The 53,975-nt window shown below is 71.9% G+C and carries 52 protein-coding genes; 31 read left to right on the top strand and 21 right to left on the bottom strand.

Going from position 1 to position 53,975, the window contains the following annotated elements; translation table 11 throughout:
* Positions 1 to 66 precede the first annotated feature (66 nt).
* Positions 67 to 414 (bottom strand): DMT family protein, encoded by a 348-nt coding sequence (locus ACE3Q2_RS08625; protein ID WP_374473736.1) that lies wholly within the window; start codon positions 412 to 414, stop codon positions 67 to 69.
* Between the two features lie 169 nt (positions 415 to 583).
* On the opposite strand from ACE3Q2_RS08625, the gene ACE3Q2_RS08620 reads away from it, so the two are divergent.
* The 6 genes from ACE3Q2_RS08620 (at position 584) to ACE3Q2_RS08595 (ending at position 7,166) form a co-directional block, all read left to right on the top strand.
* Positions 584 to 1,297, top strand: coding sequence for a response regulator transcription factor (locus tag ACE3Q2_RS08620; protein ID WP_231697758.1), 714 nt, complete (start codon positions 584 to 586; stop codon positions 1,295 to 1,297).
* Positions 1,298 to 1,311: 14 nt separating this feature from the next.
* Positions 1,312 to 2,619 (top strand): HAMP domain-containing sensor histidine kinase, encoded by a 1,308-nt coding sequence (locus ACE3Q2_RS08615; protein WP_231697759.1) that lies wholly within the window; start codon positions 1,312 to 1,314, stop codon positions 2,617 to 2,619.
* Between the two features lie 75 nt (positions 2,620 to 2,694).
* Complete coding sequence (locus tag ACE3Q2_RS08610) at positions 2,695 to 4,170, top strand: efflux RND transporter periplasmic adaptor subunit (RefSeq protein WP_374473735.1); 1,476 nt, start codon at positions 2,695 to 2,697, stop codon at positions 4,168 to 4,170.
* Positions 4,167 to 4,880 (top strand): ABC transporter ATP-binding protein, encoded by a 714-nt coding sequence (locus tag ACE3Q2_RS08605; protein ID WP_374473734.1) that lies wholly within the window; start codon positions 4,167 to 4,169, stop codon positions 4,878 to 4,880. Before ACE3Q2_RS08610 ends, ACE3Q2_RS08605 begins: the two co-directional genes overlap by 4 nt.
* Positions 4,877 to 6,148 (top strand): ABC transporter permease, encoded by a 1,272-nt coding sequence (locus tag ACE3Q2_RS08600; RefSeq protein WP_374473733.1) that lies wholly within the window; start codon positions 4,877 to 4,879, stop codon positions 6,146 to 6,148. The genes ACE3Q2_RS08605 and ACE3Q2_RS08600 overlap by 4 nt, the downstream gene beginning before the upstream one ends.
* A gap of 37 nt (positions 6,149 to 6,185) precedes the next feature.
* On the top strand, positions 6,186 to 7,166 hold the full coding sequence (locus ACE3Q2_RS08595) for an isoaspartyl peptidase/L-asparaginase family protein (RefSeq protein ID WP_374473732.1): 981 nt from the start codon (positions 6,186 to 6,188) through the stop codon (positions 7,164 to 7,166).
* 40 nt (positions 7,167 to 7,206) lie between these two features.
* Here ACE3Q2_RS08595 and ACE3Q2_RS08590 read toward each other — a convergent pair whose 3' ends face one another.
* Both ACE3Q2_RS08590 and ACE3Q2_RS08585 read right to left on the bottom strand, forming a co-directional pair.
* Positions 7,207 to 8,226 carry a TIGR00266 family protein gene (locus ACE3Q2_RS08590; RefSeq protein WP_374473731.1) on the bottom strand — a complete coding sequence of 340 codons (1,020 nt, stop codon included), beginning with the start codon at positions 8,224 to 8,226 and terminating at the stop codon, positions 7,207 to 7,209.
* 28 nt (positions 8,227 to 8,254) lie between these two features.
* Positions 8,255 to 8,920 (bottom strand): DUF533 domain-containing protein, encoded by a 666-nt coding sequence (locus ACE3Q2_RS08585; protein WP_231697763.1) that lies wholly within the window; start codon positions 8,918 to 8,920, stop codon positions 8,255 to 8,257.
* 140 nt (positions 8,921 to 9,060) lie between these two features.
* On the opposite strand from ACE3Q2_RS08585, the gene ACE3Q2_RS08580 reads away from it, so the two are divergent.
* Genes ACE3Q2_RS08580 through ACE3Q2_RS08555 form a run of 6 tightly spaced genes read left to right on the top strand, consistent with a single transcriptional unit; the run spans position 9,061 to position 13,631 of the window.
* Positions 9,061 to 9,444 carry a diacylglycerol kinase gene (locus ACE3Q2_RS08580; protein ID WP_231697764.1) on the top strand — a complete coding sequence of 128 codons (384 nt, stop codon included), beginning with the start codon at positions 9,061 to 9,063 and terminating at the stop codon, positions 9,442 to 9,444.
* A 15-nt stretch (positions 9,445 to 9,459) separates the two neighbouring features.
* Positions 9,460 to 10,182: a TerC family protein gene (locus ACE3Q2_RS08575; RefSeq protein WP_231697765.1), complete on the top strand. Its 723-nt coding sequence runs from the start codon at positions 9,460 to 9,462 to the stop codon at positions 10,180 to 10,182.
* A gap of 17 nt (positions 10,183 to 10,199) precedes the next feature.
* Positions 10,200 to 11,402, top strand: a complete 1,203-nt coding sequence (locus ACE3Q2_RS08570; protein ID WP_374473730.1) for a class I SAM-dependent rRNA methyltransferase — start codon at positions 10,200 to 10,202, stop codon at positions 11,400 to 11,402.
* Between the two features lie 32 nt (positions 11,403 to 11,434).
* The gene (gene lgt, locus ACE3Q2_RS08565; protein WP_231697767.1) at positions 11,435 to 12,331 is read left to right on the top strand and encodes a prolipoprotein diacylglyceryl transferase; all 897 of its coding nucleotides are present in this window, start codon (positions 11,435 to 11,437) and stop codon (positions 12,329 to 12,331) included.
* On the top strand, positions 12,331 to 13,125 hold the full coding sequence (locus ACE3Q2_RS08560) for a thymidylate synthase (RefSeq protein ID WP_231697768.1): 795 nt from the start codon (positions 12,331 to 12,333) through the stop codon (positions 13,123 to 13,125). The genes lgt and ACE3Q2_RS08560 overlap by 1 nt, the downstream gene beginning before the upstream one ends.
* A 14-nt stretch (positions 13,126 to 13,139) precedes the next feature.
* On the top strand, positions 13,140 to 13,631 hold the full coding sequence (locus ACE3Q2_RS08555) for a dihydrofolate reductase (protein ID WP_374473740.1): 492 nt from the start codon (positions 13,140 to 13,142) through the stop codon (positions 13,629 to 13,631).
* Here the strand turns inward: ACE3Q2_RS08555 and ACE3Q2_RS08550 are convergent.
* The 10 genes from ACE3Q2_RS08550 to ACE3Q2_RS08505 form a co-directional block, all read right to left on the bottom strand.
* A complete protein-coding gene (locus tag ACE3Q2_RS08550; protein WP_374473729.1) occupies positions 13,621 to 14,118 on the bottom strand; it encodes a hypothetical protein in 498 nt (165 codons plus the stop codon). The two genes, ACE3Q2_RS08555 and ACE3Q2_RS08550, sit on opposite strands and share 11 nt — an antisense overlap.
* Positions 14,119 to 14,135: 17 nt before the next feature.
* Positions 14,136 to 14,981 carry a symmetrical bis(5'-nucleosyl)-tetraphosphatase gene (locus tag ACE3Q2_RS08545; RefSeq protein ID WP_374473728.1) on the bottom strand — a complete coding sequence of 282 codons (846 nt, stop codon included), beginning with the start codon at positions 14,979 to 14,981 and terminating at the stop codon, positions 14,136 to 14,138.
* A complete protein-coding gene (apaG, locus tag ACE3Q2_RS08540; RefSeq protein ID WP_231697772.1) occupies positions 14,981 to 15,361 on the bottom strand; it encodes a Co2+/Mg2+ efflux protein ApaG in 381 nt (126 codons plus the stop codon). Before apaG ends, ACE3Q2_RS08545 begins: the two co-directional genes overlap by 1 nt.
* A gap of 18 nt (positions 15,362 to 15,379) precedes the next feature.
* Positions 15,380 to 16,198, bottom strand: coding sequence for a 16S rRNA (adenine(1518)-N(6)/adenine(1519)-N(6))-dimethyltransferase RsmA (gene rsmA, locus ACE3Q2_RS08535; RefSeq protein ID WP_374473727.1), 819 nt, complete (start codon positions 16,196 to 16,198; stop codon positions 15,380 to 15,382).
* A complete protein-coding gene (pdxA, locus tag ACE3Q2_RS08530; protein ID WP_231697774.1) occupies positions 16,195 to 17,166 on the bottom strand; it encodes a 4-hydroxythreonine-4-phosphate dehydrogenase PdxA in 972 nt (323 codons plus the stop codon). The genes rsmA and pdxA overlap by 4 nt, the downstream gene beginning before the upstream one ends.
* A gap of 4 nt (positions 17,167 to 17,170) precedes the next feature.
* On the bottom strand, positions 17,171 to 18,472 hold the full coding sequence (locus tag ACE3Q2_RS08525; protein WP_231697775.1) for a peptidylprolyl isomerase: 1,302 nt from the start codon (positions 18,470 to 18,472) through the stop codon (positions 17,171 to 17,173).
* A gap of 28 nt (positions 18,473 to 18,500) precedes the next feature.
* Positions 18,501 to 20,714 (bottom strand): LPS assembly protein LptD, encoded by a 2,214-nt coding sequence (gene lptD, locus ACE3Q2_RS08520; RefSeq protein WP_374473726.1) that lies wholly within the window; start codon positions 20,712 to 20,714, stop codon positions 18,501 to 18,503.
* A gap of 86 nt (positions 20,715 to 20,800) precedes the next feature.
* Entirely contained in the window at positions 20,801 to 21,718 is a 918-nt protein-coding gene (locus tag ACE3Q2_RS08515) for a histone deacetylase family protein (protein WP_374473725.1), read from the bottom strand.
* Positions 21,719 to 21,720: 2 nt separating this feature from the next.
* Positions 21,721 to 22,275, bottom strand: a complete 555-nt coding sequence (locus ACE3Q2_RS08510; RefSeq protein WP_231697777.1) for a cob(I)yrinic acid a,c-diamide adenosyltransferase — start codon at positions 22,273 to 22,275, stop codon at positions 21,721 to 21,723.
* A gap of 4 nt (positions 22,276 to 22,279) precedes the next feature.
* Positions 22,280 to 22,870, bottom strand: coding sequence for a hypothetical protein (locus ACE3Q2_RS08505; RefSeq protein ID WP_231697778.1), 591 nt, complete (start codon positions 22,868 to 22,870; stop codon positions 22,280 to 22,282).
* Between the two features lie 88 nt (positions 22,871 to 22,958).
* On the opposite strand from ACE3Q2_RS08505, the gene ubiH reads away from it, so the two are divergent.
* A complete protein-coding gene (gene ubiH, locus ACE3Q2_RS08500; protein ID WP_231697779.1) occupies positions 22,959 to 24,170 on the top strand; it encodes a 2-octaprenyl-6-methoxyphenyl hydroxylase in 1,212 nt (403 codons plus the stop codon).
* Positions 24,167 to 25,348, top strand: coding sequence for an FAD-dependent oxidoreductase (locus ACE3Q2_RS08495; RefSeq protein ID WP_374473724.1), 1,182 nt, complete (start codon positions 24,167 to 24,169; stop codon positions 25,346 to 25,348). Before ubiH ends, ACE3Q2_RS08495 begins: the two co-directional genes overlap by 4 nt.
* Positions 25,349 to 25,352: 4 nt before the next feature.
* Here ACE3Q2_RS08495 and thpR read toward each other — a convergent pair whose 3' ends face one another.
* On the bottom strand, positions 25,353 to 25,886 hold the full coding sequence (gene thpR, locus ACE3Q2_RS08490) for an RNA 2',3'-cyclic phosphodiesterase (protein WP_374473739.1): 534 nt from the start codon (positions 25,884 to 25,886) through the stop codon (positions 25,353 to 25,355).
* A 28-nt stretch (positions 25,887 to 25,914) separates the two neighbouring features.
* On the bottom strand, positions 25,915 to 27,414 hold the full coding sequence (locus ACE3Q2_RS08485; protein ID WP_231697781.1) for an aminotransferase class III-fold pyridoxal phosphate-dependent enzyme: 1,500 nt from the start codon (positions 27,412 to 27,414) through the stop codon (positions 25,915 to 25,917).
* A gap of 231 nt (positions 27,415 to 27,645) precedes the next feature.
* On the opposite strand from ACE3Q2_RS08485, the gene ACE3Q2_RS08480 reads away from it, so the two are divergent.
* The 9 genes from ACE3Q2_RS08480 (at position 27,646) to secF (ending at position 36,708) form a co-directional block, all read left to right on the top strand.
* A complete protein-coding gene (locus tag ACE3Q2_RS08480) occupies positions 27,646 to 28,560 on the top strand; it encodes an ATP-binding cassette domain-containing protein (protein ID WP_374473723.1) in 915 nt (304 codons plus the stop codon).
* The gene (locus ACE3Q2_RS08475) at positions 28,557 to 29,333 is read left to right on the top strand and encodes an ABC transporter permease (protein WP_374473722.1); all 777 of its coding nucleotides are present in this window, start codon (positions 28,557 to 28,559) and stop codon (positions 29,331 to 29,333) included. Before ACE3Q2_RS08480 ends, ACE3Q2_RS08475 begins: the two co-directional genes overlap by 4 nt.
* A 38-nt stretch (positions 29,334 to 29,371) precedes the next feature.
* Positions 29,372 to 30,508, top strand: a complete 1,137-nt coding sequence (locus ACE3Q2_RS08470; RefSeq protein ID WP_374473721.1) for a sensor histidine kinase — start codon at positions 29,372 to 29,374, stop codon at positions 30,506 to 30,508.
* Positions 30,505 to 31,107 (top strand): response regulator transcription factor, encoded by a 603-nt coding sequence (locus ACE3Q2_RS08465; RefSeq protein ID WP_231697785.1) that lies wholly within the window; start codon positions 30,505 to 30,507, stop codon positions 31,105 to 31,107. Before ACE3Q2_RS08470 ends, ACE3Q2_RS08465 begins: the two co-directional genes overlap by 4 nt.
* Before the next feature lie 102 nt (positions 31,108 to 31,209).
* Positions 31,210 to 32,244, top strand: a complete 1,035-nt coding sequence (queA, locus tag ACE3Q2_RS08460; protein WP_374473720.1) for a tRNA preQ1(34) S-adenosylmethionine ribosyltransferase-isomerase QueA — start codon at positions 31,210 to 31,212, stop codon at positions 32,242 to 32,244.
* A 5-nt stretch (positions 32,245 to 32,249) separates the two neighbouring features.
* On the top strand, positions 32,250 to 33,356 hold the full coding sequence (tgt, locus tag ACE3Q2_RS08455) for a tRNA guanosine(34) transglycosylase Tgt (protein ID WP_374473738.1): 1,107 nt from the start codon (positions 32,250 to 32,252) through the stop codon (positions 33,354 to 33,356).
* Between the two features lie 86 nt (positions 33,357 to 33,442).
* Positions 33,443 to 33,784 carry a preprotein translocase subunit YajC gene (gene yajC / locus ACE3Q2_RS08450; protein ID WP_231697787.1) on the top strand — a complete coding sequence of 114 codons (342 nt, stop codon included), beginning with the start codon at positions 33,443 to 33,445 and terminating at the stop codon, positions 33,782 to 33,784.
* A gap of 56 nt (positions 33,785 to 33,840) precedes the next feature.
* Positions 33,841 to 35,718: a protein translocase subunit SecD gene (secD, locus tag ACE3Q2_RS08445; protein ID WP_231697788.1), complete on the top strand. Its 1,878-nt coding sequence runs from the start codon at positions 33,841 to 33,843 to the stop codon at positions 35,716 to 35,718.
* A gap of 57 nt (positions 35,719 to 35,775) precedes the next feature.
* Complete coding sequence (secF, locus tag ACE3Q2_RS08440; protein ID WP_374473737.1) at positions 35,776 to 36,708, top strand: protein translocase subunit SecF; 933 nt, start codon at positions 35,776 to 35,778, stop codon at positions 36,706 to 36,708.
* An 82-nt stretch (positions 36,709 to 36,790) separates the two neighbouring features.
* Here secF and ACE3Q2_RS08435 read toward each other — a convergent pair whose 3' ends face one another.
* Positions 36,791 to 37,597 (bottom strand): inositol monophosphatase family protein, encoded by an 807-nt coding sequence (locus ACE3Q2_RS08435; protein ID WP_231697790.1) that lies wholly within the window; start codon positions 37,595 to 37,597, stop codon positions 36,791 to 36,793.
* Positions 37,598 to 37,674: 77 nt separating this feature from the next.
* Here ACE3Q2_RS08435 and ACE3Q2_RS08430 point away from each other — a divergent pair, with 77 nt between their 5' ends.
* The 3 genes from ACE3Q2_RS08430 (at position 37,675) to ACE3Q2_RS08420 (ending at position 41,572) form a co-directional block, all read left to right on the top strand.
* On the top strand, positions 37,675 to 38,445 hold the full coding sequence (locus ACE3Q2_RS08430; RefSeq protein ID WP_231697791.1) for an RNA methyltransferase: 771 nt from the start codon (positions 37,675 to 37,677) through the stop codon (positions 38,443 to 38,445).
* A gap of 104 nt (positions 38,446 to 38,549) precedes the next feature.
* On the top strand, positions 38,550 to 39,443 hold the full coding sequence (locus ACE3Q2_RS08425) for a phosphate/phosphite/phosphonate ABC transporter substrate-binding protein (RefSeq protein WP_374473719.1): 894 nt from the start codon (positions 38,550 to 38,552) through the stop codon (positions 39,441 to 39,443).
* Positions 39,440 to 41,572: an EAL domain-containing protein gene (locus ACE3Q2_RS08420; RefSeq protein ID WP_231697793.1), complete on the top strand. Its 2,133-nt coding sequence runs from the start codon at positions 39,440 to 39,442 to the stop codon at positions 41,570 to 41,572. Before ACE3Q2_RS08425 ends, ACE3Q2_RS08420 begins: the two co-directional genes overlap by 4 nt.
* Here ACE3Q2_RS08420 and ACE3Q2_RS08415 read toward each other — a convergent pair.
* The gene (locus ACE3Q2_RS08415; protein ID WP_231697794.1) at positions 41,561 to 42,169 is read right to left on the bottom strand and encodes an exopolysaccharide biosynthesis protein; all 609 of its coding nucleotides are present in this window, start codon (positions 42,167 to 42,169) and stop codon (positions 41,561 to 41,563) included. The two genes, ACE3Q2_RS08420 and ACE3Q2_RS08415, sit on opposite strands and share 12 nt — an antisense overlap.
* 36 nt (positions 42,170 to 42,205) lie before the next feature.
* Positions 42,206 to 43,522 (bottom strand): hemolysin family protein, encoded by a 1,317-nt coding sequence (locus ACE3Q2_RS08410; RefSeq protein WP_231697795.1) that lies wholly within the window; start codon positions 43,520 to 43,522, stop codon positions 42,206 to 42,208.
* Positions 43,523 to 43,684: 162 nt separating this feature from the next.
* Here ACE3Q2_RS08410 and ACE3Q2_RS08405 point away from each other — a divergent pair, with 162 nt between their 5' ends.
* The 3 genes from ACE3Q2_RS08405 to ACE3Q2_RS08395 are packed head-to-tail and all read left to right on the top strand — an operon-like array spanning position 43,685 to position 47,531.
* Positions 43,685 to 44,314: a DUF47 family protein gene (locus tag ACE3Q2_RS08405; RefSeq protein ID WP_231697796.1), complete on the top strand. Its 630-nt coding sequence runs from the start codon at positions 43,685 to 43,687 to the stop codon at positions 44,312 to 44,314.
* 3 nt (positions 44,315 to 44,317) lie between these two features.
* A complete protein-coding gene (locus ACE3Q2_RS08400) occupies positions 44,318 to 45,442 on the top strand; it encodes an inorganic phosphate transporter (protein ID WP_231697797.1) in 1,125 nt (374 codons plus the stop codon).
* Between the two features lie 22 nt (positions 45,443 to 45,464).
* Positions 45,465 to 47,531, top strand: a complete 2,067-nt coding sequence (locus ACE3Q2_RS08395) for a hypothetical protein (protein WP_374473718.1) — start codon at positions 45,465 to 45,467, stop codon at positions 47,529 to 47,531.
* 3 nt (positions 47,532 to 47,534) lie between these two features.
* On the opposite strand, the gene ACE3Q2_RS08390 is transcribed toward ACE3Q2_RS08395, so the two are convergent.
* Positions 47,535 to 47,942, bottom strand: a complete 408-nt coding sequence (locus tag ACE3Q2_RS08390) for a hypothetical protein (protein ID WP_231697799.1) — start codon at positions 47,940 to 47,942, stop codon at positions 47,535 to 47,537.
* A gap of 42 nt (positions 47,943 to 47,984) precedes the next feature.
* On the opposite strand from ACE3Q2_RS08390, the gene ACE3Q2_RS08385 reads away from it, so the two are divergent.
* Both ACE3Q2_RS08385 and ACE3Q2_RS08380 read left to right on the top strand, forming a co-directional pair.
* Positions 47,985 to 48,344, top strand: a complete 360-nt coding sequence (locus tag ACE3Q2_RS08385; protein ID WP_231697800.1) for an MGMT family protein — start codon at positions 47,985 to 47,987, stop codon at positions 48,342 to 48,344.
* A 69-nt stretch (positions 48,345 to 48,413) separates the two neighbouring features.
* Positions 48,414 to 49,070, top strand: coding sequence for a rhomboid family intramembrane serine protease (locus ACE3Q2_RS08380; protein ID WP_231697801.1), 657 nt, complete (start codon positions 48,414 to 48,416; stop codon positions 49,068 to 49,070).
* Here the strand turns inward: ACE3Q2_RS08380 and rapA are convergent.
* Positions 49,067 to 51,913, bottom strand: coding sequence for an RNA polymerase-associated protein RapA (gene rapA, locus ACE3Q2_RS08375; protein WP_374473717.1), 2,847 nt, complete (start codon positions 51,911 to 51,913; stop codon positions 49,067 to 49,069). The genes ACE3Q2_RS08380 and rapA overlap by 4 nt on opposite strands.
* 1 nt (position 51,914) lies before the next feature.
* Complete coding sequence (locus ACE3Q2_RS08370) at positions 51,915 to 53,807, bottom strand: M13 family metallopeptidase (RefSeq protein WP_374473716.1); 1,893 nt, start codon at positions 53,805 to 53,807, stop codon at positions 51,915 to 51,917.
* Positions 53,808 to 53,975: the final 168 nt, after the last annotated feature.

The following is a 53,975-nucleotide window of genomic DNA, read 5'->3' as shown; positions in this document are numbered from 1 at the left end:
GGACGGCTCCGAGTGGAGAACCGTACCGATCTGAACAAGACAGTTGCTCCTACAATGGCATGGGCCTCACTCCAGGAAGATCAGGAAGGCCGCGACCACGATCAGCGCGAAGCCCGCCACGTGGTTCCACTTGATCTGCTCGCCCAGGTACCAGACCGAAAAGCCGGCGAAGACGAGCAGGGTGATGATCTCCTGCATGCCCTTGAGCTGCGGCGCGGTGTAGACCGCGTGGCCGAGCCGGTTCGCCGGCACCTGCAGGCAGTACTCGAAGAAGGCGATGCCCCAGCTGGCGAAGATCACGATCCAGATCGGGCTGGTCTTGAACTTCAGGTGCCCGTACCAGGCGAAGGTCATGAAGACGTTCGAGGCCAGGAGCAGCAGGACCGGGGTCAGGTAGGCGCCAAGGTTGGGCATGGGCGAGGGGCCGGATGGGGGTGGGGAAGGGGGCTGGGCGGCGGGGCCGGAGGCCGTATAGCCTAGCCTTGACGCGGCCTTGGCGGCGGCTTCACACCCGGCTCACCGGTCGGGAGGTCTACTCTTCACAAAGCTGAAGACATGTTCTTCACATCCCAAGGAGAGACCCATGCGACGCGATGACCCGGCCGGCCTGATCCTCGTGGTCGAGGACAACCGAAACCTGTCCGAGATGGTGGGCGAGTACCTCGAGTCCAAGGGCTTCGGGGTGGACTATGCCGGCGACGGCATGGACGGCTACCGCCTCGCCGCCGACAACAGCTACGACGTGATCGTGCTGGACCTGATGCTGCCGCGCCTGGACGGCCTGGAAGTGTGCCGCCGCCTGCGCAACGAGGCCAAGAAGTCCACGCCGGTGCTCATGCTCACCGCCCGCGACACCCTCAACGACAAGGTCGTGGGCCTCGAGGCCGGCGCCGACGACTACCTCGTCAAGCCCTTCGCCATCCAGGAGCTCGAGGCCCGCGTGCGCGCGCTCATCCGCCGCGACCGCCGCCAGGTCAGCGCCGAGGTGCTGAAGGTGGCCGACCTGGTGCTCGACACCGCCAGCCTGCGCGTCACCCGCGCCGGCCAGGAGATCCAGCTCTCGCCGATCGGCCTGCGCCTGCTCACCATCCTGATGCGCGAGTCGCCGCGCGTGGTCACCCGCCGCGACATCGAGCGCGAGATCTGGGGCGACGGCCTGCCCGATTCCGACACCCTGCGCAGCCACCTGTACAACCTGCGCAAGGCCATCGACCGGCCCTTCGACCGACCGCTGCTGCACACCGTGCAGACCGCCGGTTACCGCATCGCCGACCTCGACGCGCCGCCCGCCGGCTGACCCGGACCGCCAGGATGCCCACCTCCCGCAACGGACTGCGCCGGAAGATCTGGGTCGCCTTCATCCTGCAGGCGGCGGCGATCAGCTTCGCCGCCGTGCTGGGTGTGTACGGCGCCTCGGCCGTGCTCAAGCACGTGCTGATCCAGCAGGCGCTGCAGCAGGAGGCCGCGCACTACTGGCAGCGGCTGCAGGCCAACCCGGGCGCGGACGTGCCCGACACCTACAACATGACCGGCTACCTGGTGCCGGCCGGTGGCGACACGTCCAAGGTGCCCGCCAACATCCGCGAACTGCCGCTGGGCTTCCACAGCCTCTCGCGCGCGCAGGGCGGTTCGCTGGTGCTGGTGGAGCAGGACAGCCGCGGCCACCGCCTGTTCCTGCTGTTCAAGCAGGAGCAGGTGGACAGCCTGGCCTTCTGGTTCGGCATGGCGCCGCTGGCGATCGTGCTGGTGGTGATCTACGTGATCGCCTGGTCCACCTACCGCGCCTCCAAGCGCGCGGTGTCGCCGGTGATCTGGCTGGCATCGCAGGTGCAGCGCTGGGACCCGAAGCGGCCCGAGTCGGCGATCCTGCGCCCGGAAAACCTGCCCACCGACGTCGAGGGCGAGACCCTGGTGCTGGCCTCGTCGCTGCACGATTTCGCCAGCCGTATCGAAAGCTTCGTCGAGCGCGAGCGCGACTTCACCCGCGACGCCTCGCACGAACTGCGCACGCCGCTCACCGTGATCCGCGTCGCCGGCGACATGATGGCCGGCGACGACAGCCTCTCGCCGATGGCGCGCAAGGCCCTGGGCCGCATCCAGGGCGCCGGTCGCGACATGGAGGCGCTGATCGAGGCCTTCCTGATCCTGGCCCGCGAAGGCGACACCGGCCTGCCCGACGACGACTTCGACGTTTGCGACGTGGTGCGCGACGAGGTGGACAAGGCCCGCCTGCTGCTGGCCGGCAAGCCGGTCGAGATCCGCTGCGTGCAGGAGCAGGCCTTCCACCTGCACGCGCCGGCGCGGGTGCTGTCGGTGCTGCTGGGCAACCTGCTGCGCAACGCCTGCCACTACACCGACGCCGGCAGCATCACGGTCACGGTGCGGCGCGGTTCGATCTCGGTGGCCGACACCGGCGTGGGCATGACCGCGGAGGAACTGGCGCGCGTGTTCGAGCCCTTCTTCCGCGGCGGCGACCGCAAGAAGGACGGGCAGGGCATCGGCCTGTCCATCGTGCAGCGCCTGAGCCAGCGCTACGGCTGGCCCGTGCGGCTCGAGAGCGAGCCGGGCCACGGCACCACCGCCACCGTCAGCTTCCCCAACCACAGACCCGCGGCCTGAGCGGCGGCGGCGCGGTCAACCGATCGCGCCCCGCGGCGTTCGTGCCGCTTTGAGCCAAGAAAATCCGGAGTCCGAATGCCTGCCGCCCGCCCCCGTTCCTGGATCCGACTCGCCGCGATCTACGCCGGCGTGGCCGCCCTCGTGCTGGCCGGCTGGTGGTGGCTGGGCCGCGAGGCGCCGCAGGCGGGTTACCGCACCGCCACGGTCGAGCGCGGCGACGTGCGCGTGGTGATCTCGGCCACCGGCACGCTGCGCGCCACCACCACGGTGGACGTGGGTTCGCAGGTGTCGGGCCAGGTGCTGGAAGTGCTGGTGGACTTCAACGACCGCGTCACCCGCGGCCAGCCGATCGCGCGGCTCGACCCGGCGCCGTTCCAGACCCGTCTGCAGCAGGCCGAGGCCGACCTGGCCAGCGCCCGCGCCTCGGTGAACGAAGCCCGCGCCACGCTGAAGAACGCCGAGGCCGACCACGCCCGCAAGGCCGACCTGGTCTCGCGCCAGCTGATCGCCCGCAGCGAGGCCGACCTGGCCCTGGCCGCGCGCGACCAGGCCCGCGCCCGCGTGGTCTCGGCCGAAGCCGCCGTGCTGCAGCGCCAGGCCGCGGTGGACAACGCGCGCCTGGACGTGGAGTACACCGAGATCCGCTCGCCGGTGGACGGCGTGGTGCTGCTGCGCGACATCGAACCCGGCCAGACCGTGGCGGCCAGCTTCCAGACGCCGGTGCTGTTCCAGATCGCCGAAGACCTGTCGCAGATGCAGATCGACCTGAGCGTGGACGAGGCCGACGTGGGCCAGATCCACGAGGGTCTGGGCGTGTCCTTCACCGTCGACGCCTTCCCCGACCGCCAGTTCACCGGCGAGGTGAAGCAGGTGCGCCTGGCCGCGACCGCCATTTCCAACGTGATCAGCTACCCGGTGGTGGTGCAGGTGCAGAACGCCGACCTGAGCCTGCTGCCGGGCATGACCGCCAGCGCCGAGATCGTGGTGAGCCGCCGCGACGGCGTGCTGCGGGTGCCGAACGCGGCCCTGCGTTATTCGCCGCAGGACGGCGGGGGCGCGGCGCCGGCCGCCGGCGGTGGCCGCGGCGGGCTGGTGAACGACCTGCCGGCGCTGGCCGCGGAGCTGTCGCTCACGCCGGCGCAGCAGGCCGCCTTCGACCAGGCCCTGGCCCAGGTGCGCGAACGCGCCGCGGCGCGCGCCAGCGCCGCACGCGCGGGTGGCACGCAGGGCGGCCCGCCCATGGGAGGCAACGCCGGTGGCGCCACGGCCGGCGCGCCTTCGGCCGAGGCGATGCGTGCGCGCATGGCCGAGGCCCTGGCGCGCAGCTTCGCCGAATTCCGCGACGGCCTGGACGCCGGCCAGCGCGAGCGCTGGGACGCCGGCCTGCGCACGCTCGCCACCGCGCGCCGCGGCCAGCTGTGGGTGCTGCGCGACGGCCAGCCGCAGGCCGTGCCGGTGCGCCTGGGCGTTTCCGACGGCACCGTCACCGAGGTGTCGGGCGTGGAGGAAGGCCAGGTCGTGGTGACCGGGCAGGAACGCCCGGCGCAATGAGCCCGCGTCCCCCGCTCATCGAAACCCGCGGCCTGGGCAAGGTTTACGCCGCGGGCACCGCCGCCGAGGTGGTGGCGCTGCGCGGCGTCGACCTGCGCGTCGAGCACGGCGAGTTCCTGGCCATCATGGGCGCCTCCGGCTCGGGCAAGTCCACGATGATGAACCTCATCGGCTGCCTCGATACCCCGACTTCGGGCACCTACCTGTGCGACGGCGTGGACGTGGCCAGCCTCGACGCCGCCGGCCGCGCTCGCCTGCGGCTGGAGAAGATCGGCTTCGTGTTCCAGGGCTTCAACCTGCTGGCGCGCCAGACCGCGCTGGAGAACGTGATGATGCCGCTGGTGTACGCCGGCGTGCCGGTGGCCGAGCGCGAGCCGCGCGCCCGCGAGGCCCTGGCCCAGGTGGGCCTGGCCGACCGCGCCGGGCACAAGCCGAGCGAACTTTCCGGCGGCCAGCAGCAGCGCGTGGCCATCGCCCGCGCGCTGATCAACCAGCCGCCGCTGCTGCTCGCCGACGAACCCACGGGCGCGCTCGATTCGCGCACCAGCGAGGAGATCATGGCGCTGTTCGAGCGCCTGCAGGCCGGCGGCCGCACCATCATCATCATCACCCACGAGCAGCCGGTGGCCGACCACGCCGACCGCATCGTGGTGATGCACGACGGTGAACTGCACGAACAGGGCTGGCACGCCCCGGGGAAGGGAAAATGACGCTCTCCGACGTGATGCGTTCGGCGGTGTTCTCGCTGCGCGGCAACTGGCTGCGCAGCATCCTCACCGCGCTCGGCGTGATCATCGGCATCGCCGCGGTGATCGTGATGGTGTCGGTGGGGCAGGGCACCCAGGCCGAGCTGGACAACATGATCTCCAAGCTCGGTTCGAACCGGCTCGAGGTGTTCGGCGGCTCCGCGCGCGGGCCGGCGCGCGGCGGCGCCGGCAGCCAGGCCAGCCTGACCGACGGCGACGCCCGCGCCATCCGCGACGAGATCGCCGAGGTGCAGTACGTGGCCACCTCGGTGTCCGGCGGCGGCCAGGTGGTGTACGCCGAGAGCAACTGGTCCACCCGCTGGGAAGGCGTGAACGCCGACTACTTCCCGGTCAACGACTGGCAGCTGGCGCTGGGCGAGGAGTTCACGCCGCGCGACTACAGCGCCGCCAACAAGGTGGTCATCCTGGGCGAAACCGTGCGGCGCGAGCTGTTCGGCGACGCCGACCCCATCGGCGCCACCATCCGCATGGGCCGGGTGCCGCTGCGCGTGGTGGGCGTGCTCGAGGCCAAGGGCCAGGGCAGCTGGGGCCAGGACAGCGACGACATCATGCTGGTGCCGCTGGAAACCGGCCGGCGCCGGCTGGCCGCGGCCACCGCCGCGGTGGCCGCGAATGTGTCCGGGGCCGCGCTGGCGCCGCGCCAGGCCGACGTGGTGCAGCGCATCTCGGTGGGCGTGGGCCGCGCCGAGGACCTGGCCTTCGTCGAGGAAGAGCTCAACGCCCTGCTGCGCCAGCGCCACCGCATCGCGCCCGGGGCCGAGGACGACTTCGCCGTGCGCAACATCGCCGAGATCGTCAGCACCCGCACGCAGACCACGCGGCTGATGTCGCTGCTGCTGGGCGCGGTGGCGAGCATTTCGCTCATCGTCGGCGGCATCGGCATCATGAACATCATGCTGGTGTCGGTCACCGAGCGCATCCGCGAGATCGGCCTGCGCATGGCCGTGGGCGCGGGCCCGCGCGAGATCCAGCAGCAGTTCCTGGCCGAGGCCATGCTGATCTCGCTGGGCGGCGGCGCCATCGGCATCGCGCTGGGCGTGGCCGGCGCGCTGCTGGCCAGCAAGTTCGGCGCGTTGCCGGTGCAGCTCGACCTGCAGGTGGTGGGCATGGCCACCGGCTTCTCGGTGGCCACGGGCCTGTTCTTCGGCTACTACCCGGCCCGCAAGGCCGCGCGGCTCGACCCGATCGAGGCGCTGCGCCACCAGGGGTAGACTGGGGGCCTGGTTTCCCAACGAGGTCGCCCACGCCATGATCCGTCCGCTCCTGCTGGCCCTTGGAATCGCCGCCATGCCCGTCGTCGCCGCCGAACCGCCTACCGCGCTGGTCATCCACGGCGGCGCCGGCGTGATCGAACGCGCCTCGCTGTCGCCGGAAGACGAGAAGACCGTGCGCGCCGAGCTCGACCGCGCCCTCGACGCCGGCCACGCCGTGCTGCGCGAGGGTGGCAGTGCGCTCGACGCGGTCAGCGCCGCGGTGCATGTGCTGGAAGAATCGCCCTGGTTCAACGCCGGCAAGGGCGCGGTGTTCAACGCCGACGGCGGCCATGAGCTCGATGCGGCCATCATGGAAGGCCACACCCGCCGCGCCGGCGCCGTGGCTGGCGTGCGCACCGTGCGCAACCCCATCAAGCTGGCGCGCGCGGTGATGGAGCACTCGCCGCACGTGATGCTGGCGGCCGGCGGGGCCGAGAAGTTCGCCGACAGCCGCCCCGAGATCGAGCGCGTGGCGCCGGACTGGTTCGACACGCCGCATCGCCGCAAGCAGCTGGAACAGGCGCAGCAGCACGAGCGGGCCGGCCACGCCGCCGCGCCCGGCACCTATTTCGGCACGGTCGGCGCGGTGGCGCTGGACAAGCAGGGGCGCATCGCCGCCGCCACCTCCACCGGCGGCATGACCAACAAGCGCTGGGGCCGCATCGGCGACGCGCCGATCATCGGCGCCGGCACCTGGGCCGACGAGAACTGCGGCGTGTCGGGCACCGGCTGGGGCGAGTTCTACATCCGCTCCGCCGCCGCGCATGACATCTGCGCGCGCGTTTCCTACCGCGGCGACGCGCTGTCGGCGGCCGCCGAGGAAGTGATCAACGGCATCGTGCCGAAACTGGGCGGCGACGGCGGCGCCATCGCCCTCGACCGCCACGGCAACATCGCCATGCCCTTCAACACGTCGGGCATGTACCGGGGCTGGGTGAAGCCCGACGGCACCCGCGGCACCGCCATCTTCAAATAAATCGAACCAGGTTCATTTTATTGAACCTGGTTCGTTTGGTTCAGAAGCCGCGGTCGCCGGAGAGGATGCCGCCGAGGCCGCCGAGCACGGAGCCTTCGTCGCGGCTGCCGCCCTTCTGGTAGGCGGCGCTGAGCATGCGGCCGGCCAGGCGCGAGAACGGCAGCGACTGGATCCACACCTTGCCCGGGCCGGTCAGCGTGGCCAGGAACACGCCTTCGCCGCCGAACAGCATCGACTTCACGCCGCCGACCGGCTTGATGTCGAAGTTCACCGTGCTTGTCATGGCCACCACGCAGCCGGTGTCCACGTCCAGGCGCTCGCCCGGGCGCAGCTCGCGCTCGACGATGGTGCCACCGGCGTGCACGAACACCAGGCCGTCGCCGGTGAGCTTCTGCATGATGAAGCCCTCGCCGCCGAACAGCGCCGTCATCACCTTCTTCTGGAAGAACAGCCCGATCTGCACGCCGCGCGCGGCGCACAGGAAGCTGTCCTTCTGGGCGATGATGGTGCCGCCGTAGTTCGACAGCGTCATCGGCACGATGGTGCCGGGGTAGGGCGCCGCGAACGCCACCTTGGCCTTGCCGCTGCCGCCGGCGTGCGAGAACACCGTCGTGAACAGGCTCTCGCCGGTGACCAGGCGCTTGCCCGCGCCGACCAGCTTGTCCATGAAGCCGCCGCCCGACGAGGCCGCGCCGTCGCCGAACACGGTTTCCATGTTCACGACCGAATCCTTGTACATCATCGAACCAGCCTCGGCGACGGCGCTTTCGCCCGGGTCGAGCTCGATCTCGACGAACTGCATGTCCTCGCCGTAGATCTTGTAGTCGATCACGTCGCTGCGCTGCCCCCCGCCCATCGCGACCGGCGGCGGCACCGGCACGGGCATGCCGCCCGGCGCCGATTCCGCGCGCAGCTCGGCGCAGGCGCTGATGGGAATCCACTCCGCGAAGCCCTGGCGCCAGCAGTGGCCGCCCGGGTTGGCGGCCGCCTGGGCGACGGCGGCGGCATGGTCGAGCGGGCCCATCTGCTGGCCGTTGTAGCTGAGGTACCACTGGTGCATGGCGTTCTCCGTGGGGGTCGGGGAAGGGTCAGGCCGCGTCCACGCCCAGCTGGGCGTGGATGTCGCGGCGGGCGGCGTCGTCGAGCTGCAGCTGGCCGGCCAGGCGGTCGAGGAAGGCGCGCTCCTCGGCGGTGTCGGCGGTGATGGCGATCAGCGCGGCGGCGTAGGTTTCCGGGCGCAGGTGCGCGGGCGTGCGCACCACCAGCTGTTCGAGCGTGAAGGGCGCGCGGATCTCGGCGTCGAGCGCCTCGATCTCCTCGGCGTCCAGGCCAGCCTCGCGGGCGCGGCCCAGGATGGCTTCGCGCTCCTGCGCGTCCATCAGGCCGTCGGCGTGGGCGGCGGTGATCATGGCGCGCAGCAGGTGCATGGCCTGCTCGGTGCGCACCGCCACCTGGGCCGCCGCCATCGGCGGGGGCGGCGGCATCGCGGCGCCGGCAGGCGGCGGCGGGGGCATGGCCGCCCCGGGGCCGGCCATCGGCTGCGGCGCGGCGCCGGGCTTGTTCTGGTAGTGCTCGAAGGCCGCCATGGCCACGCCCAGCAGGCCCAGGCCCAGCTGGGCCTTGGTGCCGGTGGACATGCTGCCCATCATCCCGCCCAGGCCCGACGACTTGCCGCGCTTGCGCTTGTGGCCTCCCAGCTGGCCGCCGAGGGCCTGGCCCATCAGCTGTCCCAGCAGGCGTTCGGCGTTGAACATGCGTGTCTCCCTGGTGTGTGCCCCGATTGTGGGAATGGTGGGGTGGACGGCCCCAGTGCACAAGGTCAGGGGCCCGCCATACCGGGCGGGAGTATGGGATGTGGCAGAATGGCGGCCTTCCAAGGTTTCACGCGCCCTCCATGGCCGACAGCTCCGGCACCCACGCACCGCGCAGTCCGTTCCGTGTCTGGCAGGCCTTCCTGTGGTCCATGCAGGGGCTGCGCGCGACCTGGGAAGTCGAGTCGGCCTTCCGCCTCGAGGTCTACCTGTTCCTGGTGCTGGCGCCGCTGGGCCTGTGGCTGGGCGCCGACGGCGTCGAGCGGGTGCTGCTGGTGGCGCCGCTGCTGGGCGTGCTGGTGGTCGAGGTGCTCAACTCGGCGGTCGAGGCGGTCGTGGACCGCTGGGGCCCCGAGCACCACGAGCTGGCCGGCCGCGCCAAGGACATGGGCTCGGCCGCGGTGTTCCTGGCCGACATGAACGTGTTGCTCTGCTGGGGCCTGGTCCTCGGCCCCCGCTATCTCTGACCTGGAACTTCTTCGATGGAATGGTTGTTCAGCACTGAAATCTGGGTCGCGCTGCTGACCCTGGCCACGCTCGAGATCGTGCTGGGCATCGACAACCTGGTCTTCATCTCGATCGCCGTCAGCCGGCTGCCGCCCGAGCAGCGCCCGCGCGCCCGCAAGTTCGGCCTGGCCCTGGCCTGCGTCACCCGCATCCTGCTGCTGCTGTCGCTGGCGTTCCTGGCCAGCATGCAGAACAACCTGTTCTCGCTGTTCGGCATGGACTTCTCCGTGCGCGACCTGGTGCTGATCGCCGGCGGCCTGTTCCTGCTGGTGAAGGGCACCATGGAAATCCACGACTCGGTCGAGGGCCGCGGCGAGGAAGAGGACATCGGCACCAAGCCCTCGGCCGTGTTCGGCTACGTCATCGCCCAGATCGCCATCATCGACATCGTGTTCTCGCTCGACTCGGTGATCACCGCGGTGGGCATGGTGGACAACCGCTGGGTGATGGTGGGCGCCATCCTGATGGCGGTGGCGGTGATGCTGTTCGCGGCCAACCCCATCGGCGACTTCATCGACCGCCACCCGACCGTGAAGATGCTGGCCCTGAGCTTCATCATCCTGGTGGGCGTGGCGCTGATCGCCGACGGCTTCGATTTCCACATCGACCGCAAGTTCCTGTACTTCGCGATGGCCTTCTCGGCCGGCGTGGAGACGCTGAACATCCTGTCGAAACGGAAACAGAAGCGGCCGGGCTGAGCCCGGCCGAACGCGCCATGGCGGACACGCCCGACTACCCGGCCCTGGTGCTGCGCCGCGGCGAAGAGCGCCGCCTGCGCGCCGGCCACCTGTGGGTCTTCAGCAACGAAGTGGACGTGGCGCGCACGCCGCTCACCGCTTTCGCGCCGGGCCAGCCCGTCTGGATCGTCGACGCCGCCGGCAAGCCGCTGGGCACCGGCTACGTGAACCCGTCCACGCTGATCGCCGCCCGCCTGGTGGACCGCGCCGGCCACGCGCTCGACCGCTCGCTGGTGGTGCACCGGCTCAAGGTGGCGCTGGCGCTGCGCGAGCGCCTGTACCCCGAACCCTGGTACCGCCTGGTGTTCGGCGAGAGCGACGGCCTGCCCGGCCTCACCGTCGAGCGCTTCGGCGACGTGGTCGTGGCCCAGGCCACCACCGCCGGCATGGACCGCCTGCGCGACGAGGTCACCGCCGCGATCCTGAAGGTGCTGTCGCCTGCCGCCCTGATGTGGAAGAACGACAGCGGCGCCCGCGCCATCGAGGGCCTGGGTGAATCGGTGGAGCTGGTGCACGGCCGGCTCGACGGCCCCACCGTGGCGCGCGAGGGCGGCCTGGACTTCCTGTGCGACCTGCGCGAAGGCCAGAAGACCGGCTGGTTCTACGACCAGCGCGCCAACCGCGACCGCCTGGCGCCCTACGTGAAGGGCGCGCGCGTGCTCGACGTGTTCAGCTACCTGGGCGGCTGGGGCCTGCGCGCCGCCGGTTTCGGCGCCGCCGAGGTGGACTGCGTGGACGTCTCGGCCCGCGCCGTGGACGGCATCCGCGCCAACATCGCCCGCAACGGCTTCGGCGACCGCGCCCGCGCGCACGCCGCCGACGCCTTCGAGTTCCTGCGCAGCGCCCGCGCCGAGCGCCGCAAGTGGGACGTGGTCATCCTCGACCCGCCGGCCTTCGTGAAGCGCAAGAAGGACTTCAAGGAAGGCAGCCTGGCCTACCGCCGGCTCAACGAGCTGGGCATGCAGGTGCTCGAGCGCGACGGCATCCTGGTCACCTGCTCGTGCAGCCACCACATGCCGCGCGAGGCCCTGGTGGACGGCCTGCAGGCCGGCGCCCGGCACCTGGACCGCCAGGTGCAGCTGCTCGAGCCGCTGTCGCAGTCGCCCGACCACCCGGTGCACCCGGCCATCCCCGAAACCGACTACCTCAAGGGCGTCATCGCCCGCGTGCTGCCGGCCTAGCCGGGGCGGGGCGGGGGCGGCAAACTAGCGGCATGACCTTCCTGCACGACATCGATCCGCTGGCCGTGTCCCTCCCGGTCTGGCCGCATGGCATCCACTGGTACGGGCTGATGTACGCCCTGGCCTTCTTCGTCGCCTGGCGGCTGGGCCGCGGCCGCGCGCGCGCCGGGCGCCTGCCGGGCGTGAACGACGAGGGCTTCGACGACCTGCTGTTCTACGGCATGCTCGGCGTGGTGCTGGGCGGGCGCATCGGCTACGTGCTGTTCTACGCCTTCGACGCCTTCCTGGCCGACCCGCTGATGCTGCTGCGGGTCAACGAAGGCGGCATGAGCTTCCACGGCGGCCTGCTTGGCGTGATGGCCGCGGCGGCCTGGTGGACGCGCAAGCACCGCCTGCACTACTTCGACACCATGGACTTCGTCGCGCCGCTGGTGCCGGCGGGCCTGGGCTTCGGGCGGCTGGGCAATTTCATCGGCGGCGAGTTGTGGGGCAAGCCCACCGACGGCAGCTGGGGCGTGGTGTTCCCGTCCAGCCTGCCGGCGGAATACGCCGCGCTGCCGGCCGAGCAGCTGCGCGCGCTGCACGCCAGCGGCGCGCTCGACGGCTTCGCGCGGCATCCTTCGCAGCTCTACCAGGCCTTCCTGGAGGGGCTGGTGATGCTCGTCGCGCTGCTGTGGTTCTCGCGCAAGCCGCGGCCGCGCTACGCGGTGTCGGGGCTGTTCGCGCTGCTCTACGGCCTGTTCCGGTTCGCGGTGGAGTTCGTGCGCGAACCCGACGCGCACCTGGGCTACCTGGCCTTCGGCTGGCTCACCATGGGCCAGCTGCTGTCGCTGCCGCTGGTGGCGCTGGGCCTGTTCCTGCTGTGGCTGTCGCGGCGCTCGCCCACGCTGGCGCCCGCGCCGCCCGCCGCCACCCCGGAGAAGGCCTGATGCGCCAGTACCTCGACCTGCTGGGCCACGTGCTCGAACACGGCACGCTGAAGGCCGACCGCACCGGCACCGGCACCCGCTCGGTGTTCGGCTGGCAGATGCGCTTCGACCTGGCGGAAGGCTTCCCGCTGGTCACCACCAAGAAGCTGCACCTGCGCTCGATCATCCACGAGCTGCTGTGGTTCATCCGCGGCGAAACCAACATCGGCTACCTGCGCGAGAACAAGGTCAGCATCTGGGACGAGTGGGCCGACGAGAACGGCGAGCTCGGCCCGGTGTACGGCAAGCAATGGCGGCGCTGGACCGGCTCCGACGGCCGCGAGGTGGACCAGCTGCGCTGGGTGGTGGACGAAATCCAGCGCAACCCGGATTCGCGCCGGCTCATCGTCAGCGCCTGGAACGTGGCCGAGCTGCCGCAGATGGCGCTGATGCCCTGCCACACGCTGTTCCAGTTCTACGTGGCCGACGGCAAGCTCAGCTGCCAGCTCTACCAGCGCTCGGCCGACATCTTCCTGGGCGTGCCCTTCAACATCGCCAGCTACGCGCTGCTCACCCACATGGTGGCGCGCCACTGCGGCCTGGGCGTGGGCGACTTCGTGCACACGCTGGGCGACGCGCACCTGTACAGCAACCACGTCGAGCAGGCGCGCGAACAGCTCTCGCGTTCGCCGCGGCCGCTGCCGAAGCTGGTGCTGGCGCCGGAAGCGCGCGACCTGTTCGCGATGCGCTACGAAGACATCGCCATCGAAGGCTACGACCCGCACCCGGCCATCAAGGCGCCGGTGGCGGTGTGAGCGCGGCGCCGGCCCTGCGCCTGGTGGCGGCGCTCGACCGCGCGCGTGGCATCGGCCGCGGCAACGAGCTGCCCTGGCGCCTGCCCGACGACCTGCAGCGCTTCAAGGCGCTCACGCTGGGCAAGCCGCTGCTGATGGGGCGGCGCACCGCCGAGTCGCTGGGCCGCGCCCTGCCGGGCCGGCGCAACCTGGTGCTGACGCGCTCGAACCAGGTGCCGTTCGCCGGCATGGAAGCCGTGGCCTCGCTGGACGAGGCGCTGGACCTGGCCGGCGGGAGCGAGCTGATGGTGATCGGCGGCGGCGAGGTGTACGCGCTGGCGCTGCCGCGCGCCAGCCACCTGCACCTGACCCACGTGGACACCGTGGTGGCCGACGCGGATGCGTTCTTCCCGGCCTTCGATGCGACGGAATTCGAGGTGACGGCGCGCGAGCCGCGGCCCGCCGGCGCGCGCCACGCCTTCGCCTTCGAGTTCGTGGACTACCGCCGCCGCGGGTTTACTGGCTGACGTAGTCCGTCGCGCCCTCGAGGCCGAGGTGGCGCAGGGCGCGCAGGTCATTCTCGAGCTGGGCGTAGCGCGCGGCCTTTTCCACCGGCATGCCGGCGCGATTGAGCCGGCCGAAGGTGGCCTCGATCAGCTCGGCCTCGTCGGTGTCGAGCGCCAGCAGGTCTTCGGCCAGGTCGGCGCGGTCGCCGTCGTCGAAGTCGTTCGCCGCCATCTTCTCGGCGCGTTCGCGCAGCAGCTCGGCGCGACGCTCGAGCAGGTCGGCCAGCGCGGACTGGTGCGCGTCGTAGAGCGGCCAGAAGGTGGCCGCTTCCTCCGGCGTGAGCGCCAGCTGGCGGGAGATGAAGATCTGCTTGCCCGGGGCCACGGCTTGCTGCAGCGCCTGCGCGCGAGCCACCGCGCGCTGGTCGGCGGCGGCGTCCTGGGCCTGGGCGGTGCCGGCGAGGGCCAGCGCGGCGGCCAGGGCCAGCGAGGTGAGGGATCGGGTCATGGTGGTCCTCCTGGTCATCAGTCGTCGCCCCGGGGCGCGTTGTCGGGCGGGTCGCGGCCGGGCACCTGGTGCAGGCGCAGTTCCGGCCCGAGTTCCATCGCGGTGAGCTTGCCGCCCCAGACCGCGCCGGTGTCGATGGCGTACACGCCCAGGCCCATGAACAGGCCCAGCGTGGACCAGTGGCCGAACACCACCGGCATCTCCCGCGGCGCGTGCCCGGGCACTTCGTACCAAGGGTACATGCCGGGCTTCTGGGTGCCGGGGCGGCCCTTGTCGTCGAAGCCGATGCGGCCGCCGGGCGTGCAGTAACGCAGGCGCGTGAAGACGTTGATGATGGCGCGGTGGCGGTCGACGCCGGTGAGCTTGGGCGACCAGGCCGGCTTGTCGCCGTACATGTTCTTCACCAGCTTGAAGAAGCCGTCGCCGCGCAGCTTTTCCTCGACCTCGCGGGCGCGGGCCTCGGCCAGCGTGATGGTCCACTTCGGCGCCAGGCCGGCGTGCACCATGGCGAAGCCGAGCGTGCGGTCGACGTGGAAGAGCTTCTGCTGGCGCAGCCAGCCGATGAGCTGGGCCGAGTCCTCGGCGAACAGCACGCGCTGCAGGTCGGGGTTGACCTTGCGCTGGTCGGCCTCGCGGCGGGTGGAGATGGCCAGCAGCGACAGGTCGTGGTTGCCCAGCACGATGGTGCTGTGGATGGCCAGCGAGTGGATCAGGCGCAGGGTTTCCAGCGACTGGCCGCCGCGGTTCACCAGGTCGCCGCAGAACCACAGGCGGTCCACCGCCGGGTCGAAGCGGATCTTGTCGAGCAGCCGTTGCAGCGCGTCGTAGCAGCCCTGGACGTCGCCGATGGCGTAGGTGGCCATCAGTGCAGGGTCCGCGGGATGGAAAGGGTGAAGGGGTCGATCATGGCGTCGAAGCGGGTGCCGTCGTCGGCCAGCATCTGGTAGCTGCCGTGCATGGTGCCCAGCGGCGTCTCCAGCACGGCGCCGGAGGTGTATTCGAAGCTTTCGCCCGGGCGCAGCCACGGCTGTTCGCCCACCACGCCCTCGCCGCGCACTTCCTGCACCTTGCCGTTGGCGTCGGTGATGATCCAGTGGCGGCTGATCAGGCGCGCGGGCACCTCGCCCGTGTTCCGGATCTGGATGGTGTAGGCGAAGACGTAGCGGTCGTCCTCGGGGATCGACTGGTCATCGAGGAACCGGGTGGCGACCACGACCTGGATGGCGTGCAGGGGCGTGTCCATGCCCCCATTCTACGCAGGTCAGGCGGCCGGGGGCAGCGCCGCGAGGTGGTTCGCCAGGTGCTTGAATTCAGCCACTTCCAGCTGTTCGGCGCGGGCGTCGGGGCGCAGGCCGGCGGCCTCGATGTCGGCGCCCGAGCACACCAGCTGCAGCGCGTTGCGCAGGGTCTTGCGGCGCTGGCCGAAGGCGTCGCGCACCACGCGCTCGAACAGCGCCGGGTCGGTGATGCCCACCTGGTCCGCCGGCAGCGGCACCAGCCGCACCACCGCCGAGTCCACCTTCGGCGGCGGCCGGAACGCGCCGGGCGGCACGTCGAACAGCGAGGTGACGGTGCAGTAGGCCTGCAGCATCACGCTCAGGCGGCCGAACACCTTGCTGCCCGGGCCGGCGGCCATGCGGTCCACCACTTCCTTCTGCAGCATGAAGTGCATGTCCTGCACGGCGGCGGCGTGCTCGAGCGCGTGGAAGAGGATGGGCGAGGAGATGTTGTAGGGCAGGTTGCCCACCAGGCGAATCTGCCGGCCGGCGTGCTGGCCGTCGTCGGCCGCCAGCTTGCTGAAGTCCACCTGCAGCACGTCCTTGTGGATCACCGTCAGGCGGCCCAGGCCCTCGCTGGCTTCCATCAGCGGCGTGATCAGGTCGCGGTCGAACTCGATCACCGTGAGCTCGCCGTGCCTGCGCAGCAGCGGGAAGGTGATGGCGCCCTGGCCCGGGCCGATCTCGACCAGGCGGTCGCCGGGCTTCGGGTCCACCGCCAGCACGATCATGTCGATGTAGCGGCGGTCGGCCAGGAAATGCTGGCCGAGGTTCTTCTTTGGCGGCGCCTTGAAATGGCTCACGTGGGGATCCTCCGGGCGGCCAGCGTGGTGCACAGCGCCACCGCGGCGTAAAGGCTGGACGGGTCGGCGGTGCCGCGGCCGGCCAGTTCCAGCGCCGTGCCGTGGTCCACCGCGACCCGCGGGTAGGGCAGGCCGAGCGTGATGTTCACTGCCTGCTCGAAGCCCGCGTGCTTGAGCACCGGCAGGCCCTGGTCGTGGTACATGGCCAGTACCGCGTCGAAGCCGGCCAGCTTCGCGGGCAGGAAGGCGGTGTCGGCGGGCAGCGGGCCCACGAGGTCGAGGCCCTCGGCGCGCAGCGCCTGCAGGCAGGGAATGATGACGTCGAGTTCCTCGCGGCCCAGGTGGCCGTCCTCGCCCGCGTGCGGGTTCAGGCCCAGCACGGCGATGCGCGGGGTGGCGATGCCGAAGTCGCGCCGCAGCGCCGCGTGGGTGATGCGCAGCACGCGCGCCAGGCCTTCGCCGGTGATGGCGTCGGGCACGGCGCGCAGGGGCAGGTGGGTGGTGGCCAGGGCGACCCGCAGCGTGGGGTTGGCCAGCATCATCACTACGTCGGCGCCGGCCTGGCGGGCCAGCAGCTCGGTGGTGCCGGTGTAGGCGATGCCGGCTTCGTTGACCACGGCCTTGTGCACCGGGCCGGTGACCAGGCCCTGGCAGTCGCCGGACAGGCAGGCGGCCGCGGCCTGTTCCAGCGCGGCGATGACGGACGGGGCATTCGCGGGGTCGGGCTGGCCGAAGCGCACGGGCCGCGCCTGCGGCACCGGGTGGAGCGCGAGCTCGCCGGGGCCGGTGGGCTGGCCGGGTTCGCGCAGGGCCAGCGGCAGGCCGAGCGCGTGCGCGGCGGCCTGCAGGGTGCCGGGGTCGGCGTAGGCGATCAGCTCGGCCTGGCGCTCGCGCTGCGCCAGGCGCACGCACAGCTCGGGCCCGATGCCGGCCGGCTCACCCGGGACGAGGGCCAGCCGCGGTCGCATCGGCTCAGGGGGCCGGGAGGCGGCTCTCGACGTAGGCTTCCGAGCGCAGCTGGCGCAGGAAGCGCTCGAACTCTTCCTCGGCCTTGCGCTGGGCGATGATCTCGCGGGCCTGGTTGCGGCGGTTCTGCTCGGTCACGTCCTGCTCGCGAACGCCCAGGCGCTTGATGATGTGCCAGCCGGCGTCGCTCTGGAACGGACGCGAGACCTGGCCGTCCTGCAGCGCGCTGAGCTGCGAGCCCACCGCGGTGCCCCAGGCGTTGACCTGGAACCAGCCCATGTCGCCGCCGTCGTTGCGGCTAAGGGTGTCGTCGGAATTCTCGCGGGCGAGCTTGCCAAAGTCTTCGCCGGCCTGGATGCGGGCGTACAGATCTTCGGCCTTCTGGCGGGCCGCTTCGGCCGGCAGGGTCGGGGTGACGCGGATCATGATGCCCTGGGCGTTGTACTCGGTCAGGGTCTGGCGGCCCTGCTCGCGGGTTTCCACCAGCTGGATCAGCTGGTAGCCGCTGGGGCCGCGCACGGGTTCGCTGATCTGGCCCGGCTGCATCTGCTGGATCAGGCCGACGAAGGCCGGCGGGATGGCGTCGAGCGCGCGCCAGCCGATCTCGCCGCCCTCGAGCGCGTTCTGCGCGTCGGAGTAGCGGATGGCGGCGGCGCGGAAGTCGAGCTCGCCGCGTTCGATGACCGACTTGATGTCGCGCGCCTTCTTCTGGGCCAGCGCCACTTCGTCGGGCGAGGCGCCCTCGGGCAGGGCGACCACGATGTTGGCCAGGCGCACTTCCGGGCCGCCGATCTCGCGCACGGCCAGCAGCTGGTCGATCTCGGCCTCGCTCACCTGCACGCGGCTCTGCACGTAACGCTGGCGCAGGCGCTCGATCAGCAGCTCGTCGCGCAGGCTGGCGCGGAACTCCTCGTAGCTCAGGCCGTCGGCGGCCAGGCGCTGGCGCAGCTGGTCCTGGGTCATGCGGTTGCGCGAGGCGACGGTTTCGATGGCCTGGGCCAGTTCGCCGTCGCTGACGCGGATGCCGGAATCGCGGGCGCGGGTGAGCTGGATGCGGGCCAGCACCAGGCGGTCGAGCACCTGGCGCTCGAGCACGTCGCGCGGCGGCAGCTGCTCGGGGGTGTTGGCGTACTGCGCGGTGATGTTGTTCACGGCGCGGTCGAGCTCGCTGCGCAGGATCACGTCCTCGTCCACGACGGCGACGATGCCGTCCACCGCGGTGGTGGCCTGGGCCAGCGCATGGCCGGGGGCCAGGGCGGAAGACAGGGCCAGCAGGGCGGCCAGGACGGGGGTGAAGGCGTTCTTCATGCGGTTTGCGGCTCCGGCGCCACGTTTTTCAGCGGGAATAATCAAGAATAGCATCATCGAGCAGGCGGGCCGTGCTGCGGCCGAAGCTGCCGACGCCGTTCAATTCCAGCTCAAGATAGATGCCCGTGTTCTGCTCGCCGCTGAACTCGCGGACGTAGCGGCGGCCCAGCACGCGGACCGCCACGCAGCAGCTCTTCCACTCCACGCCGGCCAGGGCCTCGAGGCTCTGGTTGTCGCGCAGCGAGTAGTTCCAGCGGCCCAGCAGGCGCCAGCTGCGGTGGATGGGCAGGGCGAAGGACACGTCGGTCTGCTCGAGCAGGCCGGCGCGGTAGCGGTAGGCGGCGTTCACCACGCCGCCTTCGCCGAAGCGCCACTGGCTGCGGATGGCCGATAGCGTGGTGCGCTCGCTGTCCGGGTCCCACTGCTGGGCCAGGCCCAGGCTCCAGCGCGGGCTCAGCGACAGGCTGGCCTCGGCCACCCAGGCCGAGCCGTCGTCCGACAGCGGCGGCGCGCCCGGCACGGTGACGCGCGGGGCCTCGAAATAATGGATGCGGCCCAGGCCCACGGTGAGCAGTTCGCGGCCGTCGCCGGCGTCGAGCACGCGGCTGGTCAGGGCCAGCGTCACCTGGTCGGCGTCGCCCTGGCGGTCGGCGCCGCCGAAACGGTTGTCGCGGAACAGGCCGGGCCAGGAGAAGGTGAGCGGCTGGGTGTCGAACAGCGGCAGGTCGTCCTGGTCGCGGTAGGGCACGTTCAGGTAGTACAGGCGCGGTTCCAGCGTCTGCAGGTAGCGGCCGCCGCCGAGCTCGAAGCCGCGCTCGAAGAAGGCGCCCATGTCCAGGCTCATCACCGGCAGACTGCGGCTGGGGGCGTCGTCGCCGCCCGGCGGCACCAGGCTGTCGTCGAGCGAATAGGCGGTGTAGCGCCAGGCCAGCTGCGGCGTGGCGAACCAGGCGGCGCCGCCGAAGGGCAGGCGCACGTACGGGCGCAAGTCGACGCGGTTGCCGCCGTCGCGCTCGGCGCTCTGGAAGCGCACGGCCTCGGCGTCGATGCCCAGCTCCAGCCAGTCCGCGAACGGCCGCGTCCACTGCGCGCGCGCCGTCGGCAGGCGGCGGTAGGGCTCGCTGCCCGGGAGCAGCAGCGGGCTGGCGATCTGCCAGTCCTGCGCCGTGAGGCTGGCGCTCCACCCCAGGCCACGGCCGTAAAGGCCCATGGCGCTTTCCACCAGTGAAATGGAGGCCGTGGCCAGCGAGTCGCCGAAGTCGGCGAAGTACTGGTCGTCGCTGACGTGGTTGAGGTCGGCGGAGAAGTACCAGTGCGGCGAGAAGGTTTCGAAGTGGCGCCAGCGCGCCAGGCCGCGGTCGCGGTTGGCCAGGTCGTCGCTGGGCAGCCAGGTGGCTTCCAGCGTGCCGGCGCGCCTGCGGCCCAGGTAGCGGAACTCGCCGCCCAGCATCAGGCCGCGTTCGGCCAGCCAGCGCGGCTGCAGGGTGGCGTCGTAGTTCGGCGCCAGGTTCAGGTAGATGGGCTGTTCGTACTCGAAGCCGTTGCGGTCGTCGTAGCCCAGGGTCGGGGCCAGCAGGCCGGTGCGGCGGCGGTCGTCGGTGGGGAAGGCGATCCACGGCAGCCACAGCAGCGGCACGCCGCCAACCCGCAGGGTGGCGTTGCGCGCCGTGCCCATGCCGGTTTCCTGGTCCACCACGATGCGCGAGGCGGCGAACTCCCACTGGCGCTGGTCCGGCGGGCAGGTGGAATAGGTGCCGCCCGAGAGCGTGCCTTCCTGGCCGCGCAGCAGCACGTCGTCCGCGCGGCCGTTGCCGGCTTCGCCGTTGAACTGGTACTGCACGCCGCGCAGGCGCAGTTCGTCGGCCTTCTGGTCGCCCTCGGCCTTTTCCGCCAGCAGGCGCAGGCTGCGGTCCTGGTAGGTGACCGGGCCTTCGGTGGCGAAGCGCTCGGTGTCGTGCTCGAAGGTGAGCTTGTCGGTGCCCAGCCACTGGTCGGCGCGCTGCAGCTCGACCTTGCCGGTGAGCACCGTCACGTCCTGCTTGGAGACGTCCAGGTGTTCGGCGCTGATGTCGGTGCTGGCGCCCTCGCGCTTCGGCGCGGCCGCGTCGAGCGGTCGGTACAGCGGCAGGGTGCTGGCCGCGGGGCAGCGTTCCCAGCCGGGAAGTGCGGCGGTGTCCTCGGCGCGGGCGGCGCAGGCCATGGCCAGGCAGAGCGGAAGCAGGCGAAGGGCTGGGCGGCGCACGGCGACATCCGGGAAAAAGACGGGATAGCTTGGCCCATGCAGGCGGGGCGGGGCAACACGGCCCGCCCGGGGCGGGGCTGGCGGACTCAGGCGGCGTCGCGCAGGCCGTGCAGGTGGGCCACGCTGCAGGCGCGCAGCGCCGACAGGCTGTAGCCGCCCTCGAGCATGGACACCACCCGGCCCTGGCCGTGGCGGCCGGCCAGCGCGGCCAGCTCGTGGCTGATCCAGCGGAAGTCCTCGGGCTCGAGCGCCAGGTCGGCGAGCGGGTCGAGGCGGTGGCCGTCGAAGCCGGCCGAGACCAGCAGCAACTGCGGCTTGAAGGCCTCGAGCTCGGGCAGCAGGGTGTCGCGCCAGGCGGCGCGGAAGGCCTCGCCGCCCGAACCCGGCGCCAGCGTGGCGTTGGCCAGGTTGCCGACGCCGCGTTCGCTGGGCAGGCCGGTGTGCGGGTACAGCGGCGCCTGGTGCGAGCTGACGTACATCACGCGCGGGTCGCCGGCGAAGATGTCCTGGCTGCCGTTGCCGTGGTGCACGTCGAAGTCGGCGATGGCCACGCGGTGCAGCCCGTGCGCGTGCACGGCGTGCGCCGCGGCCACCGCGACGGAATTGAACAGGCAGAAGCCCATGGCCGTGCCGGCGGTGGCGTGGTGGCCGGGCGGGCGCACCGCGCAGAAGGCCTGGCGGGCTTCGCCGGCCATCAGCGCGTCCACGGCGGCGATGCCGGCGCCGGCGGCGCGCAGGGCGGCCTCGGCCGAGCCGGGCGACATGGCGGTGTCGTCGTCGAGCCGGCGCAGTCCGTCGGTTTCGATGTCGAGCACGGACGACACCAGCGCCTTGCCGTGCACGCGCAGCAGCGCCTCGCGGCTGGCGGCCGGCGCCTCGCGCCAGGCCAGCTGCGGGAAGGCCGCGCGCACGGCGTGCAGCACGGCCTCGAGCCGCGCCGGGCTTTCCGGGTGGCCGGGGCCGGGGTCGTGGGCGAGGCAGGCCGGGTGCGTGTAGAGCAGCACGCTCAGCCTTTGCGGCGCTCGTGGTTCCAGAGCACCTCGCCGTGGCCGCTGGCGCGCGCCAGCACGCGGGCAACCACGAACAGCAGGTCGGAGAGGCGGTTGAGGAAGCGGATGGCTTCCGGGCGCACCGCGTCGTGGTGCGAGAGCGTCACCACCTCGCGCTCGGCGCGCCGGCAGATGGTGCGCGCCAGGTGGCAGTGCGCCGCGGCCACGCCGCCGCCGGGCAGGATGAAGTCCTTGAGCGGCGGCAGGTCGGCGTTGAAGTGGTCGAGCTGGTCCTCGAGCCGCTGGATGTCGGCGTCGCCGATGGCGGCGTGGCCGGGGATGCACAGCTCGCCGCCGAGGTCGAACATCTGGTGCTGCACCGACACCAGCACGCGGCGGACTTCGTCGGGGATGTCGCAGGCCAGCACCAGGCCGATGGCCGAGTTGGCCTCGTCCACCGTGCCGTAGGCGGTGACGCGGGCGGAGTCCTTGGCGACGCGCGAACCGTCGCCGAGACCCGTGCTGCCGTCGTCGCCGGTGCGCGTGTAGATCTTCGACAGGCGGTTGCCCATGGAATCAGCGCCCGGCGTCGCGGGCGGCGGCCGGGGCGGCGCGCTGCATCAGCAGCACCAGCGCATGCACCACGGCGGCGAGGCCGACGTAGAGCGCGGTGGTGCCGAGGTAGGGCAGGAACCAGTCGGCGTAGTTCTTCGCCCAGCCGGCCACGGTGGGCGCGGCCACGCTGCTGCTGAGCCAGTAGAAGCCGCCCTGCGCGAACAGGTGGCACGCCGCCACGCCGCCGAGCACCGCCGGCGCGAGGCCGGCGAGCTGGCGCAGCGGCTGGCCCTGGCCGAAGCGGGCGAGGCCGGCGCCGGCAGCCCACAGCGCGAAGTGCGCCGGCAGCAGGAACCAGTAGCCCGGCGACACGCAGTAGTGGCTCCAGAAGCTCAGGCCCGAACCGGTGATGACGACGTAATCGACCGCCACCGCCAGCACCATCAGCGCCGGGAAGGCCCAGCGCACGCTGCCGGCCAGGTAGAAGCCGGCGATCAGGAACACCGCCCAGGACGCATCGGGCACGGCGCCGAAATGATTCAGGCGGGTCGCGGCCATCAGGACGGCGAGGGCGGCGAACAGGGCCAGGCGCGGGCGGCGGGTCAGGGTCATGGGCAGGCTTCCGGAAGGCAGGCGGACATTTTAGCGGAACTGTACCCCGGCTGCGCCGGCCGGTGGGCACGGCGCGTATCATGGGCACATGGCCAGTGAAGACGGCTTCGATTACGACATCCTGATCCTCGGCGGCGGCCTGGTCGGCAATTCGCTGGCCTGTGCGCTCGATGGCCGCGGGCTGCGGCTGGGCCTGGTCGAGGCCAGCGCGCCGCAGGCCGGCGCGCCCGGTTTCGACGAGCGCAAGCTCGCGCTCGCCGCCGCCAGCCTCAATGCCCTGGGCGCGCTCGGCGTGCTGCCGCGCCTGGCCACGCCGCCGGCGCCCATCCGCCGCATCCACGTCAGCCGCGCCGGCGATTTCGGCGCCGTGCGCCTGGAAGCCAGCGAGCACGGCCGCGAGGCCTTCGGCGGCGTGGTGCTGGCGCGCGAACTCGGCCAGGCGCTGGAATCGCGCGTGGACGACGTGGCCGGCTTGGTGCGCCACCGCCCCGCGAAGGTGGTGGCGGTGCAGCCGGACGTCGACGGGCCGCGCGTGCGCATCGAGGAGGCTTCGGGTGTGCGCGAATTGCGCGCGCGCCTGCTGGTGGCCGCCGACGGCACCCGTTCGCTGGCGCGCGCCGCCTTCGGCATCGGCGCCGACGAACATGACTACGGCCAGACGCTGGTCGTGTGCAGCCTCGGCACCGACCGCGCGCCCGACGGCACCGCCTACGAGCGCTTCACCGCGACCGGCCCGGTGGCGCTGCTGCCGATGGCCGGCGGCCACTACGGCGCGATCTGCGGCGTGGCGCGCGCCGAGGCCGACGCCGTGCTGGGGCTGTCCGACGCGGCCTATGCCGATTATTTCCAGCAGCGCTTCGGCTGGCGCGCCGGGCGCGTGCGCCGGGTGGGCAAGCGCAGCGCGTATCCACTGGTGCGCGTGGTGGCCGGGCGACTGGTGGCGCCGCGCTTCGTGCTGATGGGCAACGCCGCGCAGTCGATCCATCCGATCGGTGCGCAGGGTTTCAACCTGGGCCTGCGCGACGCGCTGACGCTGGCCGAACAGCTGCACGGCGGCGACCCGGGCGCGCCCGCGCTGCTGGCCGCCTATGCCGAAGCAAGGCGCGAAGACCGCGAGCGCACCCTGGCCTTCAGCGACGGCCTGGCGCGCGCCACCGCCAACGAGGGCTTCCCCATGCACGTGCTTCGTTCCTTCGGCCTGCTCGCGCTGGGCCAGCTGCCCGGCCTGGCCGCGCCGCTGGCCGCCGGCGCCATGGGCTTCCGTGGCCAGGTGCCGGCGCTGTCGCGGGGGCGCGCATGAGCCGCCGCCACGCTTATGACCTGGTGGTGGTGGGCGCCGGCGTGGTCGGCGCGGCCGCCGCGCTGGCCGCCGCGCGCGACGGCCTGCAGGTGGCGCTGGTGGAAGCACATGCGCCGAAACCTTGGCGGGCCGACGAACCCGACCTGCGCGTCTACGCCTTCGCGCCCGACAACGCCGCGCTGCTCGCCGACCTGGGCGCGTGGAACGCCGTGCGCGAGGCGCGCGCCTGGCCATACCGGCGCATGTGCGTGTGGGACGCGGCCGGCGGCGGCGAACTGTGCTTCGACGCCGACGCGCTGGGGCGCACCGAACTCGGCCACATCGTCGAAAACGGCCTGCTGGTGGACCGGCTCTGGGCCGCCTGCGGCCGCGAGGCCGGCCTGTCGGTGTTCTGCCCCGACAAGGTGGAAGCCATTCGCCAGGACGCACAGCACGCGACGCTCGTGCTGGCCGGCGACCAGGAGCTGCGCGCGAAGCTGGTGCTCGGCGCCGACGGCGCGGCCTCGAAGGTGCGCCAGCTCGCCGGCCTCAACGCCGAGGCCCACGACTACGGCCAGCGCGGCCTGGTGGCCTTCGTCGAAACCGAAGTGCCGCACCAGGACACCGCCTGGCAGCGTTTCCTGCCCACCGGCCCGCTGGCCTTCCTGCCGTTCGCCGACGGCCGCTGTTCCATCGTCTGGAGCCTTCCCGAAGCCGAGGCCCAGCGCCTGCTCGCCGCCGACGAAGCGACGTTCCTGCGCGAACTCACCCGCGCCTTCGACGCGCGGCTGGGCGAAGTGCGCTCGGTGTCGGCGCGCGCCGCGTTCCCGCTGCGCCGCCAGCTGGCCAAGGATTACGTGGCCGGCCGCATCGTGCTGGCCGGCGACGCCGCGCACGTGGTGCACCCGCTGGCGGGGCAGGGCGTGAACCTCGGTTTGCGCGACGTGTCCGCGCTGCGCGCCGAATGGCGCCGCGCCACCGCCCACGGCGCCGACATCGCCAGCCCGCACCGGCTGGCGCGCTGGGCGCGCGGCCGCCGCAGCGACAACACCGTGGCGGCGTATTCCTTCGAAGCCATCAACCGCGCCTTCAGCAACGACGCGCTGCTGCCCACGCTGCTGCGCGGGCACGTGCTGGGCCTGGCCGGCAGGCTGCCGCCGGTGGCGCGCCTGCTGTGGAAGCGCGCGGCCGGGGCCTAGGTTTTCAGCGGGCCGCGGCCAGCGGCCAGCTCGCCAGGAGGTCATAGGCGAAACCGCCGCGCAGGTCGCTGCGCAGCAGGTGGAAGTCACGCACGTCCCAGCGCACGGGCGCCGGCAGCGGCGTGTCCGGCCAGGGCGGTTTCGCGCCGCGCTGCAAGGTGACATGCGGCACGCGTTCGCGCGCGGCGCGCACCGGCACCGCTTCCACGGCCAGTTCGCGCTCCAGCGCATCCCAAAGCGCGTGCAGCCCCGGCGGCACGGTGGTGCAGCCCAGGAAACAGGGCGCGGTGGCGATGGGGAAACCGGCGGCGCGGTCGAGCACCAGCGTGAAGGCGGACGCGTGCACGCGCGCGGCGGCACGACACGACGCGGCGACCACGGCACCGCAGTCGGCCGGGTGTTCGCCCAGGAAGGGCAGGGTCAGGTGGTAGCGGTGCGGCGGGATGCGCCGGCCGCCCCCCAGCCCGGCTTCCAGGCTGGCGGTGGCGGCGGCGATGGCCTCGCGCGTGGCCGCGTCGGGCCACAGCGCGAAGAACAGGCGGAAGCGCGGGGTGTCCGTGCCTGCCTCAGGCGGCTTCGGCCTGGCTCTTGCGCGGGCCGTGCAGCAGGGCGTGGCGGATGTGCTCGATCACCAGGTCCACTTCCTCGCTGGTGACGGCGAAGTGCGGGGTGAAGCGCAGCGAGTTGGCGCCGCCGTGGATCACGCCCAGGCCGCGCTCGCGCATGAACTCTTCGGTCGAACCGGTGCCGTAGCACTTGAAGTCGTCGGAGAGTTCGCAGGAGAACAGCAGGCCGGTGCCCTGGACCTTGGTGATCAGGCCGCCGAGCTCGCCCTTGAGCTGCTCGAGCTTGGCGATGAACTCGCGGCCGCGCTCGCGGATGTTGGCGCGCAGGGCCGGGGTGAGCTGGCCGAGCACGGTGGCGGCGATGTCGAGCGCGCGCGGGTTGGCGGTCATGGTGTTGCCGTAGGTGCCCTTGCGGTACAGGCCCTCGGCGCGGGCGTTCACCGCCAGCACGCTGAGCGGGTACTGGCCGCCGTTGAGCGCCTTGGAATAGGTTTCCATGTCCGGCGCCTCCAGGCCTTCGAAGCCCGGATAGTCGACCACCGACAGCGTGCCGTGGGCGCGCAGGCCGGCCTGGATGGAGTCGACCAGCAGCAGGGTGCCGTGGGCCTTGGTGAGCTCGCGCGCGGCGGCGTAGAACTCCGGCGGCACGGCGCGGCCCGGGTCGCCTTCGCCCATCACCGGCTCGAGGAACATGGCCTCGATGTACCAGCCGTTGGCATCGGCGTCGGCGAAGGCCTGCTTCAGGCCCTCGATCGAATACGGTTCGATGGTGATCAGCTGGTCGTTGTGGTGGCGGTAGCTGGCCAGGTGCTGCAGGTAGGTCTTGCGCGAGGAGTCGGAATACAGCGCCGGCAGCTCGGTGCGGCCGTGGAAGGCGCCCTTCACCGCGATGCGCTTAACGCGCTTGCCGGCATGGCGGCCGCCGGCGTCGGTGTGCAGCTTGGTGTTCACGTCGGCGATGCGGCCGGCCAGCGACACCGATTCCGAGCCCGAGTTCAGGCACAGGAATTTGGTGTAGGGGCAGCCGCCGCGGCTGTGGCCGATCTCGGCGCGCAGCGCGCGCGTGACGCGCAGCTGCGACAGGCTCGGGGTCATGATGTTGGCCATCACCTGCGGCCTGGCCATGGCGGCCAGCACGGCGTCGGGCGTGTGGCCGAAGCCGAGCATGCCGTAGCCGCCCGAATCGTGCAGCACGGCGCCCTTGAGCGTGACCACCCAGGGGCCGCGCGCGGCGAGCGCCACGTACGGGTTCACGTTGTCGCCAGCGTAGAAGTTCACGAAGCCGGCCTGCACGGCGTCCATCTGGGCCTGTTCGTCCAGGTCGAGCAGGTCGGCGAATTCGGTGCGGATGGCGGCGTACTGCTCGGCGGCGGCCTGCGCGGCGGCGACCAGCTCGGGGAAGCGGGCGGCGAGGCGCGTGAGCGTGGCGTCGTCGAGGCCACGGGTGCGGACGGTGCCGGCATGGCTGCGCAGCGGCTTGAGGATCTCGATCACGTTCATGCGGTTCTCCGGGCCCAAAACAAAACGCGAGGAGAGCCCTCGCGCGTCGGGTCTTGCGTTGAAAATCAAAGACTTGTGGCCGATGGTACCACCCCGCCCGGGGCGGCGTAACCCCCGGGCGTTTGAATCGGGTGTGCCGCGGGTGACAGCCGTCATGGCCGCCGGGTGACGAGGCCCACTGCCCGGCCGGGGCGGCCGCGCCGGACAGTGGCGGCACCCGAGGAGGTGCCCATGAAACCCGTTCCATCCCGTCCTTCCCCCCTGGCCGCGCTGCGCGGCGCCAGCAAGCGCTACGGCGCGCTCACCGCGCTCGACGCCGTGGACCTGGAGGTCCGCGCCGGCGAGGTGCTGGCGGTGCTGGGCGCCAACGGCGCCGGCAAGACCACCGCGCTGGGACTGCTGACCGGGCGGCTGGGCCCCGACGCGGGCGAGGCCCGCCTGTTCGGCGCCGACCCGCGCGAGCCGGCCGTGCGCCGCGGCATCGGCGTGATGCTGCAGTCCGCGGGCCTGCACGACACCGTGCGCGTGGCCGAGCACGTGCGGCTGTTCTCGAGCTACTACCCCGCGCCGCGGCCGCTGGACGAAACCCTGGCCCTGGCCGGCCTGACCGACCTGGCGCTCCGTCCCTACGGCGCGCTGTCGGGTGGCCAGCAGCGCCGCGTGCAGTTCGCGCTGGCCCTCTGCGGCCGGCCGCCGCTGCTGTTCGTCGACGAGCCCACCGTGGGCCTGGACGTGGAGGCGCGCCGCGCCTTCTGGCAGGTGCTGCGCCGGCTGCGCGACGAGGGCACGGCCATCGTGCTCACCACGCATTACCTGGAGGAAGCCGATGCGCTGGCCGACCGCGTGGTGCTGATGGCCGCAGGACGCGTGCTGGCCGAAGACACGCCCGCCGGCCTGAAGGCGCGCGCCGCCGGCCGCCGCGTGCTGGCGCGCACCGGCTTGCCGGCCGCCGCCATCGCGGCCTGGCCGGAAGTGCGCCGCGTGCAGGACCGCGACGGCCGGGTCGATGTCGCCAGCCACGACGTCGAGGCCCTGCTGCGCCGCTGGCTGGCCGCCGACGCCGGCCTGTGCGAACTGGAAGTGCGGCCGATGAGCCTCGAGGACGCCTTCCTGATGCTGACCAATCCGGAGGAGACCTGCGCATGAACACCCTGCCGATGTTCCCGGCCCGCGGCGCGCCCTCCTGGCTGCGCCTGCATGCGCTGGAAGCCTGGTACGAATTCCTGCGCGTGCTGCGCACGCCCGCCTTCGCCCTGCCCACGCTGTGTTTCCCGGTGGTGTTCTACCTGGTGTTCGCCGTGCTGGTGCCGGGCGACTGGGGCAGCGTGCACAAGGCGTCCTACCTGCTGGCCACCTACGGCGCGTTCGGCGTGATGGGGCCGGCGCTGTTCGGCTTCGGCGTGGGACTGGCGCTGGAGCGCAAGCAGGGCCTGCTCGAACTCAGGCGCGTGTCGCCGATGCCGGCGTCGGCCTACTTCCTGGCCAAGATCGCCATGAGCCTCGCGTTCGCGCTGGCGGTGGTGGGGCTGCTGGCCGCCGCCGGCACGGGCCTGGGCGGCGTGTCGCTGCCGGCGGTGGCGTGGCTGAAGCTGCTGGCGGTGCTGCTGCTGGGCACGCTGCCCTTCTGCGCGATCGGGCTGTTCATCGGCACGCTCGCGAAGGGCGAGGCGGCGGTGGCCATCGTCAACCTGGTCTACCTGCCGCTGTCGCTGCTGGGCGGGCTGTGGCTGCCGCTGAAGGTGTTCCCGGCGGCCATGCAGTCGCTGGCGGTGCTGCTGCCATCCTGGCACCTGGGCCAGATGGCGCTGGGCGCGGTGGGGCAGGCGGAGGGCGTGCGCTTCGGCCTGCATGCCGCGGCGCTGGGCGTGGCCACGGTGATCTTCCTCGTGCCCGCCGCGCTGCGGCTGCAGCGGGAATAGGCCATGGACGGCCGGGAAATCCGCTAAGGTTCGCGCCGATGGACGACCTGACCGCGCGTGCCCGCCACACCCCGCCCGGAAGCTCCGGGCGCGGCGACGTGCACGAGAATCCCTGGGTCACGCTGGCCTACCTGGTGTTCGTGTTCGTGCCGCTGTTCTTCGCGGCGGAGGCTGGGCCGCGCGCGGTACTGGCGAGCCTGGCGGCGGTGGCCGTGTTCCTGCCGCTGCACTTCCGCTTCTACCGCCCCGAAAGCCGTGGGCGCGCCTGGCTGCCGCTGGCGGTGGCGGGGGTGGGGTATGCGCTGCTGCCGTTCAACCCCGGTGGCAACACCTTCCTCATCTACGCCTGCGCGATGTGCGCCTGGGTGTTCGCGCCGCGGCGCGCGGTGGCGGTGGCGGCGCTGCTGCTGGCCGGGCTGGCGCTGGGGTATTTCCTGGTGATGCCGGCGCGCTTTGCGTTGGGCTGGTCGCTGATGGCCGCGCTGGTCGCCTCGCTGGTGCTGGCCGGCAACCTGGTGGCGCGCAGCCGGGCGCGACGTGATGCCGAGCTGCGACTCACGCAGGACGAAGTCGGGCGCCTTGCCGCCCTGGCCGAGCGCGAGCGCATCGGTCGCGACCTGCACGACCTGCTGGGCCACACGCTGTCGGTGATCGCGCTCAAGAGCGAACTGGCCGGCCGGCTGGTCGACCGCGACGCGGCCGCCGCGCGCAAGGAGATCGCCGACGTCGAAGCCGTGGCCCGCCAGGCCCTGGCCCAGGTGCGCGAGGCCGTGGTCGGCATCCGCGCCGCCGGGCTGCAGGCCGAACTGGCGGCGGCGCGCCTGGCGCTGCTGTCGGCCGAGGTCCGCCTGGACCAGCGCCTGGCGCCGGTGGCGCTGGCACCGGCGGCCGAATCGGCGCTGGCGATGGCCATCCGCGAGGCCGTCACCAACGTGCTCCGCCACGCCCAGGCGAGCCGCGTGGAGGTCGAACTTTCGGTCGCGGACGGCGAGGTGCGCCTGGCCATCAGCGACGACGGCCGCGGTGGCGCGTCCCGCCCGGGCAACGGCCTGGCCGGCATGCGCGAGCGCCTGGCCGAAGTCGGCGGCCGGCTCGAACTCGACAGCCCGGCCGGCGGCGGCACGCGCCTGCTGGCCTGGCTGCCGGCGTCCGCGCTCGAAGGGCCCGCCCCGTGATCCGCCTGGTGCTGGCCGAGGACCAGGCCCTGGTGCGCGGCGCGCTCGCGGCGCTGCTGGGGCTGGAAACCGACCTGGCCGTGGTGGCCGAGGCGGGCGACGGCGAGGCTGCCTGGCAGGCCGTGCAGCAACACCAGCCCGACCTGCTGGTGACCGACATCGAGATGCCGCACCTGACCGGCCTGGACCTGGCGTTGAGGGTGCGCGACGCCGGCCTGGCCACGCGCGTGGTCATCATCACCACCTTCGCCCGCGCCGGTTACCTGCGCCGCGCGCTCGACGCCGGCGTACGCGGCTACCTGCTCAAGGACGCGCCCTCGGCCCAGCTGGCCGCCGCGCTGCGCCAGGTGCACGCCGGCGGCCGTGTCATCGACCCGCAGCTGGCGGTGGCGGCCTGGGGCGAACAGGACCCGCTGACCGAGCGCGAGCGCCAGGTGCTGCGGCTGGCGGGCGAGGGCGTGAAGACCGCCGACATCGCCGAGCGCCTGCACCTTTCGCACGGCACCGTGCGCAACTACCTGTCCGAAGCCATCGGCAAGCTCGGCGCCGAAAACCGCATCGAAGCCTGGCGCACCGCCCGCGCCAAGGGCTGGCTGTAAGAACGGGGTCAGGTTCACTTCCAGCCGGCGTGCCGGCGGCCAGAAAGTGAACCTGACCCCGTTCTTGCCGATAATGGCCGGCCGCCGCCTGCCGTGCCCGCCTTGAAGAAGTCCGACTTCCATTTCGACCTGCCGCCCGAGCTGATCGCCCAGGAGCCCCTGGCCGAGCGCTCGGCCCGCCGCCTGCTGGTGGTGCCGCCCGGCGCGCCGCCCTACGCCGACCGCCAGGTGCGCGACCTGCCCGAGTACCTGCGCCCCGGCGACCTGCTGGTGTTCAACGACACGCGGGTGATCCCGGCGCGCCTGCACGGCACCAAGGACACCGGCGGCCGGGTGGAGATCCTGCTCGAGCGCCTGGTGGGCGGGCACGAGGTGCTGGCCCAGGTGGGCGCCAGCAAGTCGCCCAAGGCCGGCGGCCGCATCACGCTCGACGAGGGCACGGCCATCGAGGTGCTGGGGCGCGAGGGCGAGTTCTACCGCTTGCGCTTCCTCACCGAAGAACCGCTGGAAAAGCTGCTGCTGCGCGCCGGCCGCATGCCGCTGCCGCCCTACATCCAGCGCGAGGCCGGCCAGGCCGACCTCGAGCGCTACCAGACCCTGTTCGCCCGCCACACCGGCGCCGTGGCCGCGCCCACCGCCGGGCTGCACTTCGACCAGCCGCTGCTGGCGGCGCTCGAGGCCAAGGGGGTCCAGTTCGGCCACGTGACATTGCACGTGGGCGCGGGCACCTTCCAGCCGATGCGCGTGGAGTCGGTGCACGAGCACGTGATGCACAGCGAATGGCTCAACGTCGGCGCCGAGCTGTGCCAGCAGGTGGCGCGCACCCGCGCCGCCAGCGGCCGCGTGGTGGCCGTGGGCACCACGGTGGTGCGCGCGCTGGAAACCGCCGCCCGCGGCGGCGAGCTCAAGCCCTACGCCGGCGACACCAACATCTTCATCTACCCCGGCCGCCCCGTCCGCACCGTGGACGCGCTGGTCACCAACTTCCACCTGCCGGAAAGCACGCTGATGATGCTGGTCTCCGCCTTCGCCGGGCGCGAGCGCGTGCTGGCCGCCTACGCCCACGCGGTGCGCGAGAAATACCGCTTCTTCAGCTACGGCGACGCCATGCTGCTGTTCCCGGAGGCCGCCGCGTGAGCCGCATGCGCTTCGAGAAGCTGGGTCAGGACGGCGTGGCCCGCCGCGGCCGCCTGCATTTCCCGCGCGGCACGGTGGAAACCCCGGCCTTCATGCCGGTGGGCACCTACGGCACCGTGAAGGCCATGCTGCCGGAATCGCTGCGCGCCATCGGCGCCGAGATCATCCTGGGCAACACCTTCCACCTGTGGCTGCGGCCGGGCATGGAAGTCATCGAGGCGCACGGCGGCCTGCATGGCTTCTGCAGGTGGAGCGGCCCCATCCTCACGGACAGCGGCGGCTTCCAGGTGTGGTCGCTGGCCAAGCGCCGCAAGATCACCGAGGAGGGCGTCACCTTCGCCTCTCCCACCGACGGCGCCAAGGTGTTCCTGTCGCCCGAGGTGAGCATGCAGGTGCAGCGCTCGCTCGATTCCGACATCGTCATGATCTTCGACGAGTGCACGCCTTACCCGGCCACCGAGCCGGTGGCGCGCAAGTCCATGGAACTGAGCCTGCGCTGGGCCGAGCGCAGCAAGCGCGCGCACGAGGGCAACGACGCGGCGCTGTTCGGCATCGTCCAGGGCGGCACCCGGAACGAGCTGCGGGCGCGCTCGGCGGAAGGCCTGAAGGCCATCGGCTTCGACGGCTACGCCGTGGGCGGCCTGGCCGTGGGCGAGCCGCCCGAGGAGCGCGACGCCACCCTCGAGGCGCTGTGCCCGCTGCTGCCCGAAGACCAGCCGCGCTACCTGATGGGCGTGGGCAAACCCGAGGACATCGTGGAGGCGGTGGCGCGCGGCATCGACATGTTCGACTGCGTCATGCCCACCCGCAACGCCCGCAACGGCCACTACTTCGTGCGCGGCGGCCAGGTGCGCATCCGCAACGCGAAATACGAGAAGGACCTGCGCCCGATCGAGCCCGGCTGCACCTGCTACACCTGCGCCAGCGGCTACAGCCGCAGCTACCTGCGCCACCTCGACCGCTGCAACGAGATCCTGGCCTCGATGCTGGGCACCATCCACAACCTGCACCACTACCAGCAGCTGATGCGCGACATCCGCGCCGCCATCGACGCCGGCCGCTTCCAGGAATTCAGGGCCGCCTTCCACGCCGCCCGGGCCGCCGGGGAGTAGGGCCGCCCCGGCCCCGGCCACCGGCCGGGCCGGGCGGATGCTGTGGCATACTTGAACGCTTGATTCCACCGAGAGACGCTAAGTCCATGTCCCTGCTCGATATTCTTGTTTCCCCCGCCGCCGCCCAGGCCGCCGGTGGCCCGGCCCCGGCCAGCCCGCTGATGAGCCTGCTGCCGCTGATCATCCTGTTCGTGGTGTTCTGGTTCCTGCTGCTGCGCCCGCAGATGAAGAAGGCCAAGGAGCACCGCGAGCTGGTCGCCAAGCTGCAGAAGGGCGACGAGGTCCTCACCAACGGCGGCATCGCCGGCCGCATCGAGGACCTGGGCGAGAGCTTCGTGACCGTCGAGGTCGCCGACAAGGTGGCCATCAAGGTCCAGCGCGGCGCCATCACCGCGGTCCTGCCCAAGGGCACGTTGAAGTCGGCCTGAGCCGTCCCCATCCGAATCACCCACGGCCCTGACCGGGCCGCCAACGGTTGTCGCCCATGCTTCAGTATTCGACCTGGAAGTACCTCGTCGCCGCGATCGTGATCGCGGTTTCCGCCTTCTACTCGCTGCCCAACCTGTACCCGCAGGACCCGGCGGTGCAGGTGGCGGCCAACCGCGGCGCCGTCATCGACGACGCCCTCGTGCTCCGGGTCAAGGGCGAGCTGGACGAAGCCAAGGTGGCGGCCAAGTCGGTCGCCATCGAGGGCGAGCGCCTGGTGGTCCGCACCGGCAGCCCCGACGAGCAGACCCGCGCCGCCGACCTGCTGCGCGCCGAGCTCGGCAGCCAGTACACGGTGGCGCTGAACCTGGCCTCCACCGTGCCGGGCTGGCTCACCTCCGCCGGCGCCCGGCCCATGTCCATGGGCCTGGACCTGCAGGGCGGCGTGCACTTCCTGCTCGAGGTGGACCAGCAGGCGGCCATCGAGAAGCGCAGCAATGCCTTCGCCGACGAGATCTCGGGCGTGCTGCGCGAGGGCAAGTTCGCCTACACCAGCGTCTCGCGCACCAACGAAGGCATCCAGGTGCTGCTCAAGAACGCCGACGACATGGCGGCGGTGCGCGCGGCGATCGGCCGCGAGGCGCCCGAGCTGCTGCTCGAGTGGGACCCGGCCCAGCCCGAGCGCCTGCTGGCCCGCGTCACCCCGACCCTGGTCAAGGCGATCATGGACGGCGCCATCGAGCAGAACCGCACCACGCTCGACAACCGCATCAACAGCCTGGGCGTGGGCGAGCAGGTGATCCAGCGCCAGGGCGAGAGCCGCATCGTGGTGCAGCTGCCTGGCGTGCAGGACACCGCCGAGGCCCGCAAGCTGATCGGCGCCACCGCCACCCTCGAATACCGCCACGTCATCGACTACGGCGCCAACGCCCAGCAGGCCGCGGCCACCGGCGTCGTGCCGGCCAACGCCCGCCTGTACTACAGCCGCGAGCGCGGCCCGGACGGCAAGCCGCGCCCGATCCTGCTCTCGCGCCGCGTGATCGTCTCCGGCGACCAGTTGGTCAACGCCACCTCCAACCCGGACCCGCAGTCGGGCACGCCGGCGGTGCAGATCGAGCTCAACAGCGCCGGCGGCAACCGCATGCTGGCGCATACCCGCGAGAACGTCGGCCAGCTGATGGCGGCGGTCTACATCGAGACCATCCCCGAAGTGCGCATGGTGGACGGCAAGGAAGTTCGCACCTCGCGCGTCAGCGAGGAGGTGATCAACGCCGCCACGCTGCAGGGCGTGTTCGGCAAGAACTTCCAGACCACCGGCCTCGACAGCCAGCAGGAAGCGGCCGACCTGGCCCGCCTGCTGCGCGCCGGTTCGCTGGCGGCGCCGATGGTGATCATCGAGGAACGCATCATCGGCCCGAGCCTGGGCGCCGAGAACATCGAGCGCGGCCTGTCCGCCGTGTTCTGGTCCTTCGGCTTCGTGCTGATCTTCTTCCTCGTGTACTACAAGATGTTCGGCATCGTCACCAACCTGGCGCTGCTGCTGAACCTGCTGCTGGTGATCGCGGTGATGTCCATGATCGGCGCCACCCTGACGCTGCCCGGCCTGGCCGGCATCGCGCTCACGGTGGGCATGTCGGTGGACGCCAACGTGCTGATCAACGAACGCATCCGCGAGGAGCTGCGCAACGGCAACACGCCGCTGGCCAGCATCGCCAACGGCTACGACAAGGCCTCGGGCACCATCGCCGACGCCAACGTCACCGCGCTGCTGGCGGGCGTGGCCATGGCGGTGTTCGGCTCCGGCCCGATCCGCGGCTTCGGCATCACGCTCATCATCGGCATCCTGACCTCGATGTACACCGCGGTCTCGGTGTCCCGCGGCATCGCCACCCTGATCTACGGCAAGCGCAAGAAGCTCGCCAAGGTCTCGATCTAAACGTTTCCCAGGAGAGACGGCGTGGAACTCTTCCCGTCCAACAGCAACATCAATTTCATGCGGGCGCGGCACGTCTCGCTGGCCATTCTGGTCGCGCTGATGCTGGCCTCGGTCGTCGCGCTGGCGACCAAGGGCTTCAACTACGCGCTCGACTTCACCGGCGGCACCGTGGTGGAAGTCAAGTTCGAGAAGCCGATGGACGTCGAGGGCGTGCGCCAGCGCCTGGACGCCGCCGGCTACGACAGCCCCATCGTGCAGACCTTCGGCTCCGGCAATGACATCGTCATCCGCCTGCAGCCGCCCGAGATGGAAGAGGGCGAGGGCCCGCAGGCGGCCACGCCGAGCGAGCAGACCGGCACCGCCATCCTGCGCGTGGCCGAAACCCCGGACAACCCGGGCCGGGTGATCCGCAGCGACTTCGTCGGCCCGCAGATCGGCAACGAGCTGGCGCTCAACGGCATGTACGCGGCCATCTTCGTGGCGCTGGGCTTCCTGGCCTACATCGCCATCCGCTTCGAGTTCAAGTTCGCCGTGGCGGCCGTGGTGGCCACGCTGGGCGACGTGCTGCTGGTCTGCGGCTGGTTCGCCTTCAACCAGCACGAGTTCGACCTGACCGTGCTGGCGGGCATCCTGTCGGTGATGGGCTTCTCGATCAACGACACCATCGTGGTGTTCGACCGCGTGCGCGAGAACTTCCGCCTGCTGGCCAAGCTCGAGCCGAAGGAAGTGCTCAACCGCTCGGTCAACCAGACCCTCTCGCGCACCATCATCACCTCGTTCGTGGCCTTCCTGACCGTGCTGGCGCTGTACCTCTACGGCGGCCAGTCGCTCAAGGGCATGGCCGAGTCGCAGATGGTCGGCATCGTCATCGGCACCATCTCCTCGATCCTGGTGGCCTGCCCGCTGCTGCTGCTGCTGGGCGTGACCAAGCAGGACCTGATGCCCAAGGCCCGCGCCGACGTCGAAGCCGAACTTGCCCGGAGGCCGTAACTCCTGCTTCGTCAGGGGTTGCCCCGACAAAAAAGAAGGCCCGCACTTGTGCGGGCCTTTCTTTTTGCCGCGGGCCCGCGACTCAGACCGAGAAGGCCGCCGCGTAGTTCGAGGAGACGACGGCGCGCTGCAGGACGTCGCTGATCTTGAGGTTGCCGGCGATGATCTGGCCGGACATCAGCAGCTTGTCGGCGCCGCCGCGGAAGTCGCAGACGCGGCCACCGGCCTCGCGCACCAGCAGCAGGCCGGCGGCGATGTCCCAGGGCTTCACGCCCGCCTCGAAGTAGGCGTCGGCGCGGCCGCAGGCCACGTAGGCCAGGTCCAGCGCGGCCGAACCGGTGCGGCGGATGTCCTCGGCCTCGGCCAGGGTGGCGCGCAGGGCGTCGAGGTGCGGGGCCAGGCGGGCGCGCTCGCGCGGCGGGAAGCCGGTGATGAGCAGGGCGCCGCCCAGGTCCTTGCGCTCGCCGATGCGGATCTTCTTGTCGTTGAGCAGGGCGCCGGCGCCCTTGGACGCCGTGAACAGCTCGTTGCGCAGCGGGTCGAAGATGACGCCGTGCACGGGTTCGCCGTTCTCGACCAGGGCGATGGACACGCAGAAGTGCGGCCAGCCCCGGAGGTAGTTCGAGGTGCCGTCCAGCGGGTCGATCACGAAGGTGTAGCGGCCCTTGCCCATGGCGCCCGACTCTTCGCCCAGGATGGCGTAGTCGGGGAAGGCCCGGCGCAGCTCGCGTATGATCTCCGCCTCGGCCTGGGAATCGACCTCGCTGGCGTAGTCCTGCTTCGATTTCTCGAAGACGTTGAGGGCGTCGAGCTTGCCCATGTGGCGCAAGATCAGGTTGCCGGCCGAACGGGCCGCCTTGACCATGACGTTGACGACAGGTTTCTGCATATTCCCGTCCGATTGACCGCTGGATTGTGTGAAGAACAAGGGGCCGGTCGTTGCCGGCGCCGCGCAAGGATAACAGGTTGGAAAACGAAAATATCCGCATCGTGCTGGTGGGCACCCAGCATCCGGGCAATATCGGCTCCGCCGCGCGGGCCATGAAGACCATGGGGCTGTCGGCCCTGCACCTGGTCGCGCCCGAGCGTTTCCCCGACCCGGAGGCCGTGGCCCTGGCCGCCGGCGCCGACGACCTGCTGGCCGCCGCCCCGGTGCAGCCCGACCTCGACGCCGCCCTGGCCGGCTGCCGCCTGGTCGTGGGCACCAGCGCCCGCCGCCGCACGGTGCCGCTGCCGGAACTGAGCCCGCGCGAGGCGGCCCGCCAGCTGGTCGCCGCCGCCGCCGAGGGCCCCGTGGCCCTGCTGTTCGGCCGCGAGCGCACGGGCCTCGAGAACGAGGAACTGCAGCGCTGCCACGCCTCGGTATGCATCCCGACCCACCCCGGCTTCAGTTCGCTCAACATCGCCGCGGCCGTGCAGGTGCTGGCCTACGAGCTGCGCCTGGCCGTGCTCGAGGCCGCCGGCGGCGAGTTGCCCAGCGGCCGCCCGGTGCCCGGCCCGGGGGCGGACGCCGAGCCCCCGGCCACCGCCGACGAACTCGAGCGCTTCTTCGGCCACCTGGGCCAGACCCTGGACGAGATCGACTTCCACAAGGGCAGGGCGCCCGAAATGGTGATGGCCCGGCTGCGCCGCCTGTTCCTGCGGGCGGCCATGGACACCCGCGAGGTGAAGATACTGCGCGGCATCCTGTCCGAGGCCCAGCGCATGGCCCGGCTGGCGCGCGGCCCGGGAGCCTAGCGCCACCCCCCTCCGGCCGAATACAGTAGGCCGGCATTCTTCACACGCCCTGGACCGCCCCCTCCGTGACGCCCCCGTCCCCCAGTGCCCTCTCCGGCGGCCTCGTGCGTCTGGCGTTCCTGCTCCTGCTGGGGCTGGCCGGCCTGGCCCGGGCCGCGGACGGCGTGCTCGTGCTCGGCCGCATCAGCGACGACCCGCGCCGCCACTACGAGCAGCTCAAGCCGCTGATCGACTACGTGGTGCCGCGCATGAAGGACGTGGGCATCACCGAGGGCCGCGTGCTGATGGCGCGCGACCCGCAGCAGATGATGAGCTACCTGCGCCGCGGCAAGGTCGACTGGGTCACCGAGACCCCCGGCACCGGCCTGCTGCTGGCCGACAAGGCCGGCGCCCGCCCGCTGCTGCTGACCGAGCGCAGTGGCTCGCGCGAGTACCGCAGCGTCATCTTCACCCACCGCGACAGCGGCATCACCGAACTGCCCCAGCTGCGCGGCCGCACCATCGCCTTCCAGTCGCCGTCCTCCACCAGCGCCTACCTGGTGCCGGCCATGGTGCTGCGCGAGCAGGGCCTGCCCATGAGCCTGATGGTGTCGCCGCTCGACGAGGCCGACCCGGACAGCGTGGGCTACGTCTTCGCCAACACCGACGCCAACCTCGGCGCCTGGGTGCACAAGCGCCTGGTGGACGCCGGCGGCTTCAGCGACCAGGACTGGGAGTCGCTGCAGCGCGTTTCCGAGGCGGCGCGGCGCGACCTGGTGGTCATCCACACCACCGGCCCGGTGCCGCGCGCGATGGAGCTGGTCAGCGCCGGCATGCCGCCGGAAATAGCCGCGCGCCTGAAGGAGGTGCTGCTGGGCGCCAGCCAGGACCCGCAGGCCCGCGAGGCCCTGCGCCAGTTCTTCCGCACCACCGGCTTCTACGAGGCCGACCCGCAGACCCAGGCCTCGCTTGAACAGCTGCGCCGCGGCGCCCGCGACGTGCGCGAGGCCCTGGAATGAGGCTGCCCTTCCGCCTGGGCCTGCGCGGCGAACTGCTCTGGCTGGTGGCCGGCGTGATGCTGGTCGTGGTGGGCCTGTTCTCGGCCCTGTGGCTGCACACCCGCCGCAGCAACGAGGACGCCCGCCAGCTCAGCGCCGGCGCCGTGCGCGAACTGGCCCGCGAAGGCCTGCTCAGCCGTGGCCACACCCTGTCGAGCCAGCTGGCCGACGCCGCCACCAACCCGCTTTATTACCTCGACCTGGCCAAGCTGGGCGAACTGGCCCGCGCCACCCTGCGCCAGCCCGACGTGGTGTACGTGATCATCCACGACGCCCAGGGCCAGGTGCTGCACGACGGCTCCGGCGACATCCCGGCCTTCGGCCAGCCCATGTCCGACCCGATGGCCTACGAGGCGCTGCAGGCCGAGGGCCCGCATGGCCAGTGGAGCGAGAAGCTGCTCGACGTGGCCAGCCCCATCCGCATCGGCGGCGAGCGCATCGGCGGCGTGCGCGTGGGCCTGTCGCGCGAGAACGCCACCCGCCGCGAGGTGGAAGTGCTGGGCCCGCTGCAGGCGCGCCTGCAGGCCGCCAGCAGCGAACACCTGGCCTGGATCCTCACCCTGCTGGCGGCCATGTTCGGCATCGCCGGCATCGCCCTGTGGCTGCTGCAGCGGCGCATCGTGCAGCCGATCACGGAGCTGGCCGAGGCCGCCGGCCGCATCGAGCAGGGCCGCTACACCGAAGTGACCCTGCACTCCGAGCGCCAGGACGAGATCGGCGAGCTGGTGCGCGGCTTCACCCGCATGAGCGAGGCGGTGGCGCGGCACGACCGCGACATCCGACGCATGGCCTACACCGACTCGCTCACCGGCCTGTCCAACCGGCTGGCCTTCCGCGAGGCGCTCGACGACCGCCTGCTTACCCTGCAGGCCAGCAGCGGCGAGCTGGCGCTGCTGTTCGTCGACCTCGACGACTTCAAGCGCGTCAACGACACCCTCGGCCACGAGGCCGGCGACGAGGTGCTGGGCCAGCTCTCGGTGCGCATCCGCCTGGCGGTGGAGCGCCTGGGCGGGCAGGGCGCCGAGATCGCCCGCTTCGGCGGCGACGAGTTCATCGTGCTGTTCCTGGCTGACGACATCCGCGCCAGTTCCGGCCGCCTGGCCGAGGCGCTGATCGAGGAAATCCAGCGGCCGCTGATCCTGCACGGGCGCCAGGTGTTCCTGGGCGCCTCGGTGGGCATCACCCTGTTCCCCTTCGACGCGGCCAGCGCCGGCCAGCTGCTCAAGAACGCCGACATCGCCATGTACCAGGCGAAGGTGGCGGGCAAGGGCTGCTACCGCTTTTATTCCAAGGCCATGGACCAGGCCGTCGAGCGCCGCGTGCAGCTCGAGGAAGAACTGCGCGGCGCCTGGGAGCGCGGCGAGCTGAGCCTGCACTACCAGCCCATCTACCGCCTCGCCGACGGCCGCCCGATGGGCGCCGAGGCGCTGTGCCGCTGGGAGCACCCGCGCCTGGGCGTGGTGCCGCCGTCGGTGTTCATCGAAGTGGCCGAGCAGAGCGGCCTGATCGAGGCGCTCGGCCGGCACGTGCTGGTGCAGGCCTGCCGCGACGCCGCCACCTGGCAGCTGCCCGGCCAGGAGCCACCGTTCGTGTCGGTGAACATCTCGCCGCGCCAGCTGCGCACCGGCGACCTGCCCGACGTGGTGGCCAGCGCGCTGCAGGCCACCGGCGTGGCGCCGCAGCAGCTGCACCTCGAGCTCACCGAAACCGCCGTGCTGGGCGACGAGGCCCAGGCCAGCGCGCTGCTCTCGCGCCTGCGCGCCACCGGCGTGAAGGTGTGGCTGGACGACTTCGGCACCGGCTTCTCGGGCCTGAGCCACCTGCGCCGCGTGCCGGTGGACGGCGTGAAGATCGACCGCAGCTTCGTCGCCGACGTGCTGCGTGACCCGGACGACCTGGCGCTCACCTCGGCCATCATCGCCATGGCGCATTCGCTGGGCATCACCGTGGTGGCCGAGGGCATCGAGACCGAAGGCCAGTACGCGGTGCTGCGCGAACGCGGCTGCGACCAGGGGCAGGGCTTCTGGCTGGGCCGGCCCATGCCGGCCAACGACATGCGCCGGGCCTTCCGCGACGCCTCAGGCCAGTAGGCCGGCGATCCACCCGGCCACCTGGCCGGAGAACACCCCCATCACCACGATCTCGGCGATGCCCAGCGCCCAGGCGACCAGCATCAGCCGGCCGTCGCGCTCGATCAGGGCGATGGCGAAGGCCAGCAGGATCAGGCCGAAGGGGTAGTTGGTGGCCGGGATGGGCAGGGCCAGCAGCCCGCCCAGCAGCACCAGCAGCAGGCCCGTGAACAGGCGCGACGCCGGGTGGTCGATGACACCCTCGGCGCGCGGCCGGCTGAGCTTCTCGAGCCGGCGCAGCAGGCCCGAGGTGCGGTCGCGGAACTTCGCCATGCTCTCGCGCGAGAGCGGCCGGCGCGACAGGAAACCCGGCACCCAGGGATGCGCCATCAGCACCAGCATCTGCAGCCCGGCCAGCATCACCAGCGGGCCGCTGACCGCGCCGGCGCCCACCGGCAGCGGCACGAAGGCCGGCAGCACGCCCAGCAGCAGGAAGATGCCGAAGGCGCGGGCGCGGAACTGGTCGAGCACGCCGCCGAGCGTGAGCGGGCCCGCGTCGCCGTTGCCCTCGGCGAGCGCGTCGAGCAGGGCGCGGGTGCTGATTTCAGCGGGGGTCATGGCCCGGGACTATGGGGCGCGGCGGCTTTATCCGGTCTAAATCCCATCTTCGCGCTCGGGCTCGGGCAGGCGCGCCACCAGCAGCTTGTCGATGCGCGCGCCGTCGAGGTCGACCACCTCGATGCGCCAGCCGCCCCAGTCGAAGTGCTCGCCCGCGTGCGGGATGCGGCCGAAGCGGGCGATCACCATGCCGGCGGCGGTGTGGTAGTCGCTGTCTTCCTCGTCGGGCAGGCTGGTGAGCGAGAGCAGCTCGCGCAGTTCCTCGGTGGAAAGGCGGCCGTCCACCAGGTAGGAGCCGTCGGTGCGGGTGACCACCAGGGCCTCGGCCTCCGGCGTCTCGGTGGTCTGCACCCGGCCCAGCACGGCGTGCAGCAGGTCGTTGGCCGAGACCATGCCCTGCACGTCGCCGTATTCGTCCACCACCAGGGCCAGGGTCTGCTGCTCCTCGCGGAAAATCTCCAGCAGCTTCATGGCCTGGGTGGACTCGGACACGAACAGGGCCGGGCGCAGGTCGCGGAACAGGTCGGCGCGGGCGCCGTCGCGGCCGATCAGGCCGGTGAGCGACTTCACTTCCAGGATGCCCAGCACCTCGGCGTCGGAACCGCGGTAGACCGGGTAGCGGGCGTAGGGCGTCTCGCGCATCACGGCCAGGTTTTCCTCGACCGAGGCGGCGGCGTCGAGCCAGACGATGCGCGTGCGCGGCGTCATCAGCCCGGCGCTGCTGCGGTCGCCCAGGCGCAGGACGCGGTTGATCATGTTGCGCTCGTCGGCGTCGATCACGCCCTGCTCGTGGCTCTCGGCCACCAGCATGCGGATTTCCTCTTCCGTCACCTGGTCGGCCTGGCCGCGGTCCAGCCGCATCACGCGCATCAGCGTGCGGGTGCTCAGCGACAGCAGCCAGACGAAGGGCGTGGCCACCAGCGAGATCCACTTCATCGGCAGGGCCACGGCCGCGGCGATCTTTTCCGGCGCCAGCAGGGCGATGCGCTTGGGCACCAGCTCGCCGATGATGATGGAGAAGTAGGTGATCAGGGTGACCGCGACGCCGGTGCCGATGCCCTGGGTGAGCTCCGGGTCCAGGCCCAGCGGCGCGATGGCCTCGGCCACCTGGTTGCCGATGCTCTCGCCGCCGAACACGCCGGTGAGGATGCCGATCGAGGTGATGCCCACCTGCACCGTGGACAGGAAGCGCTCCGGGTGCTCGGCCAGCTCCAGGGCGGCCTTGGCGCGGCGGCTCCCGGCGGCCTGCTGCTTCAGGCGGGCCTTGCGGGAGGTCACCACGGACATCTCCGACAGCGCGAAGAAGCCATTGCAGAGGATGAGGAACAGGACGAGGGCGAGTTCGAGGGTCATGGGCTACCGGACGGGGCCGGCGTGGAGCTCCGGAAACGGGGGTGGGGGACGCCCGCAACTATGCCATACCGCCCCCTTCCCCCCGGGGTGCCGGCTGTCACGCCGGTGTAACATAGGCGCCCATTGAAGGCCGGGCAGCCCGGCCAGCCAGAGGATCTCCCGATGTTTTCCCTCCAGACCATCTTCGGCAAGGGCGACAAGTTCTACGGCCTGCTCGAGTCCAGCGCCTCCGCCGCCCGTGAGAGCGCCCGCGCCCTGGGCGAGCTGCTGGCCACCCCGCCGGCCCAGCGCAGCCTGGAGAAGTTCAAGCTGGCCCGCCAGCGCGAGAAGGACCTGGCCGCCGAGATCAGCCAGGAGCTGGTGAACACCTTCGTCACCGCGCTCGAGCGCGAGGACATCGAGGCGCTGTCGAACGCCCTGTACAAGATCCCCAAGGTGGTCGAGAAGTTCGCCGAGCGCTACGGCATGGCCTCCGAGCGCGTGGCCGACGTCGACTTCATCCCGCGCGCCGCCATGCTCGAGCGCGCCTGCACGGTGCTCGAGGAAATGGTGGGCCTGCTGCGCAAGGGCATGGCCCTGGAAACCACCAAGCAGCTCAACGACAAGCTGCAGGCCATCGAGGCCGAGGCCGACCGCCTGATCCTCGAGCTCTACCGCGACACCTACCTCAACGAAACCGACCCGATGCGCTACCTGATCCTCAAGGACCTCTACGAGATCCTGGAAAAGGCGATCGACCGCTGCCGCGACGCCGGCAACGTGATCTACGGCATCGTCCTCAAGAACGCCTGATCCATGTCCACCGCCCTCCTGCTGGTGCTGGTGGTCGTGCTGGTGGCACTCGTCTTCGAGTACATCAACGGGTTCCACGACACCGCCAATTCCATCGCCACCGTGGTGGCCACCAAGGTGCTCAACCCGACCCAGGCCGTGGCCCTGGCGGCGTCGATGAACCTGATCGGCGCCCTGGCCGGCACCGCGGTCGCCAAGACCATCTCCTCGGGCCTGATCGACGCCGAGGTGGTGGACGTGACCTCGCAGCTGATCATCTGCGCGCTGTCCGGCGGCATCGTCTGGAACCTGATCACCTGGTGGTTCGGCCTGCCGTCGTCGTCCAGCCACGCCCTGATCGGCGGCCTGATCGGCGCCGCGCTGGCCGCGGCCGGCAACAACCTCGACGTGCTGATCTGGTCGCGCGTGGCCGAGGACTGGACCAAGAGCCAGGGCATCTTCTGGAAGGTCATCGTGCCCATGATCAGCTCGCCGGTGGCGGGCTTCGTGCTGGGCCTGGTGATGATGGGCACGCTGATGGCCGTGATCAGCGCCATGAACGGCGCCGGCGGCTGGATCGCCCGCATCTCGCGCCCGCGGTGGGTGAACGCGCTGTTCGGCAAGGCGCAGATCTTCTCGGCCGGCTACATGGGCTTCGCCCACGGCACCAACGACGCGCAGAAGACCATGGGCATCATCGCCCTGGCGCTGATCGGCGCCGAGTCGGCCGGCACGCTCGACAACCTGCCGTCCTGGCTGGCCTTCATGCACCCCGGCGACAGCGAGGGCATCGAGACCTGGATCGTGGTCACCTGCGCCCTGGTCATGGCCGCGGGCACGGCCGCCGGCGGCTGGCGCATCATCAAGACCCTGGGCCACAAGATGGTGAAGCTGCACCCCATCCACGGCTTCGCGGCGGAAACCAGCTCGGCCACCATCCTCACCCTGGCCGCGCACTTCGGCATGCCGGTGTCCACCACCCACAGCATCTCCACCGCCATCATGGGCGTGGGCGTGGCCAAGAACCCGCGCGCGCTGAAGTGGACGGTGATCCAGCGCATCGTCTGGGCCTGGATCCTCACCATCCCGGCCTCGGGCGGCCTGGCCTGGCTGATGTTCAAGGGACTCGAGGTCCTCGGCTGGGCCTGAAGCCTGTCCTGAGTCCGGGGGCATGCACGTTTTCGCGTGGATGCCTTTCAACCTGCAACGCTTCCTGCTGCCGGTCGGCCCGGTGCTTTTCGCGCTGGGCCTGCTGCTGACGCCCGCGCTCGACGATCTCCGGGGTCGGCCGCTGCGCCAGACGCTGGTGCTCCTGCTGCTGCCGGTCCTGCTGTCCGCGCTCGCCGCCAAGCCGCTGCGCTGGCGCCTGGCCAACGTCCTCGCCTTGCTGTGGGCAGTCCTGCTGCCTGCATTCACCGGCATCGCCCCGGCGATGGCGACGCTGGTGCTGTGCCTCGCGGCGATTGCGCTGGGCGGCAGGATCGCCCCGGCGCGCCCGGCGCCGCTGCAACTGGCGCTCGGCCTGGCCCTTCTCGCCGGCGTGGCGGGCTGGTTGTTGCCACTGCCGATCCACCATGCGGCGACCTACTGGCCCGCGCTGCTGGCCTTGCTGGCCTGGCGCTGGCGGCCGGTCCTGGCGTCGTTGCAGCAGATGCACGCCGGCTGGCGCGAGGCCGTCGACGCCGCCCCCCGGGCGGCGGCGTGGGCGGTGGCCGGCATTGGCCTGCTGAGCACCGCCGCATGGCTGCCCACGCTGGCCTACGACGACCTGGCCTACCATCTCGCCCTGCCGGCGCAGCTTGAACAGCTGGGCTACTACCGCCTCGACCTTCGCTCCCAGTCGTGGGCGCTCGCGCCCTGGTCCCCGGACGTGCTGCACGCGATCGTGCAGGTGATGGCCGGCGCCGAAGGCCGTGGCGCGCTCAACATGGCCTGGGTCCTGCTGCTGGCCGCCGGTGGCTTCCAGGCCACGCGGGCGATTGGCGGCGACCGCGTGGCCGCCTTCGCCACCGTGGCGCTGGCCGCTTCGGTCCCGATGATGGCCTGGCTGGTGGGCGGCATGCAGGTGGAGCTGCCGGCAGCGGCGCTCGGCCTGGTGGCGGTCGCGCTGCTCGCCACCCGTGCCGCCGAGGCCGCCGGCGGCAAGCCGGTCGCGTCGCGCGACCTGCCGGCCCTGGCCGTGCTCGCGGGCGGCCTGGTGGCCACCAAGGCCAGCCTCGTGCTGATGCTCTTTCCGCTGGGGCTCTGGTGGCTATGGCAGTCGCGGTCGCGCCTGCCCTGGCGTGCGCTTCCGGGCGGCGCGCTGCTGGCCCTGCTGGCGGGCGGCTCGAGTTACGCCTATGCCGTGGCGATTGCCGGCAATCCGCTCCTGCCCCTGTTCAACGACTGGTTCCCGAACGACTACGCCGCCGGCCGGATGATCGACCCGCGCTGGCTCGCGGGCCTGTCCTGGGACATCCCCTGGCGCATGGCCTTCGAGTCGTCCCGCTACGACGAGGGCCATGCCGGCAGCGCGGGTTTCCTGCTGGTCGTGCTGGCGGGGCCGTGGCTGCTTGCCCTGCTGCGCCCCGGGCCGGCGCGGCCGTTGGCGTGGGTGTCGCTGGTCGCCGGCCTGCTGCCGCTGTTCTTCGTCCAGTACGCGCGTTACGTGCTGCCGGCGATGCTGCTCGGCCTGCCCGCGCTGGTGGCCACCAGCCGGAGCCTGGGGGGCGTCCGCGCAGGCACGGCGCTGCTGGCCGTGGCCTGGGGCGCGAACCTGGTGTTCTTCGCGAATGGGTCATGGATCTGGCGCACGGGCGCGCCGCTGAGGATGTTCCAGCCACGCGAGGCGGCATGGCAGGCCCTGTGGCTCGAATATGCGCCGGAGCGCGCCTGGGGGCCGGTGCTGCGCGGGCAGGCCGACGTGCGGCTGCTGGTGGTGTCGCCGCTGCCGGCGGTGGCGGAATTCGGCGGCCGGGCTTTTTCCCCGTCGCGTTACGACCCCGCGCTGGAGCAAGCGGCAGCGACCGCTGCAGGTTCGCCGGAGGCCTGGAGGCACCTGCTCCTGGAGCAGGGGTTCACCCATGCCAGCCTGCGCGAAGGCGCGGATCCGGCCTTGCTGGCGGCGCTGGCACGGCTCGGTGCACGCCAGGTGGCCGCGTTTGGCGAGGCAAGGCTGTGGAGCCTGCCAAGGCATTCCGGCGCGCGCGACCTCATGCAGGAGCGTGACGTCGCCGCACGCTGGCGGGCTAGGAAATAGGGGTCAGAGCAGGTCGCCGCCGGCGGAGAGCATGCGCTCCATCTGGTCGCCCAGGCCGCCGATCTCGAGCACCAGGCGGTCGATCTCGGCCGCGTTGAGGGTGTCGTAGGGGCGGTTCTCGCACAGCTGCAGGTAGGGTACCGAGTCCAGTTCGCCCAGGGCCAGGTAGCCCACGCGGCTCTGCCAGTTGAAGGCGAGCATGCGGCGGGCGTCGATGCCGGTCATGGGTGCGATCACGGTGCTCACGCGCAGGTAGGGCCGCTCGTCCTCGCCCACCATTTCCGACAGGAAGATGCTCTGGTGGCGCTTGCCCTTGTCCAGCGACAGTTGCACGCAGGCCAGGTAGGGCTCGCTGGCGGTGAGCTTGTACTTGCCCTGGAGGTGGCCGCGGATCTGTTCGAAATTCTGCATGGCTGGACGGTTCTTGCGGGGGGAGCGTTATCCTAAACCCCCATGCCCGGAAAACCCACCAAAACCCCGGCCGAAACGCAGCGCCGCCTGATCCTGGCGGCAGTGCGCGCGGTGCCGCGCGGGCAGGTGGCGGGCTACGGGGAAATCGCCCGCCGCGCCGGCCTGCCCGGGCGGGCGCGGCTGGTGGCGCGCATCCTGTCGGCCGGCGACGAACCCGGGCTGCCCTGGCACCGCGTGCTGCGCTCGGACGGGCGGGTGGCCTTCCCGCCCGGCTCGGAAGGCTTCGACGAACAGGTGCAGCGCCTGCGCGCCGAGGGCGTGGTGGTGGAGGGCGGGCGGGTGCGCGGCCAGCGCGCCGCGGCCACGCTCGACGAGATGCTCTGGGCGCCGCCGCCGCGCTGAAGCGCCTGCACGAAGCCTTCCGGCGCGGCCGGGTATGATGCCCGGCAACCCCACGGAGCCTCGCCCCGCATGCGCCTTCCCCCGACCACCACCGCCCTGCTCTGGGCCCTCGGCATCGGTTTCCTGCTGCAGCAGTTCGGCGGCGACGCGATGGTGCGCTTCTTCGCGCTGTGGCCGCTGGGCCAGTACACCGCCGGCGTGTCGGCCGAGGGCGACATCATCACCGTCGGCTTCCTGCCCTGGCAGGTGCTCAGCTACGCCTTCCTGCACGGCGGCTTCGGCCACCTGTTCTTCAACGGCCTGGCGCTGTACATGTTCGGCGCGCCGCTGGAGATGACCTGGGGCCGCCAGCGCTTCCTCACCTATTTCCTGGTGTGCGTGGCCGGCGCCGGCCTGATCCAGCTGCTGGTGGCCACCAGCGGCGTCACCGGCCAGGGCATCTACCCGACCATCGGCGCCTCGGGCGGCGTGTTCGGCCTGCTGCTGGCCTACGGCATGCTGTTCCCGAACCAGCGCGTGATGCTGCTGATCCCGCCCATCCCGATGAAGGCGCGCACCTTCGTCATCGTGTTCGGCGCCATCGAACTGCTGATGGGCGTGTTCGGCAGCAACTCGGGCATCGCCCACTTCGCGCACCTGGGCGGCATGCTGTTCGGCTGGCTGATGATCCGCTACTGGCGCGGCCAGCCGCCGTTCAAGCCGCGCGGGCCGCGCCTGGTGCGCTAGCGGCGCAGCTGCAGGAAGTCGGTGCTGGCCACGAGCCGCAGGCTGTCCAGGCGCGGGCGCGCGGTGGGCAGGGCGGCGAGCACGGCTTCGCGTTCGGCTTCCAGCGCGGCGATTTCCGCCGGGCGCACCGCCGGGTTCACCCGCGCCAGCGCGCGCTGGCGGGTGATTTCCGCGCCCAGCCAGGCGTCCGCTTTCGCGATGGCCTCGTCGATGCGCGCCCGCGCGGCGTCGTTGGCCGCGTCGCGCGCGCGCTCGAGCATGGGCGGCACCAGCGCCGCCAGCACCTTGCGCTGCGGGCCCAGGTCGAACACGCGGTCGCCGGCGCGCAGGCGCGCGCGTTCGCCCGGGGCGAAGTCCGGCCGCAGCTGCAGGCGCGTGTCCACCGCCACCGACAGCGGCGCCGGCGGCAGCCAGCGTTCGATGTCCAGGCCGCGTTCGGCCACGCACTCGAGCACGTTCACGGCCTCCATCACCACGGTGCGCGGCGGCAGGCTGTCGTCCACCAGGAAGGCGGCGTTGCCGCTTTCGCCCGACACCAGCAGGTCGAGCGCCGACAGCACCAGCGGGTGGTCGGGGCGCAGGTAGAGCAGGTCGTCGCGCGACAGCGCCGTGGCGCGGTCGGTGGTGCAGGCGCGCGGACCCTGGCGCAGTTCCTCGAAGCCGTCCACGGTGAGGTGTTCCGGGTCGAGCAGCCAGGTGTTGGCCGACAGCGGCTCGTTGTGCACGCCGAAGCTTTCCAGCAGGCGCAGCGGAAAGTCGTCCATGGCCGCGTGGGCGTCGTCCTCGGCCAGCGCGCGGCGCAGGCCGTCGTGGTCGCCGTGGCCGCGGCTGCCGAGCTCGAGCAGGCGGTCGCGGCCCTCGGCGATGATGCGGGCCAGTTCGGCGTGCTTGTCGCGACTGCGGGCGATCAGTTCGCCCAGCGCCGGCTCGCGCGCGTCGGCGTCCTGCGTGGCCAGCTGCAGCAGCTCGGCGCCGAAGGCGCGCAGCAGCTCGCGGCCGTCGGCCAGCACGCCGCGGAAGGCGTCGAGGCCCTCGTGCAGCCAGCGCTGGAGCACTTCCTGGGCGCTGCCGGCCACGGCGGCGGCGTGCAGGTGCACGTCGCCGCGCTGGCCGATGCGGTCCAGGCGGCCGATGCGCTGTTCGAGCATGTCCGGGTGTAGCGGCAGGTCCCACAGCACCAGGTGCTGGGCGAACTGGAAGTTGCGGCCCTCGGCGCCGATCTCGCTGGCCACCAGCAGGCGCGCGCCTTCCGGGTCGGCGAAGTAGGCGGCGTTGCGGTCGCGCTGCAGCAGGTTCATGTCTTCGTGGAAACGCGCCACGGCGATGCCGCTGCGCAGGCGCAGGGCTTCCTCGAGCGCCTGCACCTTGGCGCGCGAGCGGCACAGCAGCAGCACCTTGCCGGGCGCCACCTCGTCGAGCACGCGCAGCAGCCAGTCCAGGCGCGGGTCCCTGGCGTAGTCGTGTTCGGGCTCGTCGTCGGTGTCGCCCACGTCGTGCGCGAACTCGGCGCGCAGGCGGCCGAGCAGGGTGGGGTCTTCCGGCGCCTCGAGCGTTTCCACGTGCGGGATGCGGGTGGGGAAGCCGCCCACGGCGGCGCGGCGGTTGCGCACCATCACGCGGCCGGTGCCGTGGCGGTCCACAAGGTCCGCCAGCAGGGCGTCGCGTTCGCCGTCGTCGCCTTCGGCGATGCGGCCTAGGCGGCGGGCGAGGTGGTCGTCCTCGCCGGGGAAGAGTTTCGCCAGCGACTGCACGTCATCGGCGGTGAGCGCCTCGCGTTCCAGCAGGCGCTCGGCCAGCGCCGACAGCGCCACGTAGCCGCGCGATTCGGCGCGGAAGGCCTCGAGGTCGGTGTAGCGCGCCGGGTCGAGCAGGCGCAGGCGGGCGAAGTGGCCGCCCAGGCCCAGCTGCTCCGGCGTGGCGGTGAGCAGCAGCAGGCCCGGCGTGCGCGCCGACAGCGCTTCCACCAGCGCATACCCCGGGCTGGCGAACTCCGGCGTCCACACCAGGTGGTGCGCCTCGTCCACCAGCAGCAGGTCCCAGCCGGCGGCCAGCACCTGGCGCGCGCGCTTTTCATGGCTGGCCAGCCAGTCCACCGAAGCGATCACGCACTGCTCGTCCTCGAAGGGGTTGGCCTTGGGCTCGGTCATCTCCAGCGATTCGCAGCGCTCCTCGTCGTAGATCGAGAAGGCCAGGTTGAAGCGGCGCAGCAGCTCGACGAACCACTGGTTCACCAGGCTTTCCGGCACCAGCACCAGCACGCGGCGGGCGCGGCCGCTGGCCAGCTGCTGGGCGGCGATGAGGCAGGCCTCGATGGTCTTGCCCAGGCCCACTTCGTCGGCCAGCAGCAGGCGCGGCGGGCGGCGCGCGGCGGCGGCCTCGGCCACGCGCAGCTGGTGCGGCACCAGGTCGATGCGCGCGCCCAGCACGCCCCAGCCCGGGTGCGCGCGCGCCTCGGCGCGGCGCTGCAGGCATTCGCGGCGGAATTCGAACTGGTCGTTGCGGTCCACCCGGCCCGAAAGCAGGCGCGAATCGGCCTGCGACACCGGCTGCTCGGCGTCGAGCTCGCCCTCGGCGTGGCAGTCGTTGCCGCAGATGTAGTGGATCAGCTGCTCGCGCAGCTCGGCGCGCTCGACCAGCTTGTCCTGGCCGCCCACGCGGATGCGCTCGCCCGGGCGGAACACCGCCCGCAGCAGCGGCGCCGAGCCCAGCGCGTACATGCGCACCACGCCCGAGCCGGTGAAGACGATCTGCACCTGGCGTCCGGCCAGGCGCAGCACGGTGCCGAGCCCGAGCTCGGGTTCGGCGCTGGAAAACCAGCGCTGTCCGGGGAAAAAAGGATTCACGTCAGCGCCACAGGGAAACCTGCTCCTTGGCCGGTTTTTGCATCGCCACGCGGCCCTTGCAGGCGAAGGCCTGGCCGAAGGCGGGGAAATTCGCCAGCGGGCCGTTGACGCGCCACTTCGCCGGCGCGTGGTTGGCCGTGGCCTGGGCCGCGGCGAGCGCGGTGGCCTTGTCCTGGCGCGCCCACATCCCGGCCCAGCCGGTGAAGAAGGCCTGCGCGGCCTTGGCGTCCGGCGCGCCCTGCGCGTTCAGCGCGTCCCAGGCGAACTCGAGGCCGGCGAGGTCGGCCTGGTTCTGGGCGAAGCTGCGGGTGCCGTTCACGCGGGTGGCGCCGCCGGTGGCGGAGTAGGCGTTGTACTGGGCGATGAGCGGCGTGGCGCGCTGGCGCCAGGCGGTGGCGTCGGCACCGTCCCAGGCCTGCAGCGACAGCGCCAGTTGCTGGCCGAGCAGGGCGCCGAAGCCGCCGTAGTCGGCCGCGTCGTTGCCGTCGCCGATCACCGGCGGCTGCAGGGTGGCGGAAGTGACGACCAGGCGGTTTTCCTTCGGCATCCAGGCCACCAGCGGCTGCCACTGCTCGGCCGGCCAGGCGAAGCGGGCGCGCACCAGCGCGTACTTCATCAGCCAGCGGCGCAGCGCCATGGCGTTGCCCGGGAGGTCGCCGCGCTTGAACACCAGGTCGTCGAACACGTTCGAGGGCACGTCCAGGCCCACCTGCACGTGCATGGCCTCGAGCTGCGCACGCGCCCTGGCCTTGCCGTCGGCGCTGAGCCAGGTGGCGCGGTCGAGCGAACGCAGCGCGCTGGCGCGGACCTCTTCGGCGATGGCCTGGGCGCGGCGCTGGCGCGGCACCGGCAGGAAACGCTCGGTGTAGGCGGCGTCCAGGAACTCGGGCAGGCGCTCGAGCAGCATCCGGCGGGCGCGCTCGGCGCGCGGCGTCGGCGCGGCCTGGCCGGCCAGCGTGACTTCGTAGAGCTGGGCCCAGGGGCCGTGGAAGGCCTGGCCCAGGGTGGGCGCGGCCTCGCGCAGCACCTGCGCGCGCAGGTAGGTCTTCCACTGCTCGGGCTTGGACTTCGCCAGCAGCTGGTCGACGGCGCGGAAGAAGGCCGGGCCGGTCAGGGCCACCTGGCTCGCCTTGAGGCCGTGCGCGGCGAGCAGCGCGGTCAGGTCGAGGCTGCCGGCGACCTTTTCGGCGTCCTTCATCGCCATCACCTGGAACGGCGTGCCGGCGACGGTGGCGCGGGCCAGCGCCGACTCCATCTGCCAGACCTGGGCGGCCTCGGCGGCGGCCTTGTCGGCCTTGCTGCCGCTGCCGTGGAGCCAGGCCGCCACGGCGGCCTGGTAGCGGGGCGCCAGGGCCTGCACTTCCGGCTCGGCCGAGGTATAGAAGCCGGCGTCGGGCAGGCCGAAGCCGCCCGGGCCCAGCTGGGCGTAGGGATTGCCCTGGGCGTCGCGCAGCACCTTCACGTCCACCACCACCGGCATGCCGGCGGCGTGCAGGGCGACGATGGCGGGCATCACGTCGCGGGAGCGGCGGATGCCGTTGATGGTGCGAAGCAGGGGCTCGATGGTCTTCAGGCCGGCGGCCTCGATGGCGGCTTCGTCTTCGGCGCTGGCCAGCAGTTCAGCCAGGTGCAGCGAGACGGTGGCACCGGCCGGGGCCGTGGTGGAGGCCAGCACCTGGTCGCGCTGCGACTGGCCGAGCGCGGCCAGCTGGTCCCACCGGCTCAGGCGTTCGGCGTTGGCCGGCAGCGGGTTCTGCGCCAGCCAGGCGGCATTGGCGTGGCCATAGAAGTCGGCGCAGGCGGCGGGGGCGGCCGGCGCGCGCTGGGCCGCGGCGGGCGCGGCGGCGAGGGTCAGCAGCAGGGCGGCGACCAGGGGCGGGAGGCGGGAAGGCATCGCGTGCTCCTCATGGGGGAGCGGGATTCTACCGCCGTGGCGCCGCGCGCCCCAAAAAATGGGTCTTCACCCAAGTCCGCGATGGTTTGGTCGGCTCTTCGCTGACCACCGATCTGGCGCCGGCCCCACCGCGAAGGCGAGGGTCGCTTCCTGCTCGGTGAAGCCTTT

The sequence above is a fragment of the Arenimonas sp. genome (assembly GCF_041913985.1).
In the GTDB taxonomy this organism is placed as follows: domain Bacteria; phylum Pseudomonadota; class Gammaproteobacteria; order Xanthomonadales; family Xanthomonadaceae; genus Arenimonas.
Note: the sequence above shows the minus strand (reverse complement) of the source record. Positions and strands in the feature narration are given on the sequence as shown.

Excerpts from the sequence above, each read along its gene's own strand:
- ACE3Q2_RS08545 (WP_374473728.1), bottom strand. The coding sequence starts at position 14,981 with ATGGCCACCTACGCCATCGGCGACGTCCAGGGCTGCTACGACGCGCTG.
- ACE3Q2_RS08560 (WP_231697768.1), top strand. The coding sequence starts at position 12,331 with ATGCGCCAGTACCTCGACCTGCTGGGCCACGTGCTCGAACACGGCACG.
- pdxA (WP_231697774.1), bottom strand. The coding sequence starts at position 17,166 with ATGCGACCGCGGCTGGCCCTCGTCCCGGGTGAGCCGGCCGGCATCGGG.
- ACE3Q2_RS08620 (WP_231697758.1), top strand. The coding sequence starts at position 584 with ATGCGACGCGATGACCCGGCCGGCCTGATCCTCGTGGTCGAGGACAAC.
- ACE3Q2_RS08380 (WP_231697801.1), top strand. The coding sequence starts at position 48,414 with ATGCGCCTTCCCCCGACCACCACCGCCCTGCTCTGGGCCCTCGGCATC.
- ACE3Q2_RS08400 (WP_231697797.1), top strand. The coding sequence starts at position 44,318 with ATGTCCACCGCCCTCCTGCTGGTGCTGGTGGTCGTGCTGGTGGCACTC.
- ACE3Q2_RS08435 (WP_231697790.1), bottom strand. The coding sequence starts at position 37,597 with ATGCAGAAACCTGTCGTCAACGTCATGGTCAAGGCGGCCCGTTCGGCC.
- ACE3Q2_RS08550 (WP_374473729.1), bottom strand. The coding sequence starts at position 14,118 with ATGACCCGATCCCTCACCTCGCTGGCCCTGGCCGCCGCGCTGGCCCTC.
- ACE3Q2_RS08505 (WP_231697778.1), bottom strand. The coding sequence starts at position 22,870 with ATGACCCTGACCCGCCGCCCGCGCCTGGCCCTGTTCGCCGCCCTCGCC.
- ACE3Q2_RS08585 (WP_231697763.1), bottom strand. The coding sequence starts at position 8,920 with ATGTTCAACGCCGAACGCCTGCTGGGACAGCTGATGGGCCAGGCCCTC.
- ACE3Q2_RS08395 (WP_374473718.1), top strand. The coding sequence starts at position 45,465 with ATGCACGTTTTCGCGTGGATGCCTTTCAACCTGCAACGCTTCCTGCTG.
- ACE3Q2_RS08385 (WP_231697800.1), top strand. The coding sequence starts at position 47,985 with ATGCCCGGAAAACCCACCAAAACCCCGGCCGAAACGCAGCGCCGCCTG.
- lgt (WP_231697767.1), top strand. The coding sequence starts at position 11,435 with ATGACCTTCCTGCACGACATCGATCCGCTGGCCGTGTCCCTCCCGGTC.
- ACE3Q2_RS08485 (WP_231697781.1), bottom strand. The coding sequence starts at position 27,414 with ATGAACGTGATCGAGATCCTCAAGCCGCTGCGCAGCCATGCCGGCACC.
- ACE3Q2_RS08575 (WP_231697765.1), top strand. The coding sequence starts at position 9,460 with ATGGAATGGTTGTTCAGCACTGAAATCTGGGTCGCGCTGCTGACCCTG.
- ACE3Q2_RS08615 (WP_231697759.1), top strand. The coding sequence starts at position 1,312 with ATGCCCACCTCCCGCAACGGACTGCGCCGGAAGATCTGGGTCGCCTTC.
- ACE3Q2_RS08525 (WP_231697775.1), bottom strand. The coding sequence starts at position 18,472 with ATGAAGAACGCCTTCACCCCCGTCCTGGCCGCCCTGCTGGCCCTGTCT.
- ACE3Q2_RS08600 (WP_374473733.1), top strand. The coding sequence starts at position 4,877 with ATGACGCTCTCCGACGTGATGCGTTCGGCGGTGTTCTCGCTGCGCGGC.
- ACE3Q2_RS08470 (WP_374473721.1), top strand. The coding sequence starts at position 29,372 with ATGGACGACCTGACCGCGCGTGCCCGCCACACCCCGCCCGGAAGCTCC.
- ACE3Q2_RS08415 (WP_231697794.1), bottom strand. The coding sequence starts at position 42,169 with ATGACCCCCGCTGAAATCAGCACCCGCGCCCTGCTCGACGCGCTCGCC.
- ACE3Q2_RS08580 (WP_231697764.1), top strand. The coding sequence starts at position 9,061 with ATGGCCGACAGCTCCGGCACCCACGCACCGCGCAGTCCGTTCCGTGTC.
- yajC (WP_231697787.1), top strand. The coding sequence starts at position 33,443 with ATGTCCCTGCTCGATATTCTTGTTTCCCCCGCCGCCGCCCAGGCCGCC.
- ACE3Q2_RS08390 (WP_231697799.1), bottom strand. The coding sequence starts at position 47,942 with ATGCAGAATTTCGAACAGATCCGCGGCCACCTCCAGGGCAAGTACAAG.
- ACE3Q2_RS08410 (WP_231697795.1), bottom strand. The coding sequence starts at position 43,522 with ATGACCCTCGAACTCGCCCTCGTCCTGTTCCTCATCCTCTGCAATGGC.
- ACE3Q2_RS08475 (WP_374473722.1), top strand. The coding sequence starts at position 28,557 with ATGAACACCCTGCCGATGTTCCCGGCCCGCGGCGCGCCCTCCTGGCTG.
- ACE3Q2_RS08510 (WP_231697777.1), bottom strand. The coding sequence starts at position 22,275 with ATGGGCAACCGCCTGTCGAAGATCTACACGCGCACCGGCGACGACGGC.
- ACE3Q2_RS08405 (WP_231697796.1), top strand. The coding sequence starts at position 43,685 with ATGTTTTCCCTCCAGACCATCTTCGGCAAGGGCGACAAGTTCTACGGC.
- ACE3Q2_RS08570 (WP_374473730.1), top strand. The coding sequence starts at position 10,200 with ATGGCGGACACGCCCGACTACCCGGCCCTGGTGCTGCGCCGCGGCGAA.
- ACE3Q2_RS08480 (WP_374473723.1), top strand. The coding sequence starts at position 27,646 with ATGAAACCCGTTCCATCCCGTCCTTCCCCCCTGGCCGCGCTGCGCGGC.
- ACE3Q2_RS08370 (WP_374473716.1), bottom strand. The coding sequence starts at position 53,807 with ATGCCTTCCCGCCTCCCGCCCCTGGTCGCCGCCCTGCTGCTGACCCTC.
- ACE3Q2_RS08625 (WP_374473736.1), bottom strand. The coding sequence starts at position 414 with ATGCCCAACCTTGGCGCCTACCTGACCCCGGTCCTGCTGCTCCTGGCC.
- secF (WP_374473737.1), top strand. The coding sequence starts at position 35,776 with ATGCGGGCGCGGCACGTCTCGCTGGCCATTCTGGTCGCGCTGATGCTG.
- secD (WP_231697788.1), top strand. The coding sequence starts at position 33,841 with ATGCTTCAGTATTCGACCTGGAAGTACCTCGTCGCCGCGATCGTGATC.
- ACE3Q2_RS08595 (WP_374473732.1), top strand. The coding sequence starts at position 6,186 with ATGATCCGTCCGCTCCTGCTGGCCCTTGGAATCGCCGCCATGCCCGTC.
- ACE3Q2_RS08420 (WP_231697793.1), top strand. The coding sequence starts at position 39,440 with ATGAGGCTGCCCTTCCGCCTGGGCCTGCGCGGCGAACTGCTCTGGCTG.
- ACE3Q2_RS08605 (WP_374473734.1), top strand. The coding sequence starts at position 4,167 with ATGAGCCCGCGTCCCCCGCTCATCGAAACCCGCGGCCTGGGCAAGGTT.
- ACE3Q2_RS08495 (WP_374473724.1), top strand. The coding sequence starts at position 24,167 with ATGAGCCGCCGCCACGCTTATGACCTGGTGGTGGTGGGCGCCGGCGTG.
- tgt (WP_374473738.1), top strand. The coding sequence starts at position 32,250 with ATGCGCTTCGAGAAGCTGGGTCAGGACGGCGTGGCCCGCCGCGGCCGC.
- ACE3Q2_RS08590 (WP_374473731.1), bottom strand. The coding sequence starts at position 8,226 with ATGCACCAGTGGTACCTCAGCTACAACGGCCAGCAGATGGGCCCGCTC.
- ACE3Q2_RS08610 (WP_374473735.1), top strand. The coding sequence starts at position 2,695 with ATGCCTGCCGCCCGCCCCCGTTCCTGGATCCGACTCGCCGCGATCTAC.
- ubiH (WP_231697779.1), top strand. The coding sequence starts at position 22,959 with ATGGCCAGTGAAGACGGCTTCGATTACGACATCCTGATCCTCGGCGGC.
- apaG (WP_231697772.1), bottom strand. The coding sequence starts at position 15,361 with ATGGACACGCCCCTGCACGCCATCCAGGTCGTGGTCGCCACCCGGTTC.